At 51.4% G+C, this 57671-nt stretch carries 60 protein-coding genes, 2 tRNA genes, 1 pseudogene and 1 riboswitch (1 of these 64 running past the window's edge); of the genes and pseudogenes, 27 read left to right on the top strand and 36 right to left on the bottom strand.

Translation table 11 applies throughout. The features are described 5' to 3' along the window. From BZK41_RS24175 to BZK41_RS24155, 5 genes are all read right to left on the bottom strand, one after another. Positions 1-1962, bottom strand: partial view of a DMSO/selenate family reductase complex A subunit gene (locus BZK41_RS24175; protein WP_079939863.1) — the 5' portion only. 465 nt of this gene lie to the left of the window's left edge; 1962 of the gene's 2427 nt are visible here — the first part of the coding sequence; the start codon lies at positions 1960-1962; the stop codon falls past the left edge of the window. Between the two features lie 30 nt (positions 1963-1992). Beyond that, positions 1993-2817, bottom strand: a complete 825-nt coding sequence (locus tag BZK41_RS24170; protein WP_079939862.1) for a DmsC/YnfH family molybdoenzyme membrane anchor subunit — start codon at positions 2815-2817, stop codon at positions 1993-1995. A gap of 2 nt (positions 2818-2819) precedes the next feature. Further along, the gene (locus tag BZK41_RS24165) at positions 2820-3443 is read right to left on the bottom strand and encodes a DMSO/selenate family reductase complex B subunit (RefSeq protein WP_079939861.1); all 624 of its coding nucleotides are present in this window, start codon (positions 3441-3443) and stop codon (positions 2820-2822) included. Positions 3444-3645: 202 nt separating this feature from the next. After that, positions 3646-4317, bottom strand: a complete 672-nt coding sequence (locus BZK41_RS24160) for a response regulator (protein ID WP_079939860.1) — start codon at positions 4315-4317, stop codon at positions 3646-3648. Further along, positions 4307-6175 (bottom strand): sensor histidine kinase, encoded by a 1869-nt coding sequence (locus BZK41_RS24155; protein ID WP_253193789.1) that lies wholly within the window; start codon positions 6173-6175, stop codon positions 4307-4309. The genes BZK41_RS24160 and BZK41_RS24155 overlap by 11 nt, the downstream gene beginning before the upstream one ends. Positions 6176-6835: 660 nt before the next feature. Here BZK41_RS24155 and BZK41_RS24150 point away from each other — a divergent pair. Then, positions 6836-7669: pseudogene (locus BZK41_RS24150) on the top strand (class I SAM-dependent methyltransferase); the annotation flags it as partial. 392 nt (positions 7670-8061) lie between these two features. Here BZK41_RS24150 and BZK41_RS24145 read toward each other — a convergent pair. Next, positions 8062-8151: transfer RNA gene (locus tag BZK41_RS24145), tRNA-Ser, on the bottom strand. A gap of 93 nt (positions 8152-8244) precedes the next feature. Here BZK41_RS24145 and mtfA point away from each other — a divergent pair. From mtfA to BZK41_RS24120, 5 genes are all read left to right on the top strand, one after another. After that, the gene (gene mtfA, locus BZK41_RS24140) at positions 8245-9009 is read left to right on the top strand and encodes a DgsA anti-repressor MtfA (RefSeq protein WP_079939858.1); all 765 of its coding nucleotides are present in this window, start codon (positions 8245-8247) and stop codon (positions 9007-9009) included. Between the two features lie 132 nt (positions 9010-9141). Next, positions 9142-9217 (top strand) — tRNA-Asn (locus BZK41_RS24135). 261 nt (positions 9218-9478) lie between these two features. Beyond that, complete coding sequence (locus BZK41_RS24130) at positions 9479-10516, top strand: extracellular solute-binding protein (RefSeq protein ID WP_079939857.1); 1038 nt, start codon at positions 9479-9481, stop codon at positions 10514-10516. Next, the gene (locus BZK41_RS24125) at positions 10500-12188 is read left to right on the top strand and encodes an iron ABC transporter permease (protein WP_079939856.1); all 1689 of its coding nucleotides are present in this window, start codon (positions 10500-10502) and stop codon (positions 12186-12188) included. The genes BZK41_RS24130 and BZK41_RS24125 overlap by 17 nt, the downstream gene beginning before the upstream one ends. 10 nt (positions 12189-12198) lie before the next feature. Beyond that, the gene (locus BZK41_RS24120) at positions 12199-12882 is read left to right on the top strand and encodes an ABC transporter ATP-binding protein (protein ID WP_079939855.1); all 684 of its coding nucleotides are present in this window, start codon (positions 12199-12201) and stop codon (positions 12880-12882) included. A gap of 24 nt (positions 12883-12906) precedes the next feature. On the opposite strand, the gene ldtA is transcribed toward BZK41_RS24120, so the two are convergent. The 23 genes from ldtA to pduF all read right to left on the bottom strand — a co-directional run bounded on the left by ldtA (position 12907) and on the right by pduF (position 32971). Next, entirely contained in the window at positions 12907-13836 is a 930-nt protein-coding gene (gene ldtA, locus BZK41_RS24115; RefSeq protein WP_079939854.1) for a L,D-transpeptidase, read from the bottom strand. A 127-nt stretch (positions 13837-13963) separates the two neighbouring features. Further along, positions 13964-15028 (bottom strand): nicotinate-nucleotide--dimethylbenzimidazole phosphoribosyltransferase, encoded by a 1065-nt coding sequence (cobT, locus tag BZK41_RS24110; RefSeq protein ID WP_079939853.1) that lies wholly within the window; start codon positions 15026-15028, stop codon positions 13964-13966. A gap of 24 nt (positions 15029-15052) precedes the next feature. After that, positions 15053-15796, bottom strand: coding sequence for an adenosylcobinamide-GDP ribazoletransferase (cobS, locus tag BZK41_RS24105; protein WP_079939852.1), 744 nt, complete (start codon positions 15794-15796; stop codon positions 15053-15055). Next, entirely contained in the window at positions 15793-16338 is a 546-nt protein-coding gene (cobU, locus tag BZK41_RS24100; RefSeq protein WP_079939851.1) for a bifunctional adenosylcobinamide kinase/adenosylcobinamide-phosphate guanylyltransferase, read from the bottom strand. Before cobU ends, cobS begins: the two co-directional genes overlap by 4 nt. Beyond that, entirely contained in the window at positions 16335-17855 is a 1521-nt protein-coding gene (locus BZK41_RS24095; RefSeq protein WP_079939850.1) for a cobyric acid synthase, read from the bottom strand. The genes cobU and BZK41_RS24095 overlap by 4 nt, the downstream gene beginning before the upstream one ends. Then, entirely contained in the window at positions 17852-18667 is an 816-nt protein-coding gene (locus BZK41_RS24090) for an energy-coupling factor ABC transporter ATP-binding protein (RefSeq protein ID WP_079939849.1), read from the bottom strand. Before BZK41_RS24090 ends, BZK41_RS24095 begins: the two co-directional genes overlap by 4 nt. Before the next feature lie 8 nt (positions 18668-18675). Then, complete coding sequence (locus tag BZK41_RS24085) at positions 18676-19353, bottom strand: energy-coupling factor ABC transporter transmembrane protein (protein ID WP_079939848.1); 678 nt, start codon at positions 19351-19353, stop codon at positions 18676-18678. Next, entirely contained in the window at positions 19340-19621 is a 282-nt protein-coding gene (locus BZK41_RS24080) for an energy-coupling factor ABC transporter substrate-binding protein (protein WP_003030289.1), read from the bottom strand. The genes BZK41_RS24085 and BZK41_RS24080 overlap by 14 nt, the downstream gene beginning before the upstream one ends. Before the next feature lie 2 nt (positions 19622-19623). Further along, positions 19624-20361, bottom strand: coding sequence for a cobalt ECF transporter S component CbiM (cbiM, locus tag BZK41_RS24075; protein ID WP_003834098.1), 738 nt, complete (start codon positions 20359-20361; stop codon positions 19624-19626). Beyond that, entirely contained in the window at positions 20358-21071 is a 714-nt protein-coding gene (locus BZK41_RS24070) for a cobalt-factor II C(20)-methyltransferase (protein ID WP_003834099.1), read from the bottom strand. The genes cbiM and BZK41_RS24070 overlap by 4 nt, the downstream gene beginning before the upstream one ends. Then, entirely contained in the window at positions 21068-21862 is a 795-nt protein-coding gene (locus BZK41_RS24065) for a sirohydrochlorin cobaltochelatase (RefSeq protein WP_079939847.1), read from the bottom strand. Before BZK41_RS24065 ends, BZK41_RS24070 begins: the two co-directional genes overlap by 4 nt. A gap of 10 nt (positions 21863-21872) precedes the next feature. Further along, complete coding sequence (locus BZK41_RS24060; RefSeq protein WP_079939846.1) at positions 21873-22658, bottom strand: cobalt-precorrin-6A reductase; 786 nt, start codon at positions 22656-22658, stop codon at positions 21873-21875. Continuing rightward, positions 22655-23380: a precorrin-3B C(17)-methyltransferase gene (locus BZK41_RS24055; protein WP_032943891.1), complete on the bottom strand. Its 726-nt coding sequence runs from the start codon at positions 23378-23380 to the stop codon at positions 22655-22657. The genes BZK41_RS24060 and BZK41_RS24055 overlap by 4 nt, the downstream gene beginning before the upstream one ends. Next, positions 23380-24435 carry a cobalt-precorrin 5A hydrolase gene (gene cbiG / locus BZK41_RS24050; RefSeq protein WP_079939845.1) on the bottom strand — a complete coding sequence of 352 codons (1056 nt, stop codon included), beginning with the start codon at positions 24433-24435 and terminating at the stop codon, positions 23380-23382. Before cbiG ends, BZK41_RS24055 begins: the two co-directional genes overlap by 1 nt. Next, positions 24416-25189 (bottom strand): cobalt-precorrin-4 methyltransferase, encoded by a 774-nt coding sequence (locus tag BZK41_RS24045; RefSeq protein WP_079939844.1) that lies wholly within the window; start codon positions 25187-25189, stop codon positions 24416-24418. Before BZK41_RS24045 ends, cbiG begins: the two co-directional genes overlap by 20 nt. Next, positions 25182-25751, bottom strand: coding sequence for a decarboxylating cobalt-precorrin-6B (C(15))-methyltransferase (locus BZK41_RS24040; RefSeq protein WP_043016815.1), 570 nt, complete (start codon positions 25749-25751; stop codon positions 25182-25184). The genes BZK41_RS24045 and BZK41_RS24040 overlap by 8 nt, the downstream gene beginning before the upstream one ends. Continuing rightward, positions 25741-26346, bottom strand: coding sequence for a cobalt-precorrin-7 (C(5))-methyltransferase (locus BZK41_RS24035; RefSeq protein WP_079939843.1), 606 nt, complete (start codon positions 26344-26346; stop codon positions 25741-25743). The genes BZK41_RS24040 and BZK41_RS24035 overlap by 11 nt, the downstream gene beginning before the upstream one ends. Beyond that, positions 26340-27476 carry a cobalt-precorrin-5B (C(1))-methyltransferase CbiD gene (cbiD, locus tag BZK41_RS24030; protein ID WP_079939842.1) on the bottom strand — a complete coding sequence of 379 codons (1137 nt, stop codon included), beginning with the start codon at positions 27474-27476 and terminating at the stop codon, positions 26340-26342. Before cbiD ends, BZK41_RS24035 begins: the two co-directional genes overlap by 7 nt. Beyond that, the gene (locus tag BZK41_RS24025; RefSeq protein WP_008785140.1) at positions 27473-28105 is read right to left on the bottom strand and encodes a cobalt-precorrin-8 methylmutase; all 633 of its coding nucleotides are present in this window, start codon (positions 28103-28105) and stop codon (positions 27473-27475) included. Before BZK41_RS24025 ends, cbiD begins: the two co-directional genes overlap by 4 nt. 10 nt (positions 28106-28115) lie before the next feature. Next, positions 28116-29075, bottom strand: coding sequence for an adenosylcobinamide-phosphate synthase CbiB (gene cbiB, locus BZK41_RS24020; protein ID WP_079939841.1), 960 nt, complete (start codon positions 29073-29075; stop codon positions 28116-28118). Next, on the bottom strand, positions 29072-30451 hold the full coding sequence (locus BZK41_RS24015; protein ID WP_079939840.1) for a cobyrinate a,c-diamide synthase: 1380 nt from the start codon (positions 30449-30451) through the stop codon (positions 29072-29074). The genes cbiB and BZK41_RS24015 overlap by 4 nt, the downstream gene beginning before the upstream one ends. A gap of 87 nt (positions 30452-30538) precedes the next feature. After that, positions 30539-30714: riboswitch (cobalamin riboswitch) on the bottom strand. 332 nt (positions 30715-31046) lie between these two features. Then, on the bottom strand, positions 31047-31958 hold the full coding sequence (gene pocR, locus BZK41_RS24010) for a regulatory protein PocR (protein WP_079939839.1): 912 nt from the start codon (positions 31956-31958) through the stop codon (positions 31047-31049). Between the two features lie 203 nt (positions 31959-32161). After that, the gene (gene pduF, locus BZK41_RS24005) at positions 32162-32971 is read right to left on the bottom strand and encodes a propanediol diffusion facilitator PduF (RefSeq protein WP_079939838.1); all 810 of its coding nucleotides are present in this window, start codon (positions 32969-32971) and stop codon (positions 32162-32164) included. Between the two features lie 525 nt (positions 32972-33496). On the opposite strand from pduF, the gene pduA reads away from it, so the two are divergent. The 21 genes from pduA (at position 33497) to BZK41_RS23900 (ending at position 50257) form a co-directional block, all read left to right on the top strand. Further along, positions 33497-33778 carry a propanediol utilization microcompartment protein PduA gene (gene pduA / locus BZK41_RS24000; protein WP_003030255.1) on the top strand — a complete coding sequence of 94 codons (282 nt, stop codon included), beginning with the start codon at positions 33497-33499 and terminating at the stop codon, positions 33776-33778. Further along, entirely contained in the window at positions 33778-34590 is an 813-nt protein-coding gene (gene pduB, locus BZK41_RS23995) for a propanediol utilization microcompartment protein PduB (protein WP_003834129.1), read from the top strand. The genes pduA and pduB overlap by 1 nt, the downstream gene beginning before the upstream one ends. 18 nt (positions 34591-34608) lie before the next feature. Then, positions 34609-36273 carry a propanediol dehydratase large subunit PduC gene (gene pduC / locus BZK41_RS23990; protein ID WP_003030249.1) on the top strand — a complete coding sequence of 555 codons (1665 nt, stop codon included), beginning with the start codon at positions 34609-34611 and terminating at the stop codon, positions 36271-36273. A 10-nt stretch (positions 36274-36283) separates the two neighbouring features. Continuing rightward, the gene (gene pduD / locus BZK41_RS23985; RefSeq protein WP_003844241.1) at positions 36284-36958 is read left to right on the top strand and encodes a propanediol dehydratase medium subunit PduD; all 675 of its coding nucleotides are present in this window, start codon (positions 36284-36286) and stop codon (positions 36956-36958) included. A 14-nt stretch (positions 36959-36972) separates the two neighbouring features. Beyond that, positions 36973-37491 carry a propanediol dehydratase small subunit PduE gene (pduE, locus tag BZK41_RS23980; RefSeq protein ID WP_003030243.1) on the top strand — a complete coding sequence of 173 codons (519 nt, stop codon included), beginning with the start codon at positions 36973-36975 and terminating at the stop codon, positions 37489-37491. Between the two features lie 15 nt (positions 37492-37506). After that, a complete protein-coding gene (locus tag BZK41_RS23975; RefSeq protein WP_079939837.1) occupies positions 37507-39339 on the top strand; it encodes a diol dehydratase reactivase subunit alpha in 1833 nt (610 codons plus the stop codon). Beyond that, a complete protein-coding gene (locus tag BZK41_RS23970; RefSeq protein WP_079939836.1) occupies positions 39329-39679 on the top strand; it encodes a glycerol dehydratase reactivase beta/small subunit family protein in 351 nt (116 codons plus the stop codon). Before BZK41_RS23975 ends, BZK41_RS23970 begins: the two co-directional genes overlap by 11 nt. Before the next feature lie 19 nt (positions 39680-39698). Further along, positions 39699-39974 (top strand): propanediol utilization microcompartment protein PduJ, encoded by a 276-nt coding sequence (gene pduJ, locus BZK41_RS23965; protein ID WP_001057752.1) that lies wholly within the window; start codon positions 39699-39701, stop codon positions 39972-39974. 24 nt (positions 39975-39998) lie between these two features. Next, entirely contained in the window at positions 39999-40463 is a 465-nt protein-coding gene (locus BZK41_RS23960) for a BMC domain-containing protein (RefSeq protein WP_079939835.1), read from the top strand. Next, a complete protein-coding gene (locus BZK41_RS23955) occupies positions 40463-41095 on the top strand; it encodes a phosphate propanoyltransferase (RefSeq protein WP_079939834.1) in 633 nt (210 codons plus the stop codon). The genes BZK41_RS23960 and BZK41_RS23955 overlap by 1 nt, the downstream gene beginning before the upstream one ends. After that, positions 41092-41583, top strand: a complete 492-nt coding sequence (pduM, locus tag BZK41_RS23950) for a microcompartment protein PduM (RefSeq protein WP_079939833.1) — start codon at positions 41092-41094, stop codon at positions 41581-41583. The genes BZK41_RS23955 and pduM overlap by 4 nt, the downstream gene beginning before the upstream one ends. Before the next feature lie 3 nt (positions 41584-41586). After that, entirely contained in the window at positions 41587-41862 is a 276-nt protein-coding gene (locus BZK41_RS23945) for a EutN/CcmL family microcompartment protein (protein ID WP_003030211.1), read from the top strand. A gap of 8 nt (positions 41863-41870) precedes the next feature. Next, positions 41871-42878, top strand: coding sequence for a two-domain cob(I)yrinic acid a,c-diamide adenosyltransferase PduO (gene pduO / locus BZK41_RS23940; protein WP_079939832.1), 1008 nt, complete (start codon positions 41871-41873; stop codon positions 42876-42878). Continuing rightward, positions 42875-44260, top strand: a complete 1386-nt coding sequence (gene pduP, locus BZK41_RS23935) for a CoA-acylating propionaldehyde dehydrogenase PduP (protein ID WP_079939831.1) — start codon at positions 42875-42877, stop codon at positions 44258-44260. The genes pduO and pduP overlap by 4 nt, the downstream gene beginning before the upstream one ends. A gap of 10 nt (positions 44261-44270) precedes the next feature. Then, a complete protein-coding gene (locus tag BZK41_RS23930; protein WP_079939830.1) occupies positions 44271-45383 on the top strand; it encodes a 1-propanol dehydrogenase PduQ in 1113 nt (370 codons plus the stop codon). After that, the gene (gene pduS / locus BZK41_RS23925; protein WP_079939829.1) at positions 45380-46735 is read left to right on the top strand and encodes a cobalamin reductase PduS; all 1356 of its coding nucleotides are present in this window, start codon (positions 45380-45382) and stop codon (positions 46733-46735) included. Before BZK41_RS23930 ends, pduS begins: the two co-directional genes overlap by 4 nt. A 2-nt stretch (positions 46736-46737) precedes the next feature. Continuing rightward, positions 46738-47292: a propanediol utilization microcompartment protein PduT gene (gene pduT, locus BZK41_RS23920; protein ID WP_003030201.1), complete on the top strand. Its 555-nt coding sequence runs from the start codon at positions 46738-46740 to the stop codon at positions 47290-47292. Continuing rightward, positions 47292-47642: a propanediol utilization microcompartment protein PduU gene (gene pduU, locus BZK41_RS23915; protein WP_003030198.1), complete on the top strand. Its 351-nt coding sequence runs from the start codon at positions 47292-47294 to the stop codon at positions 47640-47642. Before pduT ends, pduU begins: the two co-directional genes overlap by 1 nt. 4 nt (positions 47643-47646) lie before the next feature. Beyond that, entirely contained in the window at positions 47647-48099 is a 453-nt protein-coding gene (gene pduV / locus BZK41_RS23910) for a propanediol utilization protein PduV (RefSeq protein ID WP_079939828.1), read from the top strand. After that, positions 48084-49298 carry an acetate/propionate family kinase gene (locus BZK41_RS23905; protein WP_079939827.1) on the top strand — a complete coding sequence of 405 codons (1215 nt, stop codon included), beginning with the start codon at positions 48084-48086 and terminating at the stop codon, positions 49296-49298. Before pduV ends, BZK41_RS23905 begins: the two co-directional genes overlap by 16 nt. Before the next feature lie 92 nt (positions 49299-49390). After that, positions 49391-50257: an L-threonine kinase gene (locus BZK41_RS23900; protein WP_079939826.1), complete on the top strand. Its 867-nt coding sequence runs from the start codon at positions 49391-49393 to the stop codon at positions 50255-50257. Positions 50258-50297: 40 nt separating this feature from the next. On the opposite strand, the gene BZK41_RS23895 is transcribed toward BZK41_RS23900, so the two are convergent. The 7 genes from BZK41_RS23895 to phsA form a co-directional block, all read right to left on the bottom strand. Continuing rightward, the gene (locus BZK41_RS23895; RefSeq protein ID WP_043016838.1) at positions 50298-50633 is read right to left on the bottom strand and encodes a DUF496 family protein; all 336 of its coding nucleotides are present in this window, start codon (positions 50631-50633) and stop codon (positions 50298-50300) included. 238 nt (positions 50634-50871) lie between these two features. Continuing rightward, complete coding sequence (locus tag BZK41_RS23890; protein WP_079939825.1) at positions 50872-51930, bottom strand: FUSC family protein; 1059 nt, start codon at positions 51928-51930, stop codon at positions 50872-50874. A gap of 107 nt (positions 51931-52037) precedes the next feature. Continuing rightward, positions 52038-52505: a DNA gyrase inhibitor SbmC gene (sbmC, locus tag BZK41_RS23885; protein WP_079939824.1), complete on the bottom strand. Its 468-nt coding sequence runs from the start codon at positions 52503-52505 to the stop codon at positions 52038-52040. Between the two features lie 123 nt (positions 52506-52628). Continuing rightward, positions 52629-53801, bottom strand: coding sequence for a serine-type D-Ala-D-Ala carboxypeptidase DacD (gene dacD / locus BZK41_RS23880; protein WP_032941959.1), 1173 nt, complete (start codon positions 53799-53801; stop codon positions 52629-52631). 139 nt (positions 53802-53940) lie between these two features. Beyond that, a complete protein-coding gene (gene phsC, locus BZK41_RS23875) occupies positions 53941-54708 on the bottom strand; it encodes a thiosulfate reductase cytochrome B subunit (protein ID WP_079939823.1) in 768 nt (255 codons plus the stop codon). Then, positions 54705-55283: a thiosulfate reductase electron transport protein PhsB gene (phsB, locus tag BZK41_RS23870; RefSeq protein ID WP_079939822.1), complete on the bottom strand. Its 579-nt coding sequence runs from the start codon at positions 55281-55283 to the stop codon at positions 54705-54707. Before phsB ends, phsC begins: the two co-directional genes overlap by 4 nt. Positions 55284-55297: 14 nt before the next feature. Continuing rightward, complete coding sequence (gene phsA / locus BZK41_RS23865; protein ID WP_079939821.1) at positions 55298-57571, bottom strand: thiosulfate reductase PhsA; 2274 nt, start codon at positions 57569-57571, stop codon at positions 55298-55300. Positions 57572-57671: the final 100 nt, after the last annotated feature.

Genomic DNA, 57671 nt, shown 5'->3' with positions numbered 1-57671 from the left:
ATTAGAAAAATGCGCCAACCTGTGAGAATAAATTTGTATTTTACCTGATTCAGTTTTCAGTGGATTAGCTAAGGGATCCTCACGAAACTCCCGCATAACATATCTGGGCTCTTTGGGGTCAAAAGATAGTCTAATTGTTTTTTGCTGCTGCAGTACTTCAAAAGGAGGAAAGTCCGCATGCTTTTTGCGGCTTTCTTCATAAAGAAATTTCTGCCACTCATCCCAACTTCTTCCTTCGCTATAAGATTCTCTTACACCAAAACGCTCAGCTAAATCTGCAAATACCAGATAAGGATGACGGCATTCATACATAGGATCCAATATATGCTCAGTCAATGTTAAGTGCGTTGCAAATCTCACAACACGGGTATTTTCAAGCCATGTTATATCTGGCAATAAGATATCAGCAAATTTAGCACTGGATGTCATATGATTATCCATAACAAAGATAAATTCCAGTTTACTTTCATCAGCTAAGATTTTTGCAGTAGCATTACAATCAGAATGCTGATTCAGCATCCAATTACCCTGATACATAAATACGCATTTGACATCACTGGTCAGACGCTCGGCTCCAACAATCCCATCAGTAAGAGCAGTCATCTCATGACCTCGCTCTACAGCTTCCAGCCATTTAAAACAAGGTACCTTTGCCTGAACTCCATTTTTTCCAATTGGCATCGGCATAATATCTGATCCACTAAACGAGAAGTCAGACCCACCATTATTTGTTCCAGGTAACCCAATTTTACCAAGTAAAATAGGTAGCATGAAGATAGCACGAGCAGTTTGCTCTCCCGCCGCATGCCTTTGTGGCCCCCAACCCTGAGCGATAAATGGAGCTTTAGCTTGACCTAATGCCCGAGCAAGATGATAAATTTGCTCCTGAGGGATACCACAAACAGATGCTGCGTATTCTGGGGTTTTGGGCTGACCATCCCCCCCTTCCCCTAAAATATAAGCTTTATAACCTAAAGAACGTTCAAGGGGAGGTATACCTCGCTCTACATCGCCTAATTCTTCATCATAGCCATAACAATACTGCTTTAAAAATGCCTCATTGACATAATTTTCGGTAATTAAAACCCAGGCAATGGCTTCCACCAAAATGGCATCGCTGCCAGGTCGAATAGCTAACCAAAGATCTTCCCGTCCACATGCGGTATCGGTATATTGGGGATCTATAATAATTGTTCTTGCACTGCTGGCTTGCTTACCTTGTTGATAGTGATAAGTATCATTGGCACCACTCATACGAGTATTTGCTGGGTTATTGCCAAAATAGACAATCAAATCAGAGTGAGCCAATTCTGTTGGCGCACTACCGAACGTATATTTGGATTCGCCATAGGTAAATTTTGATGCAGTATCAATTTGATGGCTGCTATAATTCCCTTCAGGAGACAGGAAGCCACCAATCAAATTAAGAAATCTCGGAACAAAATGGTAAGGGCCATCAGGTTTACCAAAACCGATACGACTAAAAATAGCCTGATTACCATATTTGCCAATAATGCCACTTAGTTGACGATGTACTTCATCGAGTGCTTCATCCCAGCTAATCCTTTTGAATTTTCCTTCCCCGCGCTTCCCTACCCGCTTCATAGGATATTTTAACCGATCTGGTGCAAAGGTTCGCTTATGTAACGAACGTCCACGTAGACAGGCCCGAGCCTGGTGTCGGCCAAACACATCATCACCCAGATCATCGGTTTCAATACGCTTTATCTGACCATTTTCTGTAATGATTTTTAGTAAGCAACTGGAAAGACAGTGCGCCCAACAGTTATGCCATTTAGCCACTTCTCCAACGTGTTCATTAATCACCAACGCTGCAATACTGTTTAATGGTAGCGTTGCAAGGAAAGCACCGGAACCTAAACAAGCACTTAACTGCAAAAAATCCCTACGGGATAAACATGTACCGGTTTTATTAAGTAATTTATTTTCATTATTAGCCATAACCGTGTCCCTCTTAATTTTTATACATGTTTATAGTTGCGCTAAAAATAGCAACTCGTAAAAGAAAATTCGTCCCAGTAACTCAGCTATAATAATTGCTATTGTAGCAATAAACATACTCTTAAATGTAATTACCTTCCCACCAGGATTTATACACACAAACAAGGCTCCGCAAATAAGTGCCACACGAATAACTTGTATAACTATCAACCACTGAGGTAATTCGACTGCTAACTTCTGAGTTTGATTATTCAGATTCAGAAAATAGCCTGTATTTAATGTAAATACCAAAAATAATATACTGATCCATATGAACTTGAGCCATGAGTTTGAGGTTAGTTCAACGGAAGTAAAACCACGTAGTAATAATCCAATAAGTACAGCCCCACTGAGAAAACCGCTAAAAACAAAGTTAACAACTGTCCATGGCGTATTCCATAGACTTACCCCTGGCAACTGATATACGTTAGCAATGACGAATAAAAGAAAAAGGGCCACAACAGCAGTTAATACCATCAAAGATACAAATATTTTGTCCGTTCGCCATTGCACAAATGTTGCTAATACACCTAATGCGCCAAATATAGCTACACTTATAATTTCCAGACTCATTGGTGAAAAATGAACAATTCCTGCTATCACATTAATGATACGAAATGGTTGACCGACATGAGCAATCGAAGCTATTCCCGCGGCAGTTAAAATGCACCAAAAAGAAATCATTATTTTTGTCAAAGCATGTGGGGTTAGGTTCGCTAAAGCCGGAGAGCACAGTTTTAATACTGTTAACAGAATAAAACTTCCGGCTACCATTTGCGTCAGCACGGTAAAAAAAACCAGCGGTAATTCTTGCATAATTACAGCTCCGTCTTATTTATGATTATGCCACTGTGATCGCCACATGGCTTACTATGCTGATTAGGATTAATTACAATGGACGGTTGAGTCAGGGTTGAAGCGGGTAAAGGTGCGATAGCTGCAACTTCTCCATACTTTTGCCTAAGTTCATCAATCGGTCCAAAATCTAATGCGCGTAATGGGCATGCTGAAACGCAGATTGGCTTTTTGTTCTGGCTAATCAATTCATAGCAGCCATCACATTTAGTCATATATTTCTTTTCCGGATGATACTGTGGCGCACCATATGGGCAAGCCATTTCACAATAACGGCATCCAATGCATACCAAATTATCTACTACAACCAATCCATCTTCCGAGCGTTTATGCATTGCACCTGTTGGGCATACCTTAGTACAGGCAGGTGTGGCGCAATGATTGCAACTGATCGATAGATAATAGGCGAAGATATTCTGATGCCAGGTATCCTTAACTCCCGGAGTCCACTCACCTCCGGCATACTCATATACGCGTCGAAAATTTACACCAACTGGAAGCGTGTTTTTGTCTTTGCATGCAACCTGGCAGGTTTTGCAGCCAGTGCATTTACTGCTGTCTACAAAGAAACCATATTGTCGAGTCATAGAGGTGAAACCTATTGATTTCATGAATAAGTAGCACTAAGTCTGTAATATCTTCAAAGTAGGTTTCTATAGTGGTATTCCACATACTTTGTAGGGTTGTGACATCAATAATGCTGATAAATCAGCAGGAAGAAAAGGAGACCGGCAAGGAAAAACCATCCTTACCAATTGAAATATAAGAGTTTTATATGTCAGTAGTTATTCAGCGTAGGGTTGTTTTTCTTTTACGGCGAATGCGTGCAGGAGCCTGTTTGGTGGGGTCAAGAAAGGGTTCAATCTGGGTATAGTGTCGAATCATCTCGGCAAGTGAACTGACCCTCATGTGTTGCATTATGCTAGCCCGGTGAACTTCTACTGTACGAACTGCTATAAAGAGTGACTCAGCAATTTGATAATTAGTTTTGCCCTCTATAAGTAAATGCAATACATCTCTTTCTCTGCGTGTTAATTGTTCATAAGCATTAATCAATTTATTTAATATAATCCGACGCGCAGACATCTCCAGACCCGAAGCAATAGCTCGTAGTAACATTTCACTGTCTATTGGTTTCTGTAAAAAATCAACCGCCCCACGCTTCAGTGAATCCACTGCAATAGGAATATCTCCATGTCCAGTTAAAAAAATAACAGACATCAAACTGTTACTCTGATTCAATCTAATCTGAAGTTCCTGTCCGCTCATCCCTGGCATTCGGCAATCCAGTACCAAGCAACTACATACTTCCAGCGATTCTGAATGTTGTGTAACAAATGATAAAAATTCTTCAGCAGAAGAAAAACTACGTGGCTGATAGCCCTCGCCTTCCAGCATAAAACATAATGCATCCAACACACTTTCATCATCATCTACCAGGTATAGCTTCTTATCCTGCATAATTATTTCCCACTTTTCTGGGAAGACATACTTTTGCTTCCACACCACCATGAACTCGATTTCTGAGCGTAAATTTACCCAAATGTGATTCTACAACTTCCTGGCAAACCGTAAGACCAAGACCAACTCCGTTTGCTTTGCTCGTGACAAAAGGAGTCATTAACGTAGACAGCGGCGCATTCAAACCTACTCCTTGATCGTAAACACAAAGACTAATATCTAACTTGGTCTGTAACAGCTCAATGAATATAAGGCTATTTCCGGCTTCAGCAGTAGAATCAATCGCATTAGTAAGAAGATTGACTAATAATTGCTCCAGACCGATACGATCACCATAAAATAATACGGGGTTCGAGATATACCCCTGCTTAATCGTTATATTATAACGTTGTGCATATAAACTCACCAACGCACAAGTTTCTTGTAGTAAATTTGATAAATCAAAGCGAGTCTTACTAGCTGGTTCTTTTTTTAATAATTGACGTAAACGCTTGACGACCTCATCAACACGAACAACTTGATTACGAATTTTTGTCAATAGCTCAACAATATTAGTTTGACTATCTCCTTTTTTTTGCCGAGAAATTTCACCATCTGCATATAGGCGTATTGCGGATAAGGGTTGATTTAGCTCATGCGCTAAACTGGCACCCAATTTATCTACTAAAGCCCGCCGCTGGATCTGTTGAAAATCATCCTGCATCTTCCGTAATTTCAAACTGTTACGATGAAATCTAAATTGTAATATTACATATTGTATTGGCAAAACCGTAAATATAATAGCAATTAAAATTGCCACATAATAATACTGCACTATCCATCGCAATAATTGTTGCCACATAGACAACTGTAACGGATGAATTCCTAAGTTTTCAAATAGTCGGTCGAGTTCAACTTGGCTTTCCGGTACACTCCAGCCAAGAGATTGAGCGGCTTTAGCTTCAGGGCTATCGGTAGGTAAATTCAGTAAGGATTGAACTATTTTTTTCGCCAATTGTCGATCTGCGTTACCCAGCATAGCGAAGCTCCAGTTAGGATAGAGCTCTGTACTTACCTGACACTCAAAACTGGTCGGTGTCTTACTGTTAATAAGACGCAATTTCCCGGCTTCTAGTTTTTGTCTAGCAATAAGTGATTCAACTAAGCAAACAGGTAATATTGCTGCCTCAATATTGTTATCCAACAAAGCTCGCACAATATTCTCATGCGGATATCCTAGCTCTTGAACCTGCGAAAGAAAGTTTCCAGGATACTCTGGACGCAATGCTTCATTTTCCATCGCCATAAAGCCGCCAAATGCCCTACGATCAACAGTACCAATGCGTTTCCCTGCCAGGTTTTCGGTTGTATGGTAGGGAGAATTTTCACGTACCCACAACGCAGAGCCTGTAGCCGTTGTTGTTCCGCCAGCAAGAGGGCTTATAAGTGTTGCCATCCATGAAAGTGGGAAAATGCGTCCCAACCGAATACTCTCAGAAGGATTAATAATCATGAACTGCAGGCGCTGGGAACTGACTTCGGTTTGCAACATACCTAGTTCCAATGCTAGTAATTGAAATCGATATTCTGGTATTTGCTGATTTAACCAATTTATCATTGGTTGCCAGCGAGATTGAGCTTCCTCAATACCTCTATCAGCAAATACGCCGATAACCACCTCATCAAATTTACTTTCATCAGCATAGACAGGAAAAGATGAAATAATGGCCATCAAAATATGTTTATATAACTTCATTTTTAAAGCCATCACACTTTCTTTTATTTGACGGAACCCCATTATTATTTTCTCTGGTGAATTATTTTCAAACAAGTGAACCACTGAACTATTTCTTGCAGAAGAATAAATTTTGCAGGACACATTATATGACGTCCTGAACTGTTAAGGAAAGCAGTACCTAGCATAATACAATAAAAGACTTCGCGTTCAATCTTTGCACAAAACATTTGCATCGGAATTCCATTATATATTTGCAACGCATCTAATTAATTAATGTTAATTATAAGTGATTACGTTAGAATCATATAACCTTCTAATACTAAAGATATTTATTACATCAATCATCCTCCCACAACCAGCACATAACATCACCCACCGAAAAAAATACACAGCAAATATTAATAATTACTACTGAAAATATTAAATTTTATTAATAAAAAATGCACAATTATCTCTTTTAGATTGCCTTTTGCACTGCGCAATATTTTTGAATCAGCTCACATTTCCCTACTTACATCAATCTCACCCCTCCGCTTTCACGTTATCATCGTTTGTATAAATCCCCGTCACCTAATCTGAGGCTTTAATACTGGAAATTTTAATCATCCGATAGTCAGCAACCGACCTTCAGGTCGAACTGATTCTCAATGTGCCCAAATCGAATGCGGACACTGCTAGTGTGTTTGCAGGTTTTGCTCATGATGATCAAACAGGTTTTCCGGTATGAATTTATCTCATCAACGCATGAACAATCAGCAGCAAAACCGTAATAATTCACAGAAACTTCATAAGAAGGATTTTATGGACATCAATACCATTATCTCCACCACTGGTCGCATACAACTCCTCACTGACGAGGACAAAATTCCCTGGGATGAACCAGACTTTAGCCTGCGCATGCTGGAAAATCATTTGTCCCAGGATCATGACTGGGCCAGCCGTCGACAGAGTGTAATTGAACAGCAGGTAACCTGGATTTCCAGGCAGTTGGCTGCAGGAGCACGAGTACTGGACCTGGGCTGCGGTCCTGGCTTGTATACCAACCCGTTAACAAGACTCGGCTTCACATGCACAGGAGTAGATTTCTCGCCAGCATCAATCAACTGGGCTAAAAAGCAGGCGCATGACGCTGGTTTGGAAATCAACTACGTCCAGCAAGATGTTCGTCATTACTCGCCGGAAGAGTCATTCGATTTTATTATGATGACATTTGGAGAACTCAATGTTTTCAGTGCCGCGGATGCCAGAGCACTGATCGCAAACTGCGCGCGTTGGCTCACGCCAGGCGGGAAATTGCTGGTTGAAGTGCACACCTTTGCTGAAGTGAAACGCCAGGGGATGGCAAGCCCCGACTGGCAACGCTGCCCACAAGGATTATTTATTGCCAGCCCACATATCCTTTTAACAGAACATGACTGGGATGAGGAGACTCAAACCTGTTCTACCCGATTCTGGGCTATTGATGAAAACAGCAATACTACTCGCTTCGGAAGTCAAATGACGGCCTGGCATGATGAAGAATATCTCCATCTCCTGAGTGACAACGGTTTCAGCGTATTACAGCGCCCAGACAATCGTGCCTGGCCGGTTAGTGAAACATTTGAAGGTAAACTGTACGCTTTGCTGGCAGAAAAGATATAACCCCATAATTCCATGATAAAAAGCGCATTTTTGTTTCAGACGCGCTTATTTCATTAAGGGTATGAATGACCACTGTCTCACAAAAATTTCTCGCAACATGTGGACAGACTCACGTCATCAGTATTCGCATCGGGTTCCAGATCCAGTAGCAACTGAGTAAAGCCGACGGACTGCAATGCCGTACGACTTAGCTCACAAAATGAATGACATACTGGTAAATTTCTACCGGGGACGCTGGGTAAGTGATAACGTATTTAACGGTCAGTTTTTTCAATACATACCGAGAAGATATGGCAGAAAGTTTTCAGAAAGGTATATCAATTGAATGACTGAAGAAGGGAGTTTTGGATAGAAACCATTAAAAACAGTTAAGTACTGGTAAGTAGTGGCGGAGAGAGGGGGATTTGAACCCCCGGTAGAGTTGCCCCTACTCCGGTTTTCGAGACCGGTCCATTCAGCCGCTCTGGCATCTCTCCGTTTTGGCGGTTGCCATGATGCCAGGTAATTTGGCATTTTAACAGACCCAGTTCCGTCAATTTCGTTCAAGTGACGAGTTTGCGAGCAAAACGATGATTAAGTGGCCCTGGAAAGAGCAAGAAACAACCCGGAGTGACGACTGGCCGTGGGACGACGCCCTGGCAATCCCCCTTCTGGTGAATCTCACCGAGCAAGAACAAGCCAGACTTATCGCCCTGGCCGAGCGCTTTTTACAGCAAAAAAGATTGGTAGCGCTTCAGGGGTTTGAACTGGCCCCACTAAAAAGTGCACGCATTGCGCTACTTTTCTGTTTGCCTGTCCTGGAATTGGGGATCGAGTGGCTCGACGGGTTTCATGAAGTTCTCATCTACCCTGCCCCGTTTGTCGTAGACGATGAATGGGAAGACGATATTGGGCTGGTGCATAACCAACGCGTTGTACAGTCCGGACAGAGCTGGCAGCAAGGTCCGATAATCCTTAACTGGCTCGACATTCAGGATTCCTTTGATGCCTCCGGATTTAATCTGATCATCCATGAAGTGGCGCATAAGCTCGATATGCGTAATGGCGATCGTGCCAGCGGTGTTCCGGCGATCCCTCTGCGCGATATCGCCGGTTGGGAGCACGACCTGCATGCCGCAATGAATAACATTCAGGATGAAATTGATCTGGTCGGTGACACCGCGTGCAGTATAGATGCCTACGCAGCGACCGATCCTGCCGAATGCTTTGCCGTTTTATCGGAGTATTTCTTCAGCGCCCCTGAATTATTTGCGCCGCGTTTTCCGGCCTTATGGCAGCGTTTCATTCAGTTTTACCGCCAGAACCCCATGGAGCGGTTACGTGATAGCCGCTAAGGTAGTCATTATCGCTCACCGAATGTGCATTAACGCTGAATTTGAAGATTAATTAACCAATTGAAATGACGTGTTAATTTTACTGTTGACACCTCAGGGTGAGGTCAGTAATATGCGCCTCGTTCACACGATTCCTCTGTAGTTCAGTCGGTAGAACGGCGGACTGTTAATCCGTATGTCACTGGTTCGAGTCCAGTCAGAGGAGCCACATTTAAGAAGCCTGCTTAGGAAACTAAGCAGGCTTTTTGCTTTTCAGGTCGCGATAAAATCCTCTCTCATAGGCACCCTGCATGCTCTGCACCACCGTTACATGCCGCATCACAACGTCGATTAAAGTTATGTAAATGTAAATCGTTTAAACTTTGCAATTATTGTAAGTGCTAGTGATTATCATTTATTGTACGCGAGCCAAAGGAACGAGCCCCCCGCTCGGTTCACTGTACGTTCCAATTACTCTGGGATATAAACGATGAATTCTCTGCCTCGCGCCGGACTGCGCCGTATCACACTTGCCTCTGCCCTGGTCTTCTCAGTTAGCCTACCGGCTTTCGCTCAGGAAACATTAACGCTCTATACCACCCGTGAACCGGGTCTAATCCAGCCTTTACTTGATAGCTGGACCAAAACCAGCGGCATCAAAGTCAGTACGGTCTATATCAAGGACGGTATGCTTGAGCGCGTTAAAGCTGAAGGTAAAAATTCACCTGCCGACCTGCTGATGACCGTCGATGCCGGTAATCTCATTGATTTAGTGGAAGCGGGTGTAACTCAGCCAGTAGAGTCAGAAGCACTGAAAACCGCTATTCCGGCTAATCTGCGCGGCGCAGATAATCAGTGGTTTGCGCTGTCGATGCGTGCCCGCGTGCTGTATGCCGAGAAGTCACTGCCAATCGATAACTGGCATTACGAACAACTCGCCAGTCCTGAGTACAAAGGTAAAGTCTGTATTCGTTCCGGACAGCACCCGTATAACACGGCGCTGATCGCTGCAATGATTGCTCATCACGGCGAAGCAAAGACCGAAGAATGGCTGCGTGGCGTGAAAGCTAACCTGGCGCGTAAAGCAACTGGTGGCGACCGCGATGTTGCTCGCGATATCCTCGGCGGCATTTGCGATATTGGTCTCGCCAACTCCTATTACGTCGGCCATATGAAAAACGCCAAAGAAGGCAGCGACGCGCGTCAATGGGGCGATGCGATTAAAGTCGTTAAACCCACCTTTGAAAATGGCGGTACACACGTCAACATCAGTGGTGCAGCTGTAGCCCGCTATGCGCCAAATAAAGCCGATGCCGTTAGGCTGATGGAATATCTGGTTTCCGCACCTGCCCAGCAGCAGTATGCGAAAGCGAACTTCGAATACCCGGTACTGAAAGGTGTGACGCTGGACCCGGTTATCAGCGCTACCATCGGTGAAATCGACGTCGATAAAACGCCGTTAACCGAAATAGTTAAATATCGTAAACAAGCTAGTCTGCTGGTAGATAAAGTTGGATTCGATCAATAAGCCTCTGCAGTTTCCGACGTTACGCGGCCTGGTTTCCGGGCCGCAGTCATTATTAACGCCGCTACATCTTGGCGCGCTGTGTGTCGCACTTGGCGTTCTGACACCGGTCATTGCGCTGATTTGGCAGGCGACCCAGTCCGATTTATCTCACTGGGATAATCTCCTGACGTATGTCCTGCCTGCTGCACTAAAAAATACCGTGCTGTTATTAGCCGGTGTCGCGGTGATGGTCGGCGTGATTGGCGTAGGCAGCGCATGGGCGGTAACGGCATGGGATTTTCCTGGCCGTAAAATACTTAGCTGGGCGTTACTGTTGCCGCTGGCGATGCCAACCTACATAGTCGCCTTTGCGTGGCTCGATCTGCTGCATCCTATTGGTCCCCTGCAAACCTTTATCCGTTTTTTACTGGGTTTTGACAGCCCAAGACAGTTCCGGCTGCCAGATTTGCGTTCACTTTCCGGCGCAATCATCCTGCTCGGATTAGTGCTGTACCCATACGTGTATCTGACAACCCGCGCTATGTTTATCAGCCAGCCGGCCCATTTACTGGAAGCCGCACGCACGCTGGGATGCAGCGCGACCGGAACCTTTTTTCGTGTTGCCTTGCCCATGGCCCGTCCGGCACTGGCCGTTGGGATCAGCCTGGCACTGCTGGAAACGCTCAACGATATTGGCGCATCAGAGTTTCTCGGGGTACAGACGTTAACCGTTACCGTGTACACCACGTGGATCTCGCGTTCTGATTTATCTGCCGCGGCACAAATTGCCTGCATGATGCTGATGTTTATATTCCTTATTTTGACGCTGGAATTTTATGGCCGCAGAAAACAAGGATTCAGCAGCCGCAGCCTGCGGGATATACAACCTACACGCGTACAGGGCTGGCGTGGCTGGCTGCTCGGTGGCGTTATTTCACTGCCGGTTGTGCTGGGTTTTCTGGCTCCGGTACTGTTTTTAATGTGGGAAAGCGCCAAACGCATAGGCGATGAGAACCCCCTTTCCTCTTCGTTGCTGTCAGCGTTGCAAAATACGCTATCGCTGGCGGCGGGAATTACGCTGGTGGTGGTTTGCGTCAGTATACTGGTGGCCTGGAGCGCGCGTCATAGCGCCGCAGACAACGCCATGCCGGGATTCCGTCGCGGCGTGATGCGTCTGGCCTCTTTAGGCTATGCGGTTCCCGGCACAATTCTGGCGATTGGTTTTTTAACCCCCGCCATGGCTGTTGACCGCTGGCTGGCAGATTTACTGGATGTTCGCGGCCTGCCGCTGATGTCCGCCGGGATCCTGCTGGTAATTTGTTGTGCCATGCGATTCCAGGCGATTGCCATTGGCGCGCTGGATTCTGGTCTGGGTCGCATTCCCCCCTCGCTGGAACAGGCATCTCGTCTGTTGGGTGAGAATGGTGCGGGGACGTTTGCACGGGTCCATTTCCCATTGCTGCGCCCGGCATTAGTCAGCAGCGCCCTGCTGGTTTTTGCTGATGCCATGAAAGAACTACCAACAACGTTGCTTTTGCGCCCGGTCAACTTTGAAACGCTGGCAACGTTGCTGTATGCGGAAGCCGCACGTGGAACCTATGAAGAAGGTGCTATCGCCGCGCTAATGATTGTTTTAGCTGGCACGCTACCGGTTATTTTGTTGGTGCGTCACCAAATGACTCGCCGTGGTTAAGAGAGCAACAATGTCAGAAATTGCATTACGACTCCAGGATGTACACGTTGCTTATGGCAACAGCCAGCAATCGGTACTGAGCGGATTTTCAATGTCGGTACGTAAAGGCGAGATCGCCTGTCTGCTGGGCGCTTCAGGCTGCGGAAAAACCACGGTACTACGCGCCGTTGCCGGATTTGAACGCCTGAAAAATGGCGAGATCTATGTGTCACAGCGCCGTGTTGCCGGTCCCGGCGTTCATCTGCCACCGGAAAAACGTCATGTCGGCATGGTCTTCCAGGAATATGCGTTATTCCCCCATCTGACCGCGCAGCAAAATGTGGCTTTTGGACTGCGCCGCATGCCGCGTGAGGAACAACAGGCCAGAGTGACCGAGCTGTTGAAAATGGTGGAGTTACACAGCCATGCCAACCGCTATCCGCATGAACTTTCCGGCGGACAGCAACAGCGTATCGCCCTTGCGCGCGCGTTGGCGCCACATCCGGAAATCCTGTTGCTGGATGAACCCTTCTCCAGCCTTGATAAGCGCACGCGTGAGCGTCTTGGCAACGAGGTACGGGATATTTTGCGCGCCGCCGGGCAAACGGCGCTGCTGGTTACCCACAGTGAACACGAAGCCCAACTAATGGCTGACCATATTGGCGTGGTAAAAATGGGGCAGTATCAACTTAAAAAAGCGACCCATCCGACCTGAAGTTCAACTGGGTCGCCCTGAAAATTAATAATGCGTCTGTACCAGGCTGATGTTCACCGGCATACCGGAGCGCCTTTCCAGTGCCTGACTTCCGCGACTCACATCCACGTCATCCCCGCTGATAAAAGTGCGCAGAGCGGGAGTGACTGGCAAAGGTACCTTTCTGTCAGACTCGTATTCCGAACGATTTCGTGACAGGGGCTCATGGACTTCCACCCAGCGACTACCGTCCGGCTCTTCGCTGTATTTCACCGGTCGGTCAATTAATTGTACACGCGTCCCTACAGGCACCGTATCAAACAGGTACTTGATGTCGTCATTCCGCAAACGGATACACCCCTGGCTTACCCGCAGACCAATACCGAAATTGGCATTTGTCCCGTGAATGGCATAAAGCCTGCCGATATAGATTGCATACAGGCCCATCGGATTTTCTGGCCCCGCAGGAACAAATGCAGGCAAGCTTTCCCCGCGAGCAGCGTATTCGCGCCGGGTATTTGGCGTTGGTGTCCAGCTTGGTGCTTCCTGCTTACGTTCTACCGCCGTCACCCAGTTACGCGGCGTTTCTCTACCCGCCTGACCAATGCCAATGGGTAAAACCTCAACTGTGTTGCTGCCAGCAGGATAATAGTAAAGACGCATCTCGGCGACGTTGATGACAATCCCCTCGCGCACGGTATCCGGTAATATCAGTTGCTGCGGCACAACCAGCGTTGAACCCGATTTAGGCAAAAAAACATCGACGCCGGGATTGGCTTCAAGCATATTGCTCAACCCCTGCCCGTACTGAGCGGCAAACGCCTCCAGCGGCCTGGTATTTTCAGGTGGAACCGTAATGGTCAAAGGGTTACCCACCAGGCGACTCCCCTCTGGCGGCAGCGGATAACTCACCGCCTGCGCGCCCTGACTCGCAAGCAGCATAATGAGTGAACAAAGCAGTTTTACACGACGCATCTTTTTCCTTTCCTTCGTCGCAGCAGATATCCGTTGAGTATAGCTTTTATTATCTGTTTTAGTGGGTTACGACATATTTGCGCATAAAAAAACCTCGCCATCAGGCGAGGTTCAGGTTGAGCGATAACTACGCTTCCTTACCATCCGGAAGCACGATGTTACTGGCAGCTAGCTGCCCCATGTTGGTGTACATTGCACAGGCAGCTTCAATAATCGGCATCGCCAGCGCGGCCCCGCTACCTTCGCCCAAACGCATCCCCATATTCAGATACGGATCCAATTCAAGATGCGCCAGCGCGGTGCGGGCGCCCTTCTCAGCGGAGAAATGTGACGGGATAAGGTAGGGTTTAATCTGCGGTGCAATCTGGCAGGCCGCCAGCGCAGCGGAATACGAAAGAAAACCATCCAGCACAACCGGCAGGCCACAGGAGGCCGCCCCCAACATTACCCCTGCCATGCCGACAAGATCGAATCCACCAACTTTCGCCAACACATCGACACCGTCATGGCGATCCGGTTGATTGACGGCAATTGCCCGGCGCACAACGTCTACCTTATTCCCCACCCGAGAAAGAGGAAGGTTAGCACCAATACCCACGACTTCCTCGGCATCGCTGCCGGTCAGCACACTGACAATAGCCGCCGCAGGTGTAGTATTTGCCATACCAAGCTCACCGACGCCAAACAGCGTTACACCATCTTTTGCCAGTTCATGGGTATAGCGAATGACTTCCAGCAACAGCTCTTCGGCCTGCGAACGGCTCATTGCCGGGCCTTCGGCTATATTGCCGCAGCCGCGTGCCACACGCATATTCACCACACCGGGAATAGGTTCAGCATCAATCCCGACATCTATCACATGAACCTTCGCCCCCGCCTGAGCGGCCAGCACGCAGACGCCGGTGGTTCCACGCGTCATATTGGCAGCCTGTATAGCCGTGACGATTTTAGGCGAAACGGCAACCCCTTCATCCCACACGCCGTGATCGGCGCACATTACCAGCATCGCTTTGCCATTCACATGCGGGGTGCCTTTCAGGCCAGGCATCCCGGCCAGTTGCACAGCGAGAGATTCGAGCCGCCCCAAACTTCCCGGCGGCTTAAGCAAGCCGTCGATATGATGCTGCGCGCGCAGCATCGCGGCACTGTCAGGTGATGGGATCGCGCGGAGTAAAGAGGTTAACGTCTGCATAAGGGTTCCAGTATGTAGGCTGACTCAGAGCAGAGCCAGCAAGAAAATCAACTCGCCAAGTTCAATGGCAGCGCCCAGCGTATCGCCGGTTTGCCCACCCAACGTGCGTTTTAATAACTGCCCAAGAATAAAAATCGCCACCATTGTGACAACCAGCGCTGCCACGCCGCGCATGCCGGGAAGCAGCACGGCGGCAAGGATCGCTGCTAATCCCAACGTAACGCAGGTTTGACGCCCAGTGACTTTGCCTATAAAAACGTTGCCCAGCCCTTCTTCACGGGCATAGCGATGCCGATACATCAGCAACACCGCGGTTCCTCGCCCGGCGACACATGCCGCTGCCAGCGCGGCCAGCATAGGCGTACCACGCAAAGCCAGTTCGCTCACCACCAGCACTTTCGCCAGTAAAACGAAAATTAACGCCAGTCCACCGTGGGTTCCCAGACGACTGTCGCGCATGATTTCCAGCATCCGCTCGCGTCGGCGGGCCGAAAAAATACCGTCACAGGTATCCGCCAGACCATCCAGATGAAATCCCCCGGTCAGCAGCGCCAGCGTCAGCACCGCAAAAAGGGCCGCCAACGGAATACCGCACCAGGGCTGGAGCGCCATAAAGACCAGCCCCGTCAGCCCTCCCAACACGACGCCAATCAGGGGAAACACCACAATACCGCGCGAATAGTGCTCGAAATCCAGTCCTTGCGACCAGCGAGCAGGAACGGGCAAGCGACTGATAAAAGAGAGCATTGCCCAGAACAACTTACTCATTTAATTTTGACTCCAATTCCTGATACCACCAGCCAGACCTCATCCGCTGCCGCCGCCAGTCGCTGGTTCACGCGTCCTGCAATATCACGAAAATGCCGCGCCAGACGGTTCTCCGGCACAATCCCCATTCCCACTTCGTTAGTGACCAACACGATCTTTGCCGGGCAACGCTGACAGGCTGCGATCAGCGAACGGATTTCATCTTCGATAGACTGCTCCATCGCCGCGTAATCCCAGCTGTCCGGATCGCTGTCACCGCCCAGCGCAAACAGCAGGTTGGTCACCATCGTGGTGATGCATTCCAGCAGAATGGCTTCATGAGGATCGTTCGCGGCCGTGATCAGTTCATCAAGATGTTGCCAACGTTCGGCTGTACGCCAGTGCGCAGGACGTCCATCGCGATGATGCTGAATTCGTGCAGCCATCTCCTCATCAAAAATCTGCGAAGTCGCGATATACAAAACGTTTGGGGAATCAGCAATCAGCGCTTCCGCATGCCGACTCTTACCGCTTCGTGCGCCGCCAGTAACCAGAATCATCATACTGGCTCCCGGTGTTGCTGCATGATGGTATAAATTTTCTCAATATCGATGTGTTGCCGCATCGCATCCGCCAGCAGATCAAACTGCTGCGATTTATATTGCGCGTAATGGAAGGTGGAATCCAGCGGAGCTAACCCTTTACGTTCTCGCAGGCCATTGACCAACGCACGGGTGAAATCATCGCTGTCGAAAAGACCGTGAAGATAGGTGCCGAACGCCAGACCATCCGGAGTAACCGCGCCGTCAACAACGTTGCCGCCGTCTTTGTGCAACGTCATCACCGACCGGCATTCTTCAGTTAACGTCGTTTCGCCCATATGAATTTCATAACCGCGAACGGATAACCCCGCCGTGCCCGCCAGCCAGTCAGGCAGCGATGAAGACATTTGTCCCTCAACCAGGGTCGTGGTTTTGTGCTGGGCAAAATGGGTAACTGTATTGAGCAAGCCCAGCCCCGGCAGCGTCCCGAGTCCCGACTCTACTTCATCAATGATGGTATCGCCGAGCATTTGATAGCCGCCGCAAATCCCCACCACCGGTACGTTATTACGATGTAATTGCACGACGCCATGTGCCATCCCGCTTTCACGCAGCCACACCAGATCGCCAAGGGTATTTTTGCTACCCGGCAAAATCACCAGATCGGCCCCCGCCAGCTCTTCAGGCTGACGAACATAGCGCACGCGCACATCCGGCTGCGCAGCAAGCGCATTGAAATCAGTAAAGTTAGATATGTGCGGAATTTGAACAACGGCGATGTCGATGTCGCGTTTGTCAGTGCGCAAATACTTGCCCTTTTGCAGCGCAACGCCATCTTCATCTTCCAGATCAACATCCAGCCATGGCATCACGCCCAGAACCGGAACACCGGTCAGCGCTTCAATTTGCTCAATACCGGAGTGCAGCAGCGTCACATCACCGCGAAACTTATTGATGATCACCCCTTTTACCCGCGCGCGTTCGTGATCGTGCAACAGCACCAGCGTGCCGTAAATGGAAGCAAACACTCCGCCACGATCGATATCCGCCACCAGAACGACAGGACACTGCGCCATCTCTGCCATACCCATATTGACGATATCGCGATCGCGCAGGTTAATCTCTGCCGGGCTCCCCGCCCCCTCCAGCACCAGCACATCGAACTCCTGCGCCAGGCTGTTATAAACTGACAGGATCTGTTCCCGCAGACGCGGTTTGTACTCGTGGTAACTCACCGCGTCCATATCGGTCGCCACTTTGCCCATCAGCACTACCTGCGCTTTTCGATCGCTGGTCGGTTTAAGCAGCACCGGGTTCATACGCACATCTGGCGTAATGCCAGCAGCCTCAGCCTGAAAAATTTGCGCGCGGCCCATCTCTTTTCCCTCTGGCGTAATGCCAGAGTTCAGCGCCATGTTCTGCGATTTGAACGGCGCGGTATGCAGTCCATCCTGATAAAAAATACGACACAGCCCGGCGACCAATACGCTTTTACCCACATCAGATGCCGTTCCCTGCAACATTATTGCCTGCGTCATGACGCCTCCTTCAGCGCGTTCTCTCGCATACAACTAAAAAATTCAGCCTCTGTTTTACACAGCGGGAAGCCCAGCTCAGTATGCAGCTTCACCAGCCAGGGCTGAGTTAATCCTGCTTGTTCAATAAGATCCGTACGGGCGAAAACGTCGCCTGGCGCGCCGTGCGTGAGTACTTCACCCCGGCGTAAAACGTACACCGCATCGCTGACTTCATAGATTAGATCGATATCATGGCTGGAGATAACCACATGATTTCCTTGCGCTACAATACGTTTGATTATCTCAATCATCTGCGTGCGGCCTGATGGGTCAAGGCCCGCGGTGGGTTCATCCAGCAGCAAATACTGCGCCTGTAACACCAACGCGCCGGCAATCGCCACACGTTTTTTTTGCCCATGGCTTAGGCACTGAATAGGCTGATGGCGGAAATGCTGAGCGTCGACCAGCGTGAGCGCATCTTCTACACGACGGGAGATTTCGGCCTCATCCACGCCAAGATTGCGCAGGCTAAAGGCGATATCGCTGTCGATATCGGTATAAAAAATTTGCTGATCGGGGTCCTGAAAGACGGTTGCTACCTGCTGACGCAGCGCCAGCAGGCCGCGCTTGCTGTAATCCAGCGGTTTGCCCTGCCACATCACCGCCCCTTGCTGTGGCCGCAGTAAGCCACTCAGGTTCATAAACAGCGTGGATTTCCCGCAGCCATTAGCACCGACCAACCCGGTGACGGCATGCGTAGAAAAGTCCAATGTTAGCCCTTTGAGGATCGGGTCATCCTGATAGCGAAACCAAAGCGCTGAGGTGGCAAGCATACTTTTCCTTACAGGTGAAAATCACCCTGATACAGTTTGATATCCAGCGTGGTGGTCATTTGCTGGTAGCGGATCAACACGCGGGTAAACAGTAATCCCACCAACATTGCCAGAGAGCGGTAGCCCAACGGCAAGCTACGATAACCAAAACGCAGCGTTTGTGCGCGATGAATAGCCAGCGCCTCGTCTAACAGGATAAAAATAAACCGCCAGGTCAGCAGGATCTGCTCAGTTAGCAGGCGAGGAACGTGCGCGCGTTTGAGTAAGATAATTAATTGCGGAAACGGCAGATTCAGTACCAGCCAGAAGGTTGCCGCCAGCGCGGCAAGGCTACGCCAGAACGTTTCATTCGCGGTCACCAGACCTGGTGCGCTGATCCCCAACCAGTAACTTCCCACAGGTATGCTGGCCAACAGCGTCTGTGGATCGCGGCTGATGCTAAACAAAATTGTCACAACGCCAACCGCCAGAAAACCAAACGGTAATGCCATCCAACGGCACCAGCGCCAGACGGAAATACGCAGTAGCCAGCAGCTCAGCGCGGCAATAAGTAAAAGCTCAATACTCTGCCCCAACGGGGGCAGAGTAAACGCCAGAATCATCATCACCAACCAGAGCAGAAATTTCCGCACCGGCGAGACATGAACCCAACGGCTTTGATAGCTAAGCCTGTCAAGCCCGGTCATCACGGCGTTGCCTACCCTTGGTATAACCCAGGATATAGAAAATCACGGCTGCGCCCAGCGATCCCTGGAGTGTAAACAGCAGACTTTCAATTTCACCGCTTGCGGGTTCATATAACGGCTGGAACCAGGGTTCATAGTGCGGGGCAATTGCCTGAATCTGACTTTCCGCCTCACCGTCTGAACCGCCGTACTCCCCACCGTGGTTGATAAAGAACGGCAGGATCACCAGCGCCACTACCATGCCCAATATAATCAGCGTCTTTTTCATCGTTAATGCCCTTGTGCGGTTATCAACTGGCGTTTGGTTAGCTGATCGTAAATCAGCACGGTGAGTAACCCTTCCGCAATCGCAATTGGGATCTGCGTCAGGCAGAAAATCCCCATGAACTTAATGATTGAGCCGGTAGCGCCAGCGGACGGATCCGGAAACGCAACGCCCAGCTGTACCGAGGTCACGAAATAGGTGACGAGATCCGCCAGCATCGCACACAGGAAGACGCAGACATCACGACGCAACCCGGCGCGGCAGGCCATTTTCCACACCATGTAACCCACTACTGGGCCAATTACCGCCATCGACATGCCGTTCGCGCCGAGGGTCGTTAAACCACCGTGTGCCAACAGCAGAGCCTGGAACAGCAGAACAATCGCTCCAAGGATGGCTACCACGCCCGGTCCAAACAGGATAACCGCCAGGCCTACACCGGTAGGATGTGAGCAGCTTCCGGTAACAGAAGGAATTTTCAGCGCCGACAGCACAAAAATAAAGGCGCCACACAGGGCCAGCAAAACCTTCTGGTGGTTATCCTCTTGCACGATTTGACGCAAACGTACCAGCCCGTACCACAGGCAGGGTAAAAACAGCAGCCACCAGGCCAGCGCCCACATTGGCGGCAAGAAACCTTCCATGATGTGCATGGCGAACGCTTGTTCAGGAACAATCATTAGTAATAGCGCCGCAGCCAACCCGCTGAAAGACAGCTGTTTTAGCTGTTGTTCAAGCTTCATTGTGCATACTCCCACTGTTTATTGACCAGAATGGTCGAGAAATAAGGCAGCGGCTGATCGTCGCTCACCTCGTCGAGATGACGCCAGCACTGCTCACCTGGCAGCGTGGCTTCAGACATCATTAATGCGCAGTCCAACAAACCCTCTTGTTGCAGCAGTGCTTTGATACGCGCAAAACGACCGTACACTTTCATCAACACCAGGCTGTCATGCTGTTTTAACGCTTGCTGGATTTCCGCTTCCGGCGCGGTACAGGAGACCACCGCCAGTGACTGCTGCTCCATAGCGAGCGGCGTTTTTGAACGCGCAGCAATCGCCGCGAAAGACGTGACGCCAGGAACGATTTCCAGCCAGTCAGGACAACCAATACGCTGAAGTAAAAAGACCCAGGTGCTGAACAGCATCGCATCGCCGAGAGTAATAAACCCCACCTGCTTACCGGCTTCGACTTCCTGAACCAGCGCGGCAGCAACTTCATCCCAGACGGCCTCTTTTTCAGCGCTGTCGGCACTCATGGGAAAATGGCAGCAACGGACTTCGGTCTGCTCGCCGATATACTCACGTACAATCGACAATGCCAGACTGTCGCCGCCTTTACGCCCGGCAGGCGCATAGAGAATATCCAGCGCGCCCAGCGTGCGTGCCGCACGCACGGTAATCAGGTCGGAAGCACCTGGCCCGGTGCTCAGTGCATACAGTTTTCCGCTCATGCAGCTTCCTCCAGCGCCACATTAAGCGCCTGCTGTAAATGTGCCACGAACATGGCGCGAACCGCTGGATTCTCACCCAGACCACTAAGCCACGGCGTAGCCGGGATCCCTGCTGCATTGAACAACGTTTTCCAGGAATCGTCTTCGTCGGAGGCCATGTCGTTGATGGCATGGTCGCCAGCGACTAACATCAGCGGCATCAGATGCACCGCCGTCACCCCTTCCTGAGATAAACTTTCAATTAGCACATCCACTTCCGGGTAGCTTTCCACCGCCCCAACCCGCGCCGGAAAGCGCTGCGCCGTCATCATGTGGTCGAGACAGGCATAGGCGGCAAAAGCATGGTGGCTGGCGCCGTGCCCCATAAACACCACTTTTTCATTTTCACCAAGCGTCGGCATCTGCTGTTGCAGCGCCAGCATCAGCTGGGCGTAATCTTCATGGCTGCTCAGCAGCGGTACACCCAGCGTCAGGCGTGAAAACAGCGGACGCATACTTTGCACTTCGCGGACAATTTTTTCGTATTCGTCGCCATTGATAATGTGCAGCGACTGAATAGCCACATCCTGATACCCCTGCTCCGCCAGTTTTTGCAGCGCCTGCAGCGGCGTGTCGATTTCAATGCCGTCGCGCTGCTTGAGCTTGCGGATTATCATCCCGGAGGTAAACGCCCGGAACAGGTCGCGGTCAGGGCAACTGGCTGCGAGATCGCGCTCACAGGCCACAATATTTTTCTCGCAGGTGTCGTGATAGCTGGTGCCAAAGCTGACCACCAGAAGCGCCTTTTTCATCTCAAACTCCTTAAACAGCGGCCAGCCAGCGCGTTAATCGCGCCCCAAAGGCGGCCTGACTTTCCAGTAACTCTTCTCCCGTCACCAACGGCGCCGGACGTGTAATCACGATGCAGGGGATTCCGGCATCCAGACAGGGTTGAACCTTTTCCTGATAACCACCTTCAGCGCCTGAAGCCTTAGTGATCACCACATCAGCCTGACACTGGCGATAAAACGCGGCGTTGAACTCGGCGCTAAACGGTCCGCACAGTGCGAAAATTTCACCGACGCCAAATCCCAGATCCGCGCATTGCTGAATGACCTCAGGAACAGGCAGAACACGCGCCAGCAACGTTTTTTCAGGCAACCCTTCGCGCCAGATAGCCAGATCTTTACTGCCGGTCGTCAGCAGCACGCGATCGCCGAAGCGTCGCGCCACCTTACAGGCTTGCGGAATACTTTGTACGGTATACAGGTGCGGGTGGGTTAAGCCGCTCAACTGCTCAGGGCGCTGGTAGCGGCTCAGCAGTACGCCCGCCGCTTCGCAGGCGCTCATGATGTTACGGCTCACCACCTCGGCGTACGGATGAGAGGCATCGATCACCCAGCGCGTCCGATTTTCCTGTAGCCAGGCAATCATTTGTTCGCGCTCCAGACGCCCGCAGCGCACCTGGCCTTTGATGTCTCCCGCCAGCTGTTTACCTGTTGGGGTTGCAACTGACAGGGTGTAGGCCACGTTTGCCGCATCCAGTTGCTGGCACAGCATGCGCGCATCGCTGGTACCACCCATGACCAACACATCACCGTAATTCACAGCACATAACCTCGTGGTGTGATCATCAGGCCGTCCTGAACATAGGTTGTTTTGTTACCCACGATCACAAGGCTGGTCATATCAACCGGTTCGAAATCCATTTCACCGAGCGTGGTTAACCATTTTTCCTGCTTTTTACGTCCAGCAGACTTCACAATACCAACCGGCGTTTGTGCGCTTTTGCTGGCGGAAAGTAGCTCAAATGCGCGCGCCAGATGACCTTCGCGACCCCGACTGCGCGGGTTGTAGAAACAGATAACAAAGTCTGCTTCACCGGCGGCAATGATGCGTTTTTCGATAACCGGCCACGGCGTTAACAAGTCGCTTAAGCTGATGTGGCAGAAATCGTGCATCAACGGCGCGCCCAGCAAAGAGGCGGCGGCAATGCTGGCGGTCATGCCTGGGATTAGCCTGACCTCAACATCCAGCTTTTGCTTGCTGACCAGTTCGAGCACCAGCCCGGCCATACCGTAAATCCCCGCGTCACCGCTACTGATCAGCGCCACGTTGTGACCCGCCTGTGCCAGTTCGATCGCCGCCTGGCAGCGTTCAATCTCTTTGCACATCCCGGTTTTGATCACCTGTTTGTCACCCGTGAACGCTTTTACCAGATGGGTGTAGGTTTTATAGCCAACGATGATTTCCGCGGCCTGCAGTGCTTCAACGGCTTCCATGGTCATCATTGCCTGCGAGCCAGGGCCAATTCCAATTACGCTTAACATCAGTGTGAAACTCCCAAAGTGATAGTGACGCCCTGTTCTCGCAGGGTCTCGCCTAACAGTTTTCCGTGGCTCAACAGCCAGGCTGCAGGACCGGAAACGCTTCCTGTACCCACCGTTTTGCGAACAAACGATGAGGCCGGAAAACGATGTTCATGCTCACGCAGCGCGTCAGCAGTAAAGGTTTCGAAAGGAACGCGACAGCACGAAGCCAGTTGGATAAGACCCTGTTCATCTTTTTTCAGCGTGATGCTGCCAATCGCTTTTAGCGCCAACGGATCGAGCTGTTGGGCTTCAAGTTGCCGGGCAAGCAGCGCAGCCAGCAACGGGAACGGCGTATCACGGCGACAGCCAATTCCGGCCACAACCCGCTGTGGCACCAACTTCCAGTGCGTAACAGGCAGGTCAGGTAAATTGGTGCGTAAGGTGATGCACACCAACGCATCCAGTTCAGGGAGTTGGTTGAGATCGGTGACCGTAATAAATCCGCGCCGGTCACAATGACTGACATCCTGCGTCAGTTCGTCATCCCACCACAGACCAACCCGTTTATTGCTGACCAGCATCTGATTCACGATCTTCACCGCCGAACGGAAATCACTCATCCGGGCGTTGAGTTGAAATGCCAGCGTATCCAGTGCCGCCATATCGTTCACATCCGTCGCGGTGGTGATCACCGGGTCGGCACCCAACATGCCCGCCAGATAACGCGCCAACGCATTAGCACCGCCCGCGTGACCGGAGAGCAGGCTGATGACATGCTGGGCACGTTCATCAATGACCACCACTGCCGGATCGCAGAATTTGTCATTGACCAGCGGGGCCAGTACGCGCACCGCAATACCGGTCGCACCGATAAAAATCAGCGCCGAGTAATTCGTAAACGCTTCGCGGGCGGTATTTGCAAAGCTGTTTTCGAAGGGAATAAACCCCTCCTCCAGCAGCTTTTCACTGGTAAAACAGGTAACCGGCAGCATGGCTGCCAGACGTTTCGCCAGCACAACGCCGCCAGGAGTCAGGCAAAAAAGCGCAATTGATTCAGGCTTTACGGTATTCATGGCTAAAGTCCGCCGCATAGAGTTTGGAGTAGTGATACTCCGAGCCCAGGAAATTACCGACCAGAATAAGGGCCGTTTTACGGATGCCCGCATCGCGAACCTTGTCGCCAATATCCGCCAGGGTCCCGCGCACGGTCTGGCTTTCTGGCCAGGTCGCTTTATAGATCACCGCCACGGGAGTGGTCGCCGGATATCCGCCTTCAATCAGACGCTCGGCCACCCGATGAATACGCTGGACGGAAAGATAAATCGCCATTGATGTCTGATGGCTGGCAAAAGACTCCAGCTGTTCACCCTCTGGTACCGGGGTGCGGCCTTCCAGGCGCGTAATGATCAGGCTCTGTGAAACTTCGGGCACGGTATACTCGACACCCAGCTCTGCCGCCGCGCCGAGGAACGCGCTGACGCCGGGTACCACCTGCCAGTCAATCCCGCGTTTGGTCAGCTCCTCACCCTGCTCGCGTACGGAACCGTACAACGAGACATCGCCGGTTTGCAGACGCACAACGGTCTTACCCGCTTTCACACCAGCTTCCATCAGATCAAGGATCTGCTCCAGATGCAGTTCGGCACTGTCGTGACATTCAGCACCGGCAGGGCAATACTCCAGCAATTCCGTGTTAATCAGCGATCCGGCGTAGATAACAACCTGCGCCTGCTGTAGCAACCGGTAACCTTTGAGGGTAATCAGCTCGCGATCGCCAGGACCTGCGCCAACAAACCACACGCTACGGGGATCAAAAATCTCAGACATGGTTTCCTTCCTTCTGACAGGCGATAACAAATACGGGGTTATTCGGTTTGAAATAGTGACCACTGCCAAGCGTGGCAAGCGAGGAAACCTGTAACTGCAGGCAATCCACGCCCTGTACGCCAAGATGGTCCAGATGTGCCAGCGCGGTGTTGAGGTTTTCCTGGAGGATGAACGTCATCACCAAACGCCCTGCGGGATGCAATTGGCGCATCGACCAGTCAATCAGTTCGGTCAGATGGCCGCCGCTGCCGCCCATAAAAATGGCATCGGCTTTTTCAGCGATGGTCATGGGTGCAACGCCGGGAAAAATATCGATATTTGCGCAGGCAAAATGCTGGCGGTTTTCATCCAGCAACCTGAGTGCCGCCGGGTTGCGTTCGATGGCCGTTACACGTAATCCGGGATATTGCAACGCCGCCTCTATCGACACGCTGCCGGTTCCGGCACCAATATCAATCAGGTGACTGGCGCGGTGTAATTCAAGTTTTGAGAGGGCAAGTGCGCGTACCGCTTCTTTGGTCATCGGCACTTTCTCTCCACGCAAAAACAGCTCATCTTTCATCGAGGATCACCACTGCATTCATGTCATAGTCGGCGTTAACTTCACGCACAGGCAGGAAATGGATCTTTTCATTTTCCATCGCCAGGTTTTCGCCAATCACCATCCAGCGATGCCCCTTGCCTCGTGCAATGAGCTGCTGCGCGATTTGACGCGGGCCACACAGCGCATCAGTCACCATCGCCACCTTGTTATGTCGCGCCAGCTCATCAAAACAGACGCTGCGGCCATGGCTACTGGTCAGCCACATATCGTTCATATCAATACCGGACTGCGCGCACAGGTACTGCACCGCGCTAATGCCGGGAATAATCCGCACATTCTCAACACCAAAATGCGCCACCATGCGCGTCCCGATGCCATAAAACAGCGGATCGCCAGATGCCAGTACCACAATGTGTTGTTCCTGATGTGCGCTAATCCAGTTCAGGAGTTCCGGGATATTGGCGCCAAGAGCAAACTGTTCACCGGCAAAATCGGGGAATTGCTGCAAATGCCGCTTTCCACCGACCAGAACATCCGCCGTCGCAACAGCTTCTCGTGCCGCAGGTGTCATCAAATGCAAACCGGCGGGGCCCATCCCTACAACGGTTAACATTGCATCTCCTCCGCAATTTCTGCGACCGGGCGATTACTGCCAAGAACCTGATTATCAAAGGAAAACATGATGGCATCGCAGGTTGGGGGATTTTTGGTAAAGCGCAATGTTTGCAGGACGCGCATACAAATGCGCTGAGCCAGATGGTCATAAATGTGCTGGAAACCGTACGCGTCGATATGTTCCATCGCCGCTTCGGTGGTATCGCACTCGCTGACCAACGTCAGCAGATCCAGCGGTGCGCCAAGTAGCGCGAGGTGAGCCACCAGCGTTTCCATACGGGCATCGGCAATATGGCTATGGGTGTGGAAGATCCCCGCCGCGATTTTGACGAGCTTCCCGGGGTGTCCTACCAGCACGATTTGCCGGAATCCCAGACGCACGGCTTCTTCAATCATGTAGCCGACGAAGTTGCTCATGGTGACCACAACCTGAGAGTCGATACCCATCTGCTCGCGCACAAAACGCTCACCGTGGTTTCCCGGCACCAGTACGACACGCTCCAGCCCAGCCGCCCGCTTAATTTCCAGCTCCAGCGACAGTGAACGTTTCCAGCTCTCTTCCGACATCGGCGTGACAATACCCGTGGTGCCGATAATCGAAATGCCACCCAGAATGCCAAGGCGGGAGTTGTAGGTTTTTTGCGCCCGTTCTTCGCCTTCTGGTGCGAAGATTTCAATCTGCGCCCCACGATTTGGGCCAATCGCTTCGCGGACGGCAGATTCAATGGTCTGGCGAGGTGTACGGTTAATCGCCGAACTGCCCACCGGCAGGCCAATCCCTTTGCGGGTTACCGTACCGACCCCTTCGCCGCCCTGTATGGCAATCACGCCACTATCGTCTAACGTCACGCGGGCAAAAATCAGCATGCCGTGGGTGGCGTCCACATCATCACCACCGTCTTTGCGGATGGCAGCTATCGCCTGTTGCCCTTCGATATGCGGTGACTCCACGTTCAGGCACAGCGTCACCCCGGAAGGCGTCACGATGGAAACCTGATGGATGAGGTGTTGGCGCAATACCATTAGCGCTGCTACTTTTGCCGCCGCCGTGGCGCACGATCCCGTGGTATATCCTTTACGCAGCGCTTTACCGTTGTGCCACACCGGCGTATCGAAGGCCTCGCTCATCGCGCCCCCTGCATGTGATAAAGCATGGCGTTGACGATAGCGGCGGCGACGTTGCTTCCCCCTTTACGGCCTAACGCTGCAATGGCGGGCAAATTGCTTTGGGTCAGGGCATCTTTCGACTCTTCTGCACCAACGAACCCAACCGGTACACCCACCACACCGCTGACGGCAACATCATGCTCAAGCAGGCGGAACAGCGCAGTCGGCGCGTTGCCAAAGACAAACAGCTTTTCCCCCTCTTCCTTCACCGCAATGTCGACAGCAGCCATGGACCGGGTAATCCCCTGCTCTTTTGCCGTACGCACAACCCGCGGGTCGCTGATGTAGCAGCGGCATTCACCGCCGAATTTTGCCAGCAGCGTTTTATTGATCCCGGAAAGTGCCATCGTGGTGTCGGTATAAATCACGCTCGAACGGCTAAGCGCGGCACAAAACTGCTCCAGCACATCACTGGAAAACCACAGAATGTCCAGCCAGTCGAAATCCGCCGTCGTGTGAATGACCCGCTTGATAATGGCTTCATGTAACGGACTGGCAAACTGATAGTCCGGACGGGTTTCACGGATGATCTCGCCAATAATGTCGAAACTTTTGGCTTCAATCGCCTGGGGTTGCTGGATATATTGCATTATGTTGTCCTCAGGCTACACCGACCCACAGCCACCGCAGCGCAATAAACAGCGCCAGTGCCAGCGTCGATGCCACCCACATCAGTCGAATCGTATGGGAAATGTCGTCTACCGAAATGTCGCGTTGTGCATCACCGATCCACGGTTTCTCAACGCGCTCGCCAAAGTAGTCATTAGGACCACCCAGACGAATGCCTAATGCCCCGGCTACGGATGCCTCTGACCATGCACAGTTTGGGCTGCTGTGGTTGTAGCGATCGCGCCAGCCAATCTGTAAAGCTCGCGAGCCGTCTTTACGGCATAAAAATGCCGCCACGCCCAGCAGCAGCCAGCTCAGTCTTGCAGGAATAAAGTTCGCGACATCGTCCAGACGCGCGCTGACCATACCAATAGCGCGGTATTTTTCATGTTTGTAACCCACCATGGAGTCAAGGGTGTTTACCGCTTTGTAGGCCATCGCCAGGGGCGCACCGCCAAGAAGGAGAAAGAACAGCGGCGCGATAATGCCGTCTACGGTGTTTTCAGCCACGGTTTCCACCACCGCGCGATTGATCTGCTGCGGTTGCAGTTGTGAGGTATCACGCCCCACAATCCACGATAGTTTTTCCCGACTTTCAGCAAGGTCACCGGCCCGTAGCGGACGTTCGACATCCTGCGCGGCGTTTGCCAGGCAGCGCCCGGCCAGCACGGTAAAGATCATCCACACCTCTACCACCCAGCCCAGCCAGGGATGAATAGATTCTGCCAGCGCCAGCACACCCCAGGACACAGACCAGGTCAGACCAACCACCACAATCCACATCACCGCACCGCCGATGCGCAGCGCACGGTCGCTATGGCAATAACGCCGAACAATTCGCTGCACGGCAGAAATCAGATTGCCAATCCAGCGCACCGGATGCGGCCAGTTCTGCGGATCACCGATGATAAAATCAAGCAGCCAGGCAACACACCACGCCAGGATCGTCATAGCGCGCTCCTCGCAGCGGCCAGCCAGTGGTTAAGCATCTGCGGACGTTGGGCAAAATGAACGTGTAAATAGCTGGCGAAGGTGTTTCCGACCTGCCAGCCGCCGGACCAGGCTTGCAGCGTTTTACCATCGCGCACTTTGCGACAGTTCATCACCGCTGGTGTTTCAGGGGTAAAATCGGAATAGTGGAATTCATGTCCGCGCAGCACTTCGCCTTCTGCTGCTAACAATGTTTGCTGTGCGGCCTGCGCTTCACAGTAGCCAAATCGGGTCAGACGTTTCCCCATTTTGCTGTGGCCGGGAATAATATCCGCCATCAGCCAGGTATCGCCGTTGCTGTCCTCAAGCGAACTGCCGAGATACATCAACCCCCCGCACTCTGCATAAATCGCGACGCCACGTTGATGTGCCGCTCGCAGTTGCTTCAGCATCGGGACATTGCGAGCCAGCGCCGCAGCGTGTAGCTCAGGATATCCGCCACCTAACCAGATCATCTGACAGTCGGGTAAGCAGGTGTCGTGCAGCGGGCTAAAACGAACAATATTAAGCCCCGTACGTTCCAGCAGCGTAATGTTGTCCGGGTAGTAGAAGTTGAAGGCTTCGTCATCGGCAATTGCAAGCGTTAGCCCTGCTCCGGCGTCTGCGGCAGGTAGCGTAGGCCATTCACCAGCAGGAAGAACGGTTGACTGGCTTAATGTCAGCAGCGCGTCAATATCAAGGGTTTGCTCCAGCGTCGCGGCAAAAGCCTGCCACGGTTGCTGATTGATAACCGACTCACGTGCAGTTACTAAACCCAGATGTCGTTCGGGAAGGGCAACCCCATCCATACGGGGTACGAAACCTAAGACGGGTATATCGCAGTAACGTTCGATTGCGACTTTCAGTAACTGGTAATGCGTTTCGCTGTTAACCCGATTAACAATAACGCCGGCGATGTTCAGGGTGGGATCAAAATGCTGAAAACCCATTACCGTTGCGGCGATTGAGGTGGAAACGGCTTTGCCATCAACCAGTAAGATGACCGGACAGCCTAACTGTTTAGCCATCGCGGCGGTGCTGCAGTAGTTTGGGTCAGTACCATAGCCGTCATACAGCCCCATCACACCTTCAATAACGGCGATATCCGCATGTTGCATCTGCTCGTTGAATAGCGCGTTCAGCGTGGGGATGGGAAGCATGAAGCTATCAAGATTGCGGGAAGCGGTGCCGCATACCGCTGTATGCCAGCCGGTATCAAGGTAATCAGGACCCACTTTGCAAGGCTGGACGCGCAAACCGCGTTTTTTCAACAAGCTCAACAAGCCCAGCGTCACCGTGGTTTTACCACAGCCGCTTCCGGTACCTGCAAGAACAAATGCGTGAAAATTGGCCGCCATACCCTGATCCTGTTCAGGGTGGTAGGGGTGTAGAGATACCCAGTCTCTCGACTGTATGCATCTGAACCACCCACTTCCCACCGAAGTTGTTGGTAGTCACTGACAGGCAGGTCTTCTGGCTTAGCGTCATCCTCACCCGTCCTTCCCAATCTTGCGATCAGTGGTCCATACGGGGTCGTCAGCATCACAGCAGCGGGGGCTGCGGGGGATTCTCACCCCCTTCCCTACCACAAATGTGGCAAACCTGTCAGTTCAAGAGCCTGGTTAATTAAGCTCTTTGTTATGAGGTAAATTCACGACCTCATGACAATAATTCAATTTAATATCTTTCCGAGTTCATTCAGCCAATTTTCTGGCCTTATCACACTTATTCATACGTTCACTTTTTGAATGAAAGTATCAGCTAAGAATAAAGAAAGTCATTCACACAGACACTGTATCTCATCACAAAAATAAAAACTGGTGCAGTTTATCCCTCTAATGCCATTATTTTGTTGCGCTATGACAATTTATTGACTGCTGTTGTTAAATTTCATTTTATAATGACTGACATAGCGCCCTATATCAAAAATCGGCAATAGCAAAATATTGCTATTTAAGCGGATTCATCGCGTGAAATGACATTTATTTGCTGACGAAATGCCTGCGGCGTAACCTGATAGGTCTGGCGGAAAACTTTGCAAAAATAACTTGTTTGCGAAAAGCCTAAATTACGCGCAATGCTGGCTATGCTCCAGTCACTGTGACAAAGCAACTCTTTGGCACTGGCCATTCTTTGTTGATTTACCCATGCGTTAAAACCAATACCCTGATATTTTTTGAACAATTTGCTGAAATAGTACGGGCTAAGGAAAACATGAGAGGCAACATCTTCCAGACGCAGCTCATCTGATAAATGTGCATCAATGTAGCGCAGGGCTTTTTTCATTTTACTGTCATGGGGGTTGGTACTGCGGTTAGCGCGTACCGGCTCTGATTGCTGCGGGTTATCTTTGATAACAACAAAATTGAGTTGTTTCTTAAGGCAATTTTCGACGATGAGCTTGAGTAAATCCGCTGAGGCAATGACTCGAGAATAGTCCATCTCAGGTACATTACGGAACTCGTTGACCAGTTCGGGATCTGCTTGCCAGCGGTCATCGACGTTCAGAATATCAACGAGGCCTACATCGTTACTTAAGCGTACTTGTCCACAAAGCACGAACCCTACCAGGTGTCCCGCGATGACCAGCGGAATTGAGAAATCGGTAAGCCCGGCATGGCAGCGATAAATGCAGGGTTGATCGGATTTAGAGGCTTCCAACCCTCCACAGCGGTCGCTCATACGACAACGCGTACTATGCTGAGGATGCTGGCGCATCAACTGGCAAAAAGGAGTGAAATTAAAAAGCTCAGAAATTTCATCACCGTGAATATTGACAACCACAACAGCCAGACTGGTGGCCTGTGCAAAATCCTGTGCGATTTTATTAATGAGTTCTGAGTTCAGGGCACTCGCAGAAATCATGATAAAACCTCTCAGTTAATTTATTGTTATAAATAAAACATATTATTCACACATTCATTTTCATCTCGCGATCCGGCGCGCTGATGAAAGTAAGCATTGAACATAACAAAAGTCTCCCATTCTTGGGAGACTTTTTAAGTCGTTCAGGAAACCGGATCACGAAAACAGTTTTTACCTTTCAATAATAAACATCTTTCGTGAAGCTAGCTCTCGTTATCCTCCAACTTACACGAATTACACGGTAAATTTTTGCCAATAAAATAACGATAAATTGCTGCGCCCGCACAGGCGCCAATGATGGGAGCCACAATCGGCACGATGAAATAAGGGATATCGCGCCCACCGGTCATCGCAACATCACCCCACCCGGCCATCCAGGCGAACAATTTAGGACCAAAGTCACGTGCCGGGTTCATCGCAAAGCCGGTAAGTGGACCGGTGGATGCGCCGATAACAGCAACCAGGATACCAATCAGCAATGGTGCTAACGGGCCTTTTGGAACACCGTTACCGTCGTCCGTTAGCGCCATAATCATCCCCATCAGAATGGAGGTAATCACCACTTCGACCAGTGCGGCCTGCCAGACACTCAGTACGGCGGCAGGATACGTGCTAAAAATGCTGGCAAGCTGCAGGCTTTCCAGACTGCCGCGCACCATTTGGTGGGCTGATTCATACTCAATAAATAAACTGCCGTACAACAAATAGGCCAGCATAGCGCCACCAAAGGCACCCGCTATCTGAGCGACGGAATAAGGCAATACTTTACGCCCCGGAAAACAGGCAAACAACCAAAGTGCGATGGTAATAGCGGGATTGAGATGGGCCCCAGAAATCCCGGCTGTCAGGTAAACTGCAAGCGAGATCCCCAAGCCCCATATGATGCAGATCTCCCACAATCCCAAACTGGCACCCGCGACTTTCAGGGCGCTCAGGCACCCAATACCAAAAAACAAAAATAGCCCGGTACCCAAAAATTCAGCAATACATTGCGCTCTTAGTGAATCGTTCATTGTGACACCTTCTAAGCAGAGTTCGTGTCTTTACCAGCGGACTCCTTGCTGGCAGGAAGATTACTTCAAGGCTTACTATAAAAATCTGTATCGGCAAATTGTTGGCAATCTGCAAGCGACATGCTCTTCAAAATCGTGTTGTGATAGCAAATTCTTGCTATCACCTTTATTAAAACAGGCGATAAAACGAGGTTCTCCCCCATTAAAAGTATATTTTCAAAATAATAAAATATTGCGAACAGCAGAATTCCATTTTCAAACGATCATCACAATTTCATTTTTCTCGCATAGCAAATGATATTTAAACTGTCACTCGGAAAAGTGTAAATATGGAATTAACATAACCAAATAGTCACATTACTTAAACCAAAAATAACCAACAAAAACAAATCCTTATAATGATATATAGCAATTTTATCTCACCATAACCCCACTATTTTTTCACTCTTACTTTCAACTCAGCCATTCTTTTTCCTCGCTTCTTTTTATAGTCATGAAAATCGGGACAACCCAGGCGAGGTCTTTATGCAACAAGAAGCGTTAGGAATGGTAGAAACCAAAGGCTTAACTGCAGCCATAGAGGCCGCAGATGCAATGGTGAAGTCAGCCAATGTAATGCTGGTCGGCTACGAAAAAATTGGTTCGGGGCTGGTAACAGTCATTGTCCGTGGCGATGTCGGCGCAGTCAAAGCAGCAACAGATGCAGGTGCCGCCGCAGCCCGTAATGTGGGAGAAGTGAAAGCCGTACACGTCATCCCACGCCCGCATACCGATGTAGAAAAAATCTTACCGAAGGGAATTAGCTAATGAGCAGCAATGAGCTGGTTGAACAGATCATGGCGCAGGTGATTGCTCGCGTGGCAACGCCGGAACAGCAGGCTATCCCTGAAAATAATCCTCCAACACGAGAAACGGCTATGGCAGAGAAAAGCTGCAGTTTAACGGAGTTTGTCGGTACCGCGATTGGCGATACCGTCGGTCTGGTAATCGCCAACGTAGACAGCGCCCTACTGGACGCGATGAAACTTGAAAAACGGTATCGCTCCATTGGCATCCTTGGCGCCCGTACTGGCGCTGGCCCGCACATCATGGCCGCTGATGAAGCGGTAAAAGCCACCAATACTGAAGTCGTCAGTATTGAGTTACCACGTGATACCAAAGGCGGCGCTGGTCATGGCTCGCTGATTATTCTTGGCGGCAACGATGTTTCCGACGTGAAACGCGGCATTGAAGTCGCACTGAAAGAACTGGATCGCACCTTTGGCGATGTTTATGCCAACGAAGCCGGTCACATCGAAATGCAGTACACCGCACGCGCCAGCTACGCACTTGAAAAAGCCTTTGGCGCACCGATTGGCCGTGCCTGTGGCGTTATCGTCGGCGCGCCAGCATCCGTTGGTGTCCTGATGGCCGATACTGCCCTGAAATCCGCCAACGTGGAAGTTGTGGCCTACAGCTCCCCAGCCCATGGCACCAGCTTCAGTAACGAAGCCATTCTGGTTATTTCGGGTGACTCTGGCGCTGTTCGTCAGGCCGTTATCTCCGCCCGTGAAATCGGTAAAACCGTTCTCGGGACCCTCGGCTCAGAGCCGAAAAACGATCGTCCGTCCTACATCTGATATCAGTGAGGCTGATTCATGAGATCGAAAAGATTTGAAGCACTGGCGAAGCGCCCTGTGAATCAGGATGGTTTCGTTAAGGAGTGGATCGAAGAAGGCTTCATTGCGATGGAAAGCCCGAACGACCCCAAACCGTCGATTAAAATCGTCAACGGCACAGTCACTGAACTGGACGGTAAATCCGCCAGTGAATTTGACTTAATCGACCATTTTATTGCCCGCTACGGCATTAACCTGGCGCGCGCTGAAGAAGTCATGGCGATGGATTCGGTCAAACTGGCTAATATGCTTTGTGATCCTAACGTGAAGCGCAAAGACATTGTGCCGCTGACCACCGCAATGACGCCGGCAAAAATTGTCGAAGTGGTGTCCCATATGAACGTCGTTGAGATGATGATGGCAATGCAGAAAATGCGTGCTCGTCGTACCCCATCTCAACAAGCGCACGTCACTAACGTCAAAGATAACCCGGTGCAGATTGCCGCTGATGCCGCTGAAGGCGCATGGCGCGGATTTGACGAACAGGAAACGACCGTTGCCGTTGCGCGTTATGCGCCATTTAACGCCATTGCGCTGTTAGTCGGCTCACAGGTTGGACGCCCTGGCGTATTAACCCAGTGCTCGCTGGAAGAAGCAACCGAACTTAAGCTCGGCATGCTAGGCCACACCTGCTACGCAGAAACCATCTCCGTCTATGGTACTGAACCCGTCTTTACCGACGGTGATGACACGCCATGGTCGAAAGGCTTCCTCGCCTCTTCTTACGCCTCCCGTGGTCTGAAAATGCGCTTTACCTCCGGCTCTGGCTCCGAAGTTCAGATGGGTTACGCCGAAGGCAAATCGATGCTTTATCTGGAAGCCCGCTGTATTTACATCACCAAAGCTGCTGGAGTACAGGGTCTGCAAAACGGTTCCGTAAGCTGCATCGGTGTCCCTTCCGCCGTGCCGTCAGGCATTCGTGCTGTGCTGGCTGAAAACCTGATCTGCTCTTCTTTGGATCTGGAATGCGCCTCCAGCAACGACCAAACCTTTACCCATTCGGATATGCGCCGTACTGCGCGTCTGCTGATGCAGTTCCTGCCGGGTACTGACTTCATCTCTTCCGGTTATTCCGCAGTGCCGAACTACGACAACATGTTTGCGGGTTCGAACGAGGATGCCGAAGATTTTGACGACTACAACGTTCTCCAGCGCGACCTGAAAGTAGACGGTGGTCTGCGCCCGGTTCGTGAAGAAGACGTTATCGCCATTCGTAACAAAGCGGCGCGTGCGCTGCAGGCCGTCTTTGCCGGGATGGGATTACCGCCAATCACTGATGAAGAAGTGGAAGCTGCGACTTACGCCCACGGTTCGAAAGATATGCCGGAACGTAACATCGTTGAAGACATCAAGTTTGCGCAAGAGATCATCAATAAAAACCGTAACGGCCTGGAAGTAGTGAAAGCCCTTGCTCAGGGCGGATTTACCGATGTCGCTCAGGACATGCTCAACATCCAGAAAGCCAAGTTAACCGGGGATTACCTGCATACCTCCGCCATTATCGTTGGCGACGGACAGGTGCTATCCGCTGTCAATGATGTTAACGACTATGCCGGTCCGGCAACAGGTTATCGCCTGCAAGGCGAACGCTGGGAAGAGATCAAAAACATCCCTGGCGCACTTGATCCCAACGAGCTTGGCTAAGGGGTGAAAAATGGAAATTAATGAAAAACTGCTGCGCCAGATAATTGAAGATGTGTTGTCTGAAATGCAGACCAGCGACAAACCCGTCTCTTTCCGCGCATCTACAGCGGCAAGCGCACCTCAGGCTGCTGCGGCACAGGGCGACAGCTTTCTGACCGAGATTGGTGAAGCCAAACAAGGCCAGCAACAGGATGAAGTGATCATTGCCGTAGGGCCGGCGTTTGGGCTCTCGCAAACCGTCAATATCGTAGGGATCCCGCATAAAAATATCTTGCGCGAAGTGATTGCCGGTATTGAAGAAGAAGGCATCAAAGCGCGCGTTATCCGCTGCTTTAAATCCTCCGATGTGGCGTTTGTTGCCGTTGAGGGTAACCGTCTGAGCGGTTCCGGGATCTCTATCGGCATCCAGTCAAAAGGCACCACGGTTATCCACCAGCAGGGGTTACCGCCGCTTTCAAACCTGGAGCTGTTCCCTCAGGCACCGCTTCTGACGCTGGAAACCTATCGTCAGATCGGTAAAAACGCCGCGCGTTATGCCAAGCGTGAATCTCCGCAACCGGTCCCTACTCTGAATGACCAGATGGCACGTCCTAAGTACCAGGCGAAATCAGCCATTCTGCACATTAAAGAGACCAAATACGTTGTGACAGGCAAAAACCCGCAGGAACTGCGCGTGGCGCTTTGATAAAGGATACCTCCATGAATACCGACGCAATTGAATCGATGGTTCGGGATGTGTTGAGCCGGATGAATAGCCTGCAAGGCGAGTCCGCGACTCCACCCGCGGCGAGTTCATCAGCACATACCGCGAAAGTCACGGATTACCCTCTCGCGAATAAACATCCTGAGTGGGTAAAAACTGCGACCAACAAAACGCTGGACGACTTCACGCTTGAAAATGTTCTGAGCAACAAAGTGACCGCGCAGGACATGCGCATCACCCCTGAAACACTGCGCCTCCAGGCGGAAATCGCCAAAGATGCCGGACGTGACAGGCTGGCGATGAACTTCGAGCGCGCAGCCGAGCTAACCGCTGTTCCTGACGATCGCATTCTTGAGATCTACAACGCGCTGCGCCCGTACCGCTCAACAAAAGATGAGCTGATGGCTATCGCCGACGATCTCGAAAATCGTTATCAGGCAAAAATCTGTGCAGCTTTCGTTCGTGAAGCGGCAGCGCTGTACGTTGAGCGTAAAAAACTCAAAGGCGACGACTAACTCAGGGACAGGATCATGCGATATATAGCTGGCATTGACATAGGCAACTCATCAACGGAAGTCGCTCTGGCTACTCTGGATGAGTCTGGCGTGCTGAGCATCACCGGCAGCGCGCTGGCAGAAACCACCGGAATTAAGGGCACATTACGTAATGTGTTTGGCATTCAGGAAGCCCTGACGCTGGCGGCAAAAAACGCCGGTATCAATGTCAGCGATATTTCGCTCATCCGTATTAACGAAGCCACCCCGGTCATTGGCGACGTGGCGATGGAAACAATAACCGAAACCATCATCACTGAATCCACCATGATCGGCCATAACCCTAAAACACCGGGCGGTGTCGGGTTAGGCGTGGGCGTCACTATTACGCCGGAAGACCTTCTCAGTCGCCCGGCGGATACGCCCTATATTCTGGTGGTGTCATCGGCATTTGATTTCGCCGATGTTGCTACGATGATTAATGCCTCCGTCCGTGCCGGATACCAGTTAACTGGCGTTATTTTGCAGCAGGACGATGGTGTGTTGGTCAGTAATCGTCTGACTCATCCCCTGCCCATCGTCGATGAAGTCCTTCATATCGACCGTATCCCGTTGGGGATGTTGGCTGCCATTGAGGTCGCTGTACCAGGAAAGGTCATTGAAACCCTTTCTAACCCCTACGGCATTGCAACTGTCTTTGGCCTCAATGCCGATGAAACTAAAAACATTGTTCCGATGGCACGGGCGCTGATCGGCAACCGTTCAGCCGTAGTGGTGAAAACGCCGTCAGGTGATGTGAAAGCGCGAGCCATTCCTGCCGGAAATCTGGAGCTACAGTCTCAGGGGCGTACCGTACGGGTCGACGTTGCAGCGGGCGCCGAAGCGATTATGAAAGCGGTTGGTGATTGCCCGAAACTGGATAACGTTACCGGAGAAGCTGGCACCAATATTGGCGGCATGCTGGAGCATGTGCGTCAGACGATGGCTGAATTAACCAACAAACCCAGTCATGAAATTTTTATTCAGGATCTGCTGGCGGTCGATACCTCGGTTCCCGTCAGCGTGACGGGTGGACTTGCCGGTGAGTTCTCGCTGGAACAGGCTGTCGGCATAGCCTCCATGGTGAAATCAGACCGCCTGCAAATGGCGATGATTGCCCAGGAGATCACGCAAAAGCTCAACATTGACGTCCAGGTTGGCGGGGCCGAAGCCGAAGCGGCCATTCTGGGGGCCTTAACTACTCCGGGCACAACGCGACCACTGGCTATTCTGGACCTCGGCGCGGGTTCAACCGACGCTTCTATCATCAATCCTAAGGGCGAAATTATTGCCACGCACCTGGCGGGCGCAGGCGATATGGTCACGATGATCATTGCCCGTGAACTAGGTCTGGATGACCGTTATCTCGCGGAAGAGATTAAAAAGTATCCGTTGGCGAAAGTTGAGAGCTTGTTCCACCTTCGCCACGAAGACGGCAGCGTTCAGTTCTTCCCTACGCCTCTCCCACCAACGGTTTTTGCGCGCGTGTGCGTAGTGAAACCCGATGAACTGGTGCCACTGCCTGGTGAACTGGCGCTGGAGAAAGTACGGGCCATTCGTCGAAGTGCTAAGGAGCGCGTTTTCGTTACTAACGCACTCAGAGCGTTACGTCAGGTGAGTCCGACCGGGAACATTCGGGATATTCCCTTTGTAGTGCTGGTTGGCGGCTCATCCCTGGATTTCGAAGTTCCACAGCTGGTCACCGATGCTCTGGCGCATTATCGACTGGTTGCCGGGCGCGGCAACATTCGTGGTACTGAAGGTCCGCGCAATGCGGTTGCGACAGGACTGATTCTCTCCTGGCATAAGGCATTCGCTCATGGAAAGTAATCTCACCACGCCAGCCATCGTTATCTTCACCAGTACTGACTGCGCTGACGTCTGGAATGACGTACTGCTGGGTATTGAAGAAGAAGGGATCCCCTTTGTGATTCAGGAGAGTGATTCAACTGACGTTATCCACAACGCATGGTTGGCCGCCTGCCAGTCACCATTGCTGGTTGGTATTGGCTGTAGCCGTGAAAAACTGGTCGTGCACTACAAAAACTTACCCACATCAGCACCGCTTTTTACGCTGACGTATCAACAAAATAGCCACGATCGCCGCAGCATTGGTAACAACGCTGCGCGGCTGGTTAAAGGCATTCCGTTCCGGGAATGCCACTCATAACCCACAGGAGAAAAGCAGTATGAATAACGCACTGGGACTGGTTGAAACAAAAGGGCTTGTCGGCGCTATTGAAGCCGCTGATGCCATGGTGAAATCCGCAAACGTGCAGTTGGTTGGTTACGAAAAAATCGGATCTGGCCTTATCACCGTTATGGTTCGCGGTGATGTCGGCGCGGTGAAAGCAGCCGTAGATGCTGGAAGCGCAGCGGCAAGCGCCGTTGGTGAGGTGAAATCCTGCCACGTTATCCCGCGTCCGCACAGCGACGTTGAAGCCATTTTACCTAAATCCGCCTAAGCCGTTAAAACCAAGGAGCACAGCGTGAAGCAATCACTGGGATTACTTGAAGTTAGTGGTCTGGCATTAGCCATCAGTTGCGCGGACGTCATGGCGAAAGCCGCCTCCATCACGCTGGTGGGCCTCGAAAAAACCAACGGCTCAGGCTGGACGGTGATCAAGATAATCGGGGATGTGGCCTCCGTCCAGGCGGCCATTTCCACCGGTGTCAGTTTCGCTGACCAGCGAGATGGGCTGGTGGCTCACAAAGTCATTTCCAGACCCGGGGACGGGATCCTGTCGCATAGCGTTGTCCAGGAGCCTGAGCCAACAGCCGACCCCATACCAGCCGTACCGCATGAAGAGATATTTGTAGACCATGATGTACCCGAAGCACCGCAAGATGCAGAGTTGATCAGCTGTAATTTGTGTCTTGATCCTGCCTGCCCTCGCCAAAAAGGCGAGCCGCGCACGCTTTGTCTTCACTCTGGAAAACGAGGTGAAGCGTAATGGATAAACAGCAACTGGAGACCACTGTCGCTAAGGTTCTGGATGAAATGCGCGAGCGCCCGATTCCGCTGGGGATCTCTAACCGTCATATTCATCTGTGCGCTGAAGATTACGGCCGCTTGTTTCCCAATCACCCCATTAGTGAAAAAAAAGAGCTGTTGCAGCCCGGACAATATGCAGCAGAGCAAACCGTCACGCTGGTGGGGCCAAAAGGTCAGTTAAAAAATGTGCGTTTACTCGGCCCGCTGCGCAGTACCAGCCAGGTTGAAATTTCTCGTACCGACGCCCGCACGCTGGGAATTACTGCCCCACTGCGGATGTCGGGCAATATCGAGGGCACGCCTGGCGTTCGCCTCGTCAGCCCATTTGCTGAGCTGGACCTAACATCCGGAGTGATCGTCGCCCAACGGCATATCCATATGTCGCCGCTCGATGCACTGATCCTGCGGGTTTCCCATGGTGATAAAGTCTCGGTCGCCATTAATGGCGATGAACGTCGACTGATTTTCGATAACGTCGCCGTACGCGTTTCGCCGGACATGCGCCTCGAAATGCATATCGATACAGACGAAGCCAATGCTGCAGGCGCTGATAATCCCCAGGCATTCGCCACACTGGTGACTTCACGATGAACAACGAACTGCTGCAACGCATTATCGAGGAGGTTGTTTCCCGATTAAAAAAACGCGCGGAAAGCACGCTCACTCTTAGCGTCGCGCAGTTACGGGAAATCGATTCACGGACAGTATGCTGCCAGTATTCGTCGCTCCATCTCCAGCAAGTGGACCTGCTTTTACTGGAGCAAATTGCCGAAGGCTGCCCAGCCAACATGTCGGTGGTAACGATTCACGACGCGCTGGCATGCGGAGTCCGCGTGAAAATTTCACTACAACACCGATTGTTACCCGCAATCCCCGTGAAAAAACTCGCGCGTCTGCCGCTGGAGTTCAGTGACGAACGGGGACGAATCATCTTTTTGCATCCTGAGAAGCTTCTCAGCTATGCCGACGTCGCCCAATTAAGGGATGGCGTACTGGTGCTACGCCGTCGATGTGTTGTGACGGCTCTGGCTCAGGAAGCAGTCAGTCTGCGAAATGTCCAACTAATTAAGCAGGAGTGAGCTATGCATCTGGCCCGGGTTACAGGCGTTGTGGTTTCCACGCAAAAATCCCCATCACTGGTGGGAAAAAAACTGTTGCTGGTACGTCGGGTAAGTGCTGACGGAGAGCTTCCTGCATCCCCTGTGAGTGGAGATGAAGTCGCTGTTGATTCTGTCGGCGCGGGGACTGGCGAACTGGTATTACTCAGCAGCGGATCCAGCGCCAGACACGTTTTTTCTGGCCCTAATGAGGCCATCGATCTGGCTATCGTCGGCATTGTCGACACGCTTTCTCGTTAGGAGGAACTATGGCGATTTATACCCGTACTGGTGATGCCGGAACAACAGCCCTCTTTACCGGACAACGCGTGAGCAAAACGCATCCGCGTGTGGAAGCCTACGGTACGCTGGACGAACTGAATGCGGCGCTAAGTCTGTGCGTTTGTGCAGCGAAAAACCCGCAGCACCGGCAGTTACTTGAAAATATCCAGCTGCAGCTTTTTTGGTTCAGCGCCGAACTGGCAAGCGAAAGCGAAGAACCAACGCCAGAGCAGCGCTACATCAGCTCGGAAGAAATTGCGGCACTGGAAGTTGCCATCGATACCGCAATGGGAAGAGTACCGCCCCTGCGCAGCTTTATTTTACCTGGCCGCAGCGAAGCCGCCAGCCGACTGCACTTTGCCCGTACGCTGGCACGCCGCGCAGAGAGACGACTGGTCGAGCTCTCCACCGAGATCTCCGTCAGACACGTGCTGATGCGTTATATCAACCGCCTGTCCGACTGCTTATATGCGCTTGCACGAGCAGAAGATCATGACGCCCATCAAAACGACATCATTCAGAAAGTGGCTGAGCGCTATCTCGCTGCCGTTCAAGCACCAGCCACAAAGGAGCCGACTATGTCTCTGTCTTTTCAGGAGCTCCACCAACTCACTCGCGCTGCGGTGACGAGAGCAGAAGAACTTCAGGTTCCGGTCGTCATTAGCATTGTTGATGCGTACGGGACCCAAACGGTGGCATGGCGCATGCCTGACGCATTACTCGTGAGTAGCGAACTGGCACCGAAAAAAGCCTGGACTGCCGTGGCGATGAAAACCGCCACGCATGAGCTGACATCGGTAGTACAACCAGGCGCCGCGCTTTACGGTCTGGAAAGCCATATGCAGGGAAAAGTCGTCACCTTTGGTGGCGGGTACGCATTATGGCGTGAGGGTTTACTCCTCGGGGGTCTTGGCATCAGCGGAGGAAGCGTTGAACAGGATATGGACATTGCAGAAACGGCCATTGCGGCGATTAACGTGAGAACACATCAATGAATACTTCAGAACTTGAAACCCTTATTCGTAACATTTTGAGTGAGCAACTCGCCCCGGCAAAAGCAGAAGTTAAGGGTAACGGTATTTTTCCGTCCGTTGACGAAGCGATCGATGCCGCTCATCAGGCTTTTCTGCGTTACCAGCAATGTCCATTGAAAACCCGCAGCGCCATCATTAACGCCCTGCGCGAAGAACTGACGCCTCATCTTGCTTCACTGGCCGCTGAAAGCGCTGCCGAAACGGGTATGGGCAACAAAGAGGATAAGTTCCTTAAAAATAAAGCCGCGCTGGACAACACTCCGGGTATCGAAGATCTCACCACCACGGCGCTAACCGGCGATGGCGGCATGGTGTTATTCGAGTATTCACCGTTTGGCGTGATTGGTTCTGTCGCCCCCAGTACTAACCCGACAGAGACCATTATTAACAACAGCATCAGCATGCTGGCGGCAGGAAATAGCGTTTATTTCAGTCCACATCCAGGTGCTAAAACGGTTTCACTCAAGCTGATTGCCATGATTGAAGATATTGCTTTCCGTTGCTGCGGAATTCGTAATCTTGTCGTCACGGTCACAGAACCCACTTTTGAGGCTACCCAGCAGATGATGGCACACCCTAAAATCGCAGTTCTGGCGATTACCGGTGGCCCAGGCATTGTTGCTATGGGCATGAAAAGCGGGAAAAAAGTCATCGGTGCAGGCGCAGGAAATCCACCCTGCATTGTTGATGAAACGGCCGACCTGGTTAAGGCGGCGGAAGATATCATCAATGGCGCATCCTTTGATTACAACCTCCCCTGCATTGCTGAGAAGAGCCTGATTGTTGTTGATGCCGTTGCCGAACGACTGGTTCAACAGATGCAGTCTTTTGGTGCGATGCTTCTCAATAGCGAAGAGGTAGACAAACTGCGTGCTGTCTGTCTACCAGAAGGCGTAGCCAATAAAAAACTGGTGGGTAAAAGCCCGGCAACCTTACTGGAAGCAGCAGGAATACGCGTTCCGGCAAAAGCGCCTCGATTACTGATAGGCATCGTCAAGGCTGACGACCCGTGGGTTACCAGCGAGCAACTGATGCCGATGCTCCCCGTCGTAACGGTGAGCGATTTTGACAGTGCATTAACGTTGGCCCTGAAAGTTGAAGAGGGATTGCATCACACCGCCATTATGCATTCGCAAAATGTGTCACGTTTGAACCTTGCCGCGCGCACGCTTCAGACCTCCATCTTTGTGAAAAATGGCCCCTCTTACGCCGGGATTGGCGTTGGTGGTGAAGGATTTACAACCTTCACTATTGCGACGCCAACCGGTGAAGGAACAACATCTGCGCGCACTTTCGCACGCTCTCGTCGTTGCGTGCTGACAAACGGTTTTTCTATTCGTTAATGGGGCCGTTATGAATAGCTTTTCACTGCAAACTCGATTGTACAGCGGCCAGGGAAGTCTGGATGTGCTCAAGCGCTTCACGAATAAGCATATCTGGATTATTTGCGATGGTTTTCTCGCGCGTTCCCCCCTGATTGAAAAGCTGCGCAACGCTCTGCCAGCGGATAACCGCATCAGCATTTTCAGCGATATCACCCCCGATCCCACCATCGGCACGGTAGTACAAGGGATTGCACAAATGCAGTCCCTGCGACCGGACGTCGTGATGGGTTTTGGTGGCGGCTCAGCACTGGACGCCGCAAAAGCCATCGTCTGGTTCAGCAGACAGTTCGGTATTGAAATTGAAACCTGTGTCGCAATTCCCACCACCAGCGGCACAGGCTCCGAGGTAACCAGCGCCTGCGTGATTAGCGATCCGGATAAAGGCATTAAATATCCATTGTTTAATAATGCGCTTTATCCGGATATGGCCATCCTTGATCCAACGTTGGTCGTCAGCGTACCGCCAGCCATCACCGCGAATACCGGCATGGACGTGTTAACGCATGCGCTGGAGGCTTACGTGTCCACGAAGGCCAGCGACTTCACAGACGCACTGGCTGAAAAAGCGGCTCAAATCGTCTTCCAGTACCTGCCTGTCGCTGTCAACAAAGGCGACTGTCTGGCAACCAGGGGGAAAATGCACAATGCTTCAACGCTCGCGGGAATGGCATTTAGTCAGGCTGGTCTGGGGATCAATCACGCGATTGCCCATCAGTTGGGCGGTCAGTTTCATCTGCCGCATGGACTTGCCAATGCGCTGCTGCTGACCCATGTCATTCCTTTTAATGCCCGCGATCCGCGGGCTGCGAAGCGCTATGCCCGTTTCGCTAAAGCCTGCCATTTATGCCCGGATAATGCGAACGATACAGCGGCATTGAATGCGCTCATCCATCATATCGAGCTACTCAAAAAACAGTGTGCGTTGCCTTCTTTTGTTGACGCGCTTAAAGACGGAAAGCAAGCCTGGTCACAACGTATCCCGTCGATGGTTCAGGCCGCGCTGGCTGACGTCACGCTGCAAACCAATCCTCGTGTTGCCGACGCCAGAGCCATGCAGGAACTGCTTGAGGAATTATTATGAAGACAGCCATGACGGCAGAGTCCCCGCTTTATGATGCGCAGACCATTCGCGAACGCGTTCGCGCGGCGGGTGTTGTCGGAGCCGGGGGCGCAGGCTTTCCTGCTCACGTAAAATTACAGGCGCAGGTCGATACCTTTCTGGTCAATGCGGCTGAATGTGAGCCAATGCTGAAAGTTGACCAGCAGTTGATGGCCGTCCAGGCTGAGCGACTTATCCGCGGCATTCAATATGCCATGACGGCGACCGGAGCCAGTGCCGGTATTATTGCGCTCAAAGAGAAATACCAAAAGGCTATCAATGCATTAACGCCTCTTCTGCCTGCCGGGATCCGCTTACACATTTTGCCTGATGTCTACCCGGCAGGTGACGAGGTTCTGACCATTTGGATGGCAACAGGGCGGAGAGTTCCGCCTGCCGCGCTGCCGGTCAGCGTCGGTGTGGTGGTCAATAACGTCCAGACTGTGCTCAACATCGCCAGAGCAGTTGAGCAGCAGTACCCCGTTACGCGTCGTACCCTGACCGTTAACGGCGCAGTCGCCAAACCCATCACACTCACTGTCCCTATCGGAATGTCTTTACGTGACGTTCTGGCACTGGCCGGGGGGGAAACCGTTGACGATCCCGGCTTTATTAACGGTGGTCCGATGATGGGCAGCCTGATTACTTCACTGGATACCCCCGTAAGCAAGACCACCGGAGGCCTGCTGGTTTTGCCTAAGTCTCATGCGTTGATTCAGCGGCGGATGCAGGATGAACGCACCGTGCTTTCTGTAGCAAAAACCGTTTGCGAGCAGTGCCGTTTGTGTACGGATTTGTGCCCAAGGCATTTGATCGGCCATGAATTATCCCCGCACCTGTTGGTTCGTGCGGTTAATTATCAGCAGGCGGCCACACCGCAGCTGCTGCTCACGGCCCTGACCTGTTCAGAATGCAATGTGTGTGAAAGCGTAGCCTGTCCGGTTGGGATTTCACCGATGCGCATCAACCGCATGCTCAAACGCGAGCTGCGGGCACTCAACCATCGTTATGAAGGGCCGCTAAATCCTGAGGATGAAATGGCGAAGTACCGGCTGATCCCAGTTAAACGCCTTATTACCAAACTGGGTCTTAGCGACTGGTATCACGATGCGCCTCTGGCTGAGACTGATTATTCCACAGATAAAACGACGCTGTTGTTACGCCAGCATATAGGTGCCAGCACCATCCCATGTGTAGAACAAGGCGAACGCGTTGTTCGCGGTCAATGCGTTGCCGATGTGCCGTCCGGTGCATTAGGTGCGCCTGTTCACGCCAGTATTGACGGTATTGTCAGCGAAATCACTGAGCAATCCATCACGGTAATTAGAGGTTAATCATGTCTCAGGCTATAGGGATTTTAGAACTCACCAGCATTGCCAAAGGAATGGAAGCTGGCGATGCCATGTTAAAAAGCGCGAATGTGAATTTACTGGTCAGCAAGACCATCTGCCCGGGAAAATTTCTACTCATGCTCGGTGGTGACGTAGGTGCCGTACAACAGGCGATTGCCACTGGAACATCTCTTGCTGGCGATATGCTCGTTGACAGTCTGGTTCTCCCCAACATCCATGCCAGCGTACTCCCCGCAATCAGCGGACTAAACAGCGTGGATAAGCGTCAGGCAGTGGGTATTGTCGAAACATGGAGCGTTGCTGCCTGCATCTGTGCCGCCGACCGGGCGGTTAAAGCCTCCAACGTCACGCTGGTACGCGTCCATATGGCATTTGGTATTGGCGGCAAGTGCTACATGGTCGTTGCCGGCGATGTGTCAGATGTGAATAACGCGGTGACAGTTGCCAGTGAAAGTGCGGGTGAAAAAGGCCTGCTGGTTTACCGCTCGGTCATACCTCGCCCGCATGAAAGCATGTGGCGACAGATGGTGGAGGGATGATGGAAAGACAACCCACCACGGATCGAATGATTCAGGAATATGTACCTGGTAAACAGGTCACGCTGGCGCATCTTATCGCTAATCCAGGTAAGGATTTATTCAAGAAGCTGGGATTACCAGATTCGGTTTCCGCAATCGGTATTCTGACCATTACCCCCAGCGAAGCCTCAATCATCGCCTGTGATATCGCCACGAAATCAGGGGCGGTAGAGATTGGTTTTCTCGACCGGTTTACCGGCGCGGTGGTACTGACGGGAGATGTTTCCGCCGTTGAGTACGCGCTGAAACAGGTAACCCGAACGCTGGGCGAAATGATGCGTTTTACCGCGTGTCCCATCACCCGGACGTAATCTCATGAAACGTATCATGCTAATTGGCCCCAGCCAGTGCGGTAAAACGTCGCTCACGCAGTGCATGCGGGGAGAGGCGCTTCACTATCAGAAGACCCAGGCCATAGTCTGGTCTCCTACGACAATAGACACGCCAGGTGAATATCTTGAGAACCGCTGCCTGTACAGTGCGCTGCTGGTCAGCGCCTGTGAAGCAGACATTATCGCGCTGGTACTCAATGCTGACGCGCCGTGGTCACCATTTTCTCCCGGGTTTACTGGACCAATGAACCGACCCGTTATTGGCCTCGTTACTAAAGCCGATTTAGCCAACCCGCAGCGTATTTCTCTTGTGGAGAGTTGGTTAGTTCAGGCTGGTGCGCAAAAAGTATTTATCACCAGCGCGCTGGAGAATACCGGGGTCGATGAGATGTTCATTTTTCTGAATGCAAAGGAACCTTCATGTCTCACAAAATAATGGCCATTAATGCAGGTAGTTCCTCGCTTAAGTTTCAATTACTGGCGATGCCGCAGGGTGAAATGATCTGCCAGGGGTTGATTGAACGTATCGGTTTGTCTGATGCACAGGTCACCCTAAAAACGCCAGCACATAAATGGCAGGAAACTTTGCCCGTAGCCGATCACCGTGAAGCAGTAACGTTGCTCCTGGAAAAACTGCTCAACCACCACATTATCAGCAGCCTGGAAGAGATTGACGGCGTGGGACATCGCGTCGCGCACGGCGGAGAATCCTTTAAAGACTCCGCGCTGGTAACTGATGAAACGCTGGCAGAAATCGAGCGCCTCGCGGAACTGGCACCTCTGCATAACCCGGTAAATGCGTTGGGGATCGCGGTATTCCGCCAGCTATTGCCCAAAACGCCAGCCGTTGCGGTGTTCGACACGGCGTTTCATCAAACGCTTGATGAGCCTTCTTTTATCTATCCCCTGCCCTGGCGTTACTATGCAGAGTTGGGTATTCGTCGTTATGGTTTTCATGGTACCAGCCACAAATACGTTAGCTCGCAGCTTGCTGAAAAACTGGGTGTACCACTCAGCGCCCTGCGCGTTGTTTGTTGTCATCTGGGCAACGGCAGCAGCATCTGCGCCATCAAAGGCGGACAATCGGTAAATACGTCAATGGGCTTTACGCCGCAGTCTGGCGTGATGATGGGCACGCGAAGTGGCGATATCGATCCGTCCATTTTACCGTGGATTGCCCTGCGAGAAGGCAAAACTCCGCAGCAGCTCAACCAATTGCTCAACAATGAGTCCGGATTGCTCGGTGTTTCTGGCATCTCACCTGACTACCGTGACGTTGAACATGCCGCAGATATGGGCAATCACCAGGCTGCGCTGGCGTTGACGCTTTTTGCTGAACGCATTCGTGCCACCATTGGTAGCTATATTATGCAGATGGGCGGTCTGGATGCCCTGGTATTTACCGGTGGCATTGGCGAAAACTCCGCACGGGCGCGCGCTGCGATTTGTCGTAACCTGAATTTCCTGGGGCTGGCCGTTGATGAGGAAAAAAATCAGCGTAATGCCACCTTCATTCAGACGGAAAATGCGATGGTCAAAGTAGCAGTGCTTAATACCAATGAAGAGCTGATGATTGCGCAAGACGTTATGCGTTTAGCAATATCTGAAACTGTGACATTGGGCATTCCAGCATAATACTGCCGCACCGCAAATTGCGGCAAATCATGGCAATAGCGCGATCGCCATGACACTATGCGCCGAAGATTGCTGATCACATAGGTGAAGACGTGGCTGTTGCGCAATGTCCCGCATCGTGCGGAGAACTTATCCAGGGCTGGATTCTGGGCAGTGAGAAATTGGTCTCCTGCCCGGTGGAATGGTATAGCACCGTTGAGGTCACTTCAGGTTCACCGCTGACAGATGAACGCCCACTTTCGCGGGCGATGGTTGAGAGGTTATTGCTGCACTGGCAATACCCGGCACACATGAGTCAGGATATCCGAATTGATGTCCAGTCAACCATTCCTGTCGCTAAAGGGATGGCCAGCAGCACAGCGGATATCGCCGCCACGGCAATCGCCACGGCGCAGTATCTGGGGCATCAGCTAGACGAATCCACTCTGGCGCAGCTTTGCGTTTCGCTGGAACCTACCGACAGCACCGTTTTCCGCCAGCTTACGCTGTTCGATCATAACGACGCCTCCACGCAAATTGCCTGTGAAGCCCAGCCTCAACTCGATCTGCTGGTTCTTGAAAGCCCGGAAACCTTACTAACTGCTGATTATCACCGTACTCCACGTCAGTCTGGGTTACTGGCCGGCGCTCCAGCGCTGAAACGCGCATGGGAAAAGGTACAGGAAGCCTGTGTCAGTCAAAATCCTTATCGGATGGGCGAAGCCGCCACGCTGAGCGCGATCGCCAGCCAGTTGCTGTTACCTAAACCAAATTTTGATTCACTTTTAGCGCTGGTAGAAGAATGTGATTTATACGGTGTCAACGTCGCGCACAGCGGCAGCGTAGTCGGTCTGATGCTCGACAGAAAACGTCATGATGTGGATTACATTAAATGGATGCTGACGCAGAAAAAATTGACGGAGCACTGGCCGGAACAGCATTTGTTGCGGATGGTAACTGGCGGGGTCGAACTGCAATAAGGGCCGCCGCTAAGCAGCGACCCGGACAAGCATAAAATCGTTACTCGGCTTTCGCTTCGGCGTTCTTCACTTCGCCCATCGCTTTCAGCTTTTTAGAGATGTCGCGGCGCTCTTTAGAGATCTCAGCGTTTTTGATGATGTAATCATCAACACGATCTTCATAATCGCTTTTCATGCTGGCGATAATGCCCTGAATCGCTTCCACGCTCATTCCAGGCTTGATGTAGTCGCTCAGGTTGTCCAGCAGCAGAACACGTTTCTGGTTGTCACGGATCTTTTTCTCAACGTCCTGGATTTCACGTTGCAGTTTGTTTTTACGACGGAACAGACGAACAAATTCCAGCACGTCCTGGAAAGAAGGCTTGGTAGTTTCCATTTTTACACCCCTGATAATGTGAGATTCGGATTCGTTAAAACAACGGCTAAAGTGGGTCAACATTACTTTCATGCCCGCCATACTTCAAGTTGCATCTGCATCGACCATGCATGGTTGAAACCTGAATTATCGAGGGTAAAGCCATTGCAGTTACCAATGGTTTTAGCCTTTTTCAGTATCATACCTCTAATCGTTGCTGAATCGAAGCAGCAGTAGAACCAATCCCCTCATATGCTCTTTATTTGCGCAGCGCGCGACAGATCAAATGAGAGAGCAACTCCAGCTGTCGCGCCATTTCCATATTTAGCCAAACGTAGCCGTGAATGGGCGTTTCAGCGACATTGTCGCCCTTATGCTCAGCAATAAGCTGACGCAACTCCACCACGGTGTCATTGAGCTTTTCCGTATTGGCAAGCACCGGCTGCGGATTACCTTCATACAATGCGTGGGTTATCGTCAGTAGCGCCTGTTGAGTCCTGAGCTGTGTTTCACGCAAAGTATGGGCATTCAACATGACAAAGTGGCTGGTGCGGCTGGCCCAAAGCGCATTGATTTGCAGTTCAAGCATGCAGACAAGGTTACGATTAACCGTTTGAATAGCTTCAAAGATGGATTTTTGAATGCGGGTTTCTTTGCTGGCAGGAACTATGAGTCCGCGCATTTTGACAACATCGCTCAGCAGCTGTTGTAAATGCTTCTCCAGTCGCGGTTGCTCCAGCAGGTTGGGAGATAGCGCAGCCTGATACACCCGATTGTACCCCGTTACACAATGCGCCAGCTGAATTCGCCAGTGTATAAATGCCCGCTGCGGCCAGATACCAGTAAACAGCATTGCCAGTAATGAACCCAGAATAACGTCGCCACCGCGCCATAATGCTGTGTTCATATCACCAGCGGGTGCGCCCACAACAACGGCAAGCGTTATACCAATCAGCAACGCCTGATACGGCCTTTTACCCAGTGCCAGCCAGCCGCAAAGAAACATCGCGACCGCGCACCATATCAGCATTAGCGGAAGTGAAAAGAGCTCCAGACGAAGGGCCACCAGCCCAAGTACCGATCCCAGAATTGTCCCGCCAATACGTTCAAAAGCCCTGGGGACAACGTTCCCCCAAAAGGAAATAGGCCCCATAATTACCACCAACGTAATCAGAGGCCATGTACCTTCAGGAATGTTCAACAAGCGAACCAACAGAAAAGTAAAAAGAAACGCCAGCGCAATGCGAACACCATGCACCACACGATAATGACGATACAAACGAATTTCAAAAGGACTCAGTGACTTATCTGCACGCACTCATGCACTCCGTCAGGGAATAGCAAAGAACAGAATTGTACATGCTTTTTGAGTAAAAACATCATCCTGATGACCAGGACATTCATCCTGATTTACACCAAAAACAGTTACTTCGACTGTACCGGCACGTACATTTCAATGTCCCAGTAACCGTCCTCCATGCCATTGTTCATATAAACTTCAAAGCAGGGTTTAGCGGCTATCGCATACGTCGAATCCTGCATCAAGCGCTCAAAGAACTGATACCACGGCGTCGCGAAGTCATGATTTTCAACGCGCGCAACGGCGATAGCATAGTCGCCACCGGCCAGCTCGGTCTGGATCACCCCTTCGCTGTTTTCTGGGATCTCAAAACCTTCAGGCACAGACACCACAGTATCACAACGCAGTTTTTCCGCCGGAACAACGTCAGGATTGTCGTAATAAACGGCTATCCATTCCAGCGGTACGATCTGCTTACCGTCGACCCACATCATTAACTGCTCGAAACCTTGTTTTACCGTTTGTTCCCATGGTCCAACCATGTGAAAACCGGCAATTATGCGTTTCTCGACCTGCTTTATCTCGTACTCCATATAACCTCCGTTATTGCACTGTATTTATATACAGTGTAATTTTTAGGTATAACGGCCACAAGGAATCAGTGATTATTATGTGAGCAGATTCGCACTCTTGCCAGTCAGGCACATCAGGAAAAACTACGCCTTGTGGTGGAAGTAATCGCTCAAACGCGAGAAGACGCCGCCTTCGTTGACAGACTCCAGCGTAACCAGAGGCCAGTGCGCCACCAGTTTATCCCGATCGTAGAGTTCAATTTCCCCCACACGTTGATGGGCAGCAATGGGGGCAACCAGTTCTTTCTTATCAAGAACATATTTTGCTTTGATATTAGCGACTTCGGCTTTAGGCAGCGCCATCCAGAAATCCTGCTCTGTACCAAGGCTAATTTTTTCTTTATCGCCATACCAGATCCGTTCAATACCGACCTGTTTACCGCTACGTAAAACCTGCACGGTATCGAAGTTCTGTTGTCCCCATTGCAGCAGTTTTCGCGCCTGGTCTTCACGCCCTTTTGCACTCTCCGCCCCCATCACAACCGCAATCAGGCGACGCTGACCATCAACAGCTGAAGCAATCAGGTTGAATCCAGCGCCGGAGGTATGCCCAGTCTTCAAACCATCGACGTTCATGGTTTTATCCCACAACAAACCGTTACGGTTTTGCTGCGTGATTCCGTTCCAGGTAAGGCTTTTTTCACTGTACATATGGTAGAAATCCGGCTCTCCATGGATGATAGCTCTCGACAGCACGGCCAGATCGTAAGCTGAGCTATGCTGACCTGGCGCATCCAGACCATGTACCGTTTCAAAATGCGTGTCCCGCAAGTTCAGCTTTTGCACATAGTTGTTCATCATCGCGACAAACTGCGGCTGCCCTCCGGCGATGTAATCCGCCAGCGCCACACAAGCATCATTACCGGAATCAACAATTAACCCGCGACTCAGGTCGCGCACAGAAACGCGATCGCCTTCTTTCAGGAACATTAAGGATGAACCGACGAATACCGGATTATCTTTCGCCCAGGCATCGCGACCTACGGTGACAATATCTGTCGGACTAATACGCTTGCTGTCGATTGCGCGATCGACAACATAGCCGGTCATCAGCTTGGTCAGGCTGGCAGGGTTGCGCTGCTGGTGTTCATTTCCGGCTGTCAGGATTTGGCCCGTGGTGTAATCCATTAATACCCACGCACCGGCATTAATTGCCGGAGGCTGTGGAGCGAAACTGGCGACGTCGGTCGCGTACGCGGGCGAAAAACTCATCGCAAATAGTGAAGCGGCAATAAACAAACGGCGTTTCAACAGCATGTCCTCAGGAAATGGAGAAATAGCCGTTCTTTTTACGGAAGTTCTGGCTAACAAACATGGATAAATTGCAAGAAAATGTGACATAAGGCACATTTTCTTGCTGTAAGGAAAGGATTTCAGAGATCAATAGCGTCTGGCGTTACCCTTTGCGCGGTGCTGTCTCTGCGTGATGGCTGCGATGACGGTGATAGCCATCGATCATACTGTGGAAAATTTGCCCCGGTGTGTCACCCAGCGTACACAGGTAAATATGTGCACAGATGAACAGTAAGCCGACAATCGCCAACACCATATGCAGTACCAGCATCACAGGCCCTGCCCCTACCACCTGTGGGTAGAGGCATAACAACCCGGTGATGATCAACAGCGGAACCAGCGCATACATGATAGCCAGATAAGCCAATTGTTGTAGCGGGTTAAATTTACTCTCTGCCGTTGCGGCAAACGGGTGTGGTTCACCTTTCATGATGCCATACAGATAAAAGCGCGTTTGCAACAAGCAGCGTGATATCAACCCGTTAAACTTCACCCGGTAATGACAACCGTTGCCGCTGGTTGCGTTGATTAGCACGAATCCAACCCAGAAGGCCAACAAGGCGAAGCCGCACCAGGTATGTACCTGCACCATCAATGCCACCGGTCCGACAGAGAAGTGACCAAACAGGCCGCTCAGCAGAAGCAGGATAAAAAGCAGCGCATTACCCCAGTGCCAGCGACGAACTGCCAGCGAATAGAGATAGTCCCGATGTTCTTCTCCGATTGCTGTTTTAGGTGCCAGCATCCGACGTAACAGTGCGTGCATAACCAGGCCCGCAATCATCAGCACAATAACAACGCCTGCATAAATGAGCCACAGTGGCCAGTAGTCCGGCGCATAGTTAAGCTCTGCTCCCCAGATAGAATTCATGCTTTACCCTCCTGATGGATTTCTTTACGCCGATAAACACTCACCGGGCCGCTACGCGTATTCTGCTGGCGATAAACCTCTTTTTGATTTATCCAGTGCTGAATTTCCGGATCGTCACGACGACCAAATTTCAGCGCATCAGTCGGACAAACGGAAACGCAGGCAGGCGATTGTCCAGCCTCCAGTCGGGTATCTGCGCAGAAGTTACATTTGTCGGCAATTCCCGTTTGCGGATTGAGATAACGGACATGGAATGGGCAAGCGGCAACGCAGTAGTCGCAGCCAATACAGCGAGACTTATCCACTTGCACAATGCCATTTTCGTCGCGAAATGACGCACCGGTCGGACAAACGCTAACACACGGCGCATCTTCACAATGCTGACAGGAAACGCGAACAAACTGGAAGTGGGACAGCACCTCGGGTTCATGTTCGGGTGAACGGATCTGCACCTGTAAGCGGCTAAATCCCTCTGGCACATCATTCAAAACTTTGCAGGCAACCGTACATGCCTGACAGCCGATACAGCGTTTCTCGTCATGCAGCATGACATAAGGGTTTGTAGATTGATTCATGATGTTCTCCTTTCTCATGCCCGACGAAGCGTAACGCCAGCGGTGTGGACCACCGTACCGGAAACCGGACTGGTAACATGCGGAAGCAAATTACCGCAGTGAATACCGTGCGTTGTCGCTGCGGTTTTGGCTCCCGCCTTGGCGCCAAATCCCATATAAACAAACAGCGTATCGGGCCGAATTCCGGCGGTGACCAGCGCTTTGCCTTTTTCTTTGCCGGTCGCATTTTCCAGCCAGATGTCATCACCGCTTTTGATGCCTTTTTCACGGGCCGTTTGCGGGTGGATCCACACCGCGTTATCCCACATCAACTCGCTAAGCAGTGGCACGTATTGCGTCGCACCGTTGGTATGAACCGCCACTTTTCCCTGGATAAAATAGAGTTCACTGTCGCCTTTGAGCGCAAAATTGCGCGCGCGCGGAATACCGTAGCCAGGCAGGAGCGTTTCCAGCTCTTCGGAATAGAGTTCAATTTTTCCTGATGGAGATTTAAAGCGCAGTTGCTCGCCATATGTACCGTCGCTGTCAACCGCCACCGCGCCCGGATAACGTTCCACAAACTGACGCACCGCTTCAGGTTCACGCAGCAGCAACGGAACACCCCACTCCCGGTACCCTTTCTGACGCAATTCAGCAGATAGCGCATGATCGCCATTAAGCTGGTACAACTGACGCGTTTGCATATCCTGCCAGGGATAGAATTGCCCAAGGCCTAACTGCACGGCCAGCTCTTTCCAGATTTGCCAGCTCGGACGCGCATCACCAATAGGTTCCACTACCTGTTGGCGCAGGGCATAGGCTGGATTCAGGCCCGACATGTCTGAAACTTCTTCATCGCGCTCAAGGTAAGTACATTCAGGCAAAAGGTAGTCGGCATACGCCGCGCTTTCGCTTAAATAGACATCACAACTGACCACAAGGTCGAGCTGTTCAACGGTTTTGACCAGATCCGGTCGACAGGTAACGGTTTGGAAAGGGTTGTGTCGGGACATAATCCATCCCTTCACCGGATAAGGCGTCTGGTTTAACACAGCATCAATGATGCTTTGCACCACACCACCGCCCGCCGCGATGTACTTAAACTGCGGGGCTACCAGATCGATACGCTGCGCCGTTGGCTTGGGTAATTTGACATCGGGTTTTGCCAGCACCGGAGCGACCTTCTCTCCAGCCAGCTTATTGTAAGTTGCCGCCGCTTTTTTCTGGTACAAACCGCCTTCACGCTCAATATTGCCAAGCAGCACATTGAGGGTAAAAATCATGCGCCGCATATCAATTTCTTCTTGCGAAAACGTCGCGCGATGGCCCGGACTGACGATGGCATGAGGCGCGCAGGCGGCCATTTCGCGGGTGACCCGGACAATAACATCAGCGGGCACATCCGCAAGCTGCTGCGCCCATTCTGGCGTGGTCTCTTGTACCACTTCTGCCAGTTGCTCAAACCCCGTGGTGTAGCGCGCCACAAAGTCAGCGTCATAAAGATTTTCATTGATCATGACGTGACACATGGCCATCAGCACCGGTAAGTCGCCACCCGGCTTGAGCGCATGCCATTCATCCGCTTTGCTGGAAAATACGGACAGACGGGGATCGAAGCTGACCATCTTCGCCCCCTTCTCCTGCGCGGTCATCAGTTCATGCGTATCAGCAACCTCGATCCCTTCATAGAGGTTATGACCAAAAGAGACCATATAACGGGTGTTGGCGATATCCATGGCTAAATCGCCACCCATCATAACTTTAGCGGCAATGGCTTTACCTGCAGGGCACGTTGATGCGTGAGTAAAGGTATTAGGTGACCCGAAAGCCGTTGCGAGGTGAAATAAATGGCCAGACAGCGAGCCGGATTTAGACGAGAAGACGATCCCCTGGGGACCATATTGTGATTTTATTGCCGTCATTTTTTCGGCAATTTCTTTATACGCTTGTTCCCAGCTAATGACCTGCCAGTCACCGCTCCCGCGAGGTCCTGTGCGTTTCATAGGTTTAACAATGCGATGAGGGTCGTTGACCAGGCTAACACCGCTGCCGCCGCGAGCGCAGACACGTGTCCCCTGCTGTGGCGCATTAGGGTTCCCCTGAATAAAAACTGTTTTATTATTAATCACCTGAGCCTGAATTGGGCAGCGAAAAGAACACATCTCGCACAAACTTGGCGTCAGGGATGTTTTCCCTTTGATACTCTCCGGAGAATTTCGTGCCAGTGCCCCAGGCGGAAAACTGCCTATCGCACAGGCTGAACAGCCTATACCCACTCCTCGCAAAAAATTACGCCGACTAATGCTCATATAACCTCCTGTTATTAGATATATCCAATAATTATATGGCGTTTAGAATATTTATTTTTTACATCAATCACATTTCATTACAATGAATGGCAGCGAACCG

Source organism: Citrobacter sp. A316 (assembly GCF_002042945.1).
GTDB lineage: Bacteria > Pseudomonadota > Gammaproteobacteria > Enterobacterales > Enterobacteriaceae > Citrobacter > Citrobacter portucalensis.
Note: the sequence above shows the minus strand (reverse complement) of the source record. Positions and strands in the feature narration are given on the sequence as shown.

Bases quoted from the DNA above. Each gene is read 5' to 3' on its own strand.
- BZK41_RS24170 (WP_079939862.1), bottom strand. From the start codon at position 2,817: ATGCAAGAATTACCGCTGGTTTTTTTTACCGTGCTGACGCAAATGGTA.
- BZK41_RS24165 (WP_079939861.1), bottom strand. From the start codon at position 3,443: ATGACTCGACAATATGGTTTCTTTGTAGACAGCAGTAAATGCACTGGC.
- BZK41_RS24160 (WP_079939860.1), bottom strand. From the start codon at position 4,317: ATGCAGGATAAGAAGCTATACCTGGTAGATGATGATGAAAGTGTGTTG.
- mtfA (WP_079939858.1), top strand. From the start codon at position 8,245: ATGATTAAGTGGCCCTGGAAAGAGCAAGAAACAACCCGGAGTGACGAC.
- BZK41_RS24130 (WP_079939857.1), top strand. From the start codon at position 9,479: ATGAATTCTCTGCCTCGCGCCGGACTGCGCCGTATCACACTTGCCTCT.
- BZK41_RS24120 (WP_079939855.1), top strand. From the start codon at position 12,199: ATGTCAGAAATTGCATTACGACTCCAGGATGTACACGTTGCTTATGGC.
- ldtA (WP_079939854.1), bottom strand. From the start codon at position 13,836: ATGCGTCGTGTAAAACTGCTTTGTTCACTCATTATGCTGCTTGCGAGT.
- cobT (WP_079939853.1), bottom strand. From the start codon at position 15,028: ATGCAGACGTTAACCTCTTTACTCCGCGCGATCCCATCACCTGACAGT.
- cobS (WP_079939852.1), bottom strand. From the start codon at position 15,796: ATGAGTAAGTTGTTCTGGGCAATGCTCTCTTTTATCAGTCGCTTGCCC.
- cobU (WP_079939851.1), bottom strand. From the start codon at position 16,338: ATGATGATTCTGGTTACTGGCGGCGCACGAAGCGGTAAGAGTCGGCAT.
- BZK41_RS24095 (WP_079939850.1), bottom strand. From the start codon at position 17,855: ATGACGCAGGCAATAATGTTGCAGGGAACGGCATCTGATGTGGGTAAA.
- BZK41_RS24090 (WP_079939849.1), bottom strand. From the start codon at position 18,667: ATGCTTGCCACCTCAGCGCTTTGGTTTCGCTATCAGGATGACCCGATC.
- BZK41_RS24085 (WP_079939848.1), bottom strand. From the start codon at position 19,353: ATGACCGGGCTTGACAGGCTTAGCTATCAAAGCCGTTGGGTTCATGTC.
- BZK41_RS24080 (WP_003030289.1), bottom strand. From the start codon at position 19,621: ATGAAAAAGACGCTGATTATATTGGGCATGGTAGTGGCGCTGGTGATC.
- cbiM (WP_003834098.1), bottom strand. From the start codon at position 20,361: ATGAAGCTTGAACAACAGCTAAAACAGCTGTCTTTCAGCGGGTTGGCT.
- BZK41_RS24070 (WP_003834099.1), bottom strand. From the start codon at position 21,071: ATGAGCGGAAAACTGTATGCACTGAGCACCGGGCCAGGTGCTTCCGAC.
- BZK41_RS24065 (WP_079939847.1), bottom strand. From the start codon at position 21,862: ATGAAAAAGGCGCTTCTGGTGGTCAGCTTTGGCACCAGCTATCACGAC.
- BZK41_RS24055 (WP_032943891.1), bottom strand. From the start codon at position 23,380: ATGTTAAGCGTAATTGGAATTGGCCCTGGCTCGCAGGCAATGATGACC.
- cbiG (WP_079939845.1), bottom strand. From the start codon at position 24,435: ATGAATACCGTAAAGCCTGAATCAATTGCGCTTTTTTGCCTGACTCCT.
- BZK41_RS24045 (WP_079939844.1), bottom strand. From the start codon at position 25,189: ATGTCTGAGATTTTTGATCCCCGTAGCGTGTGGTTTGTTGGCGCAGGT.
- BZK41_RS24040 (WP_043016815.1), bottom strand. From the start codon at position 25,751: ATGAAAGATGAGCTGTTTTTGCGTGGAGAGAAAGTGCCGATGACCAAA.
- BZK41_RS24035 (WP_079939843.1), bottom strand. From the start codon at position 26,346: ATGTTAACCGTTGTAGGGATGGGCCCCGCCGGTTTGCATTTGATGACA.
- cbiD (WP_079939842.1), bottom strand. From the start codon at position 27,476: ATGAGCGAGGCCTTCGATACGCCGGTGTGGCACAACGGTAAAGCGCTG.
- BZK41_RS24025 (WP_008785140.1), bottom strand. From the start codon at position 28,105: ATGCAATATATCCAGCAACCCCAGGCGATTGAAGCCAAAAGTTTCGAC.
- cbiB (WP_079939841.1), bottom strand. From the start codon at position 29,075: ATGACGATCCTGGCGTGGTGTGTTGCCTGGCTGCTTGATTTTATCATC.
- BZK41_RS24015 (WP_079939840.1), bottom strand. From the start codon at position 30,451: ATGGCGGCCAATTTTCACGCATTTGTTCTTGCAGGTACCGGAAGCGGC.
- pocR (WP_079939839.1), bottom strand. From the start codon at position 31,958: ATGATTTCTGCGAGTGCCCTGAACTCAGAACTCATTAATAAAATCGCA.
- pduF (WP_079939838.1), bottom strand. From the start codon at position 32,971: ATGAACGATTCACTAAGAGCGCAATGTATTGCTGAATTTTTGGGTACC.
- pduA (WP_003030255.1), top strand. From the start codon at position 33,497: ATGCAACAAGAAGCGTTAGGAATGGTAGAAACCAAAGGCTTAACTGCA.
- pduB (WP_003834129.1), top strand. From the start codon at position 33,778: ATGAGCAGCAATGAGCTGGTTGAACAGATCATGGCGCAGGTGATTGCT.
- pduC (WP_003030249.1), top strand. From the start codon at position 34,609: ATGAGATCGAAAAGATTTGAAGCACTGGCGAAGCGCCCTGTGAATCAG.
- pduD (WP_003844241.1), top strand. From the start codon at position 36,284: ATGGAAATTAATGAAAAACTGCTGCGCCAGATAATTGAAGATGTGTTG.
- pduE (WP_003030243.1), top strand. From the start codon at position 36,973: ATGAATACCGACGCAATTGAATCGATGGTTCGGGATGTGTTGAGCCGG.
- BZK41_RS23975 (WP_079939837.1), top strand. From the start codon at position 37,507: ATGCGATATATAGCTGGCATTGACATAGGCAACTCATCAACGGAAGTC.
- BZK41_RS23970 (WP_079939836.1), top strand. From the start codon at position 39,329: ATGGAAAGTAATCTCACCACGCCAGCCATCGTTATCTTCACCAGTACT.
- pduJ (WP_001057752.1), top strand. From the start codon at position 39,699: ATGAATAACGCACTGGGACTGGTTGAAACAAAAGGGCTTGTCGGCGCT.
- BZK41_RS23955 (WP_079939834.1), top strand. From the start codon at position 40,463: ATGGATAAACAGCAACTGGAGACCACTGTCGCTAAGGTTCTGGATGAA.
- pduM (WP_079939833.1), top strand. From the start codon at position 41,092: ATGAACAACGAACTGCTGCAACGCATTATCGAGGAGGTTGTTTCCCGA.
- BZK41_RS23945 (WP_003030211.1), top strand. From the start codon at position 41,587: ATGCATCTGGCCCGGGTTACAGGCGTTGTGGTTTCCACGCAAAAATCC.
- pduO (WP_079939832.1), top strand. From the start codon at position 41,871: ATGGCGATTTATACCCGTACTGGTGATGCCGGAACAACAGCCCTCTTT.
- pduP (WP_079939831.1), top strand. From the start codon at position 42,875: ATGAATACTTCAGAACTTGAAACCCTTATTCGTAACATTTTGAGTGAG.
- BZK41_RS23930 (WP_079939830.1), top strand. From the start codon at position 44,271: ATGAATAGCTTTTCACTGCAAACTCGATTGTACAGCGGCCAGGGAAGT.
- pduS (WP_079939829.1), top strand. From the start codon at position 45,380: ATGAAGACAGCCATGACGGCAGAGTCCCCGCTTTATGATGCGCAGACC.
- pduT (WP_003030201.1), top strand. From the start codon at position 46,738: ATGTCTCAGGCTATAGGGATTTTAGAACTCACCAGCATTGCCAAAGGA.
- pduU (WP_003030198.1), top strand. From the start codon at position 47,292: ATGGAAAGACAACCCACCACGGATCGAATGATTCAGGAATATGTACCT.
- pduV (WP_079939828.1), top strand. From the start codon at position 47,647: ATGAAACGTATCATGCTAATTGGCCCCAGCCAGTGCGGTAAAACGTCG.
- BZK41_RS23905 (WP_079939827.1), top strand. From the start codon at position 48,084: ATGTCTCACAAAATAATGGCCATTAATGCAGGTAGTTCCTCGCTTAAG.
- BZK41_RS23895 (WP_043016838.1), bottom strand. From the start codon at position 50,633: ATGGAAACTACCAAGCCTTCTTTCCAGGACGTGCTGGAATTTGTTCGT.
- sbmC (WP_079939824.1), bottom strand. From the start codon at position 52,505: ATGGAGTACGAGATAAAGCAGGTCGAGAAACGCATAATTGCCGGTTTT.
- dacD (WP_032941959.1), bottom strand. From the start codon at position 53,801: ATGCTGTTGAAACGCCGTTTGTTTATTGCCGCTTCACTATTTGCGATG.
- phsC (WP_079939823.1), bottom strand. From the start codon at position 54,708: ATGAATTCTATCTGGGGAGCAGAGCTTAACTATGCGCCGGACTACTGG.
- phsB (WP_079939822.1), bottom strand. From the start codon at position 55,283: ATGAATCAATCTACAAACCCTTATGTCATGCTGCATGACGAGAAACGC.
- phsA (WP_079939821.1), bottom strand. From the start codon at position 57,571: ATGAGCATTAGTCGGCGTAATTTTTTGCGAGGAGTGGGTATAGGCTGT.